This is a genomic window from Faecalibacterium sp. AF10-46, from assembly GCF_003604105.1.
Lineage (GTDB): Bacteria > Bacillota > Clostridia > Oscillospirales > Ruminococcaceae > Faecalibacterium > Faecalibacterium taiwanense.
Genome location: NZ_QVGY01000002.1, coordinates 113313 through 169499 on the forward strand (window position 1 = coordinate 113313; position 56187 = coordinate 169499).

General features: G+C 60.0%; 54 protein-coding genes and 1 tRNA gene (2 of these 55 running past the window's edge). 21 read left to right on the top strand and 34 right to left on the bottom strand.

Translation table 11 applies throughout. The annotated features are described in order from the left end of the window. From DWV57_RS03755 to DWV57_RS03765, 3 genes are all read right to left on the bottom strand, one after another. Positions 1–153: the start of a twin-arginine translocation signal domain-containing protein gene (locus DWV57_RS03755; protein WP_120019999.1), read on the bottom strand. 399 nt of this gene lie to the left of the window's left edge; 153 of the gene's 552 nt are visible here — the first part of the coding sequence; its start codon is at positions 151–153; the stop codon falls past the left edge of the window. 163 nt (positions 154–316) lie between these two features. Next, the gene (locus DWV57_RS03760) at positions 317–931 is read right to left on the bottom strand and encodes a twin-arginine translocation signal domain-containing protein (RefSeq protein WP_005943633.1); all 615 of its coding nucleotides are present in this window, start codon (positions 929–931) and stop codon (positions 317–319) included. Positions 932–1053: 122 nt separating this feature from the next. After that, a complete protein-coding gene (locus DWV57_RS03765) occupies positions 1054–1749 on the bottom strand; it encodes a helix-turn-helix transcriptional regulator (protein WP_005943631.1) in 696 nt (231 codons plus the stop codon). A gap of 339 nt (positions 1750–2088) precedes the next feature. Between DWV57_RS03765 and DWV57_RS03770 the strand changes: the two genes are divergently transcribed. Together DWV57_RS03770 and DWV57_RS03775 are read left to right on the top strand one after the other, a co-directional pair. Then, positions 2089–2763 carry a histidine phosphatase family protein gene (locus tag DWV57_RS03770; RefSeq protein WP_118527631.1) on the top strand — a complete coding sequence of 225 codons (675 nt, stop codon included), beginning with the start codon at positions 2089–2091 and terminating at the stop codon, positions 2761–2763. 89 nt (positions 2764–2852) lie between these two features. Further along, complete coding sequence (locus tag DWV57_RS03775; protein ID WP_097774587.1) at positions 2853–3458, top strand: Tat pathway signal sequence; 606 nt, start codon at positions 2853–2855, stop codon at positions 3456–3458. 233 nt (positions 3459–3691) lie between these two features. Here DWV57_RS03775 and DWV57_RS03780 read toward each other — a convergent pair whose 3' ends face one another. Both DWV57_RS03780 and DWV57_RS03785 read right to left on the bottom strand, forming a co-directional pair. Next, positions 3692–4783, bottom strand: coding sequence for a DUF3048 C-terminal domain-containing protein (locus DWV57_RS03780; protein WP_120020000.1), 1092 nt, complete (start codon positions 4781–4783; stop codon positions 3692–3694). A 12-nt stretch (positions 4784–4795) separates the two neighbouring features. Next, entirely contained in the window at positions 4796–6019 is a 1224-nt protein-coding gene (locus DWV57_RS03785; RefSeq protein ID WP_120020001.1) for a DUF3048 domain-containing protein, read from the bottom strand. A gap of 352 nt (positions 6020–6371) precedes the next feature. Between DWV57_RS03785 and DWV57_RS03790 the strand changes: the two genes are divergently transcribed. Beyond that, a tRNA-Lys gene (locus DWV57_RS03790) sits at positions 6372–6447 on the top strand. A 691-nt stretch (positions 6448–7138) separates the two neighbouring features. Here DWV57_RS03790 and DWV57_RS03795 read toward each other — a convergent pair. The 6 genes from DWV57_RS03795 to DWV57_RS03820 all read right to left on the bottom strand — a co-directional run bounded on the left by DWV57_RS03795 (position 7139) and on the right by DWV57_RS03820 (position 13987). Next, the gene (locus DWV57_RS03795) at positions 7139–7702 is read right to left on the bottom strand and encodes a glycerol-3-phosphate responsive antiterminator (RefSeq protein ID WP_120020002.1); all 564 of its coding nucleotides are present in this window, start codon (positions 7700–7702) and stop codon (positions 7139–7141) included. Between the two features lie 227 nt (positions 7703–7929). Then, positions 7930–9423, bottom strand: a complete 1494-nt coding sequence (gene glpK / locus DWV57_RS03800) for a glycerol kinase GlpK (RefSeq protein ID WP_120020003.1) — start codon at positions 9421–9423, stop codon at positions 7930–7932. 36 nt (positions 9424–9459) lie between these two features. Then, entirely contained in the window at positions 9460–9813 is a 354-nt protein-coding gene (locus DWV57_RS03805) for a DUF1667 domain-containing protein (protein WP_005943592.1), read from the bottom strand. Beyond that, the gene (locus DWV57_RS03810) at positions 9810–11069 is read right to left on the bottom strand and encodes an FAD-dependent oxidoreductase (RefSeq protein WP_120020004.1); all 1260 of its coding nucleotides are present in this window, start codon (positions 11067–11069) and stop codon (positions 9810–9812) included. The genes DWV57_RS03805 and DWV57_RS03810 overlap by 4 nt, the downstream gene beginning before the upstream one ends. After that, positions 11062–12507 carry an NAD(P)/FAD-dependent oxidoreductase gene (locus DWV57_RS03815; RefSeq protein ID WP_120020005.1) on the bottom strand — a complete coding sequence of 482 codons (1446 nt, stop codon included), beginning with the start codon at positions 12505–12507 and terminating at the stop codon, positions 11062–11064. The genes DWV57_RS03810 and DWV57_RS03815 overlap by 8 nt, the downstream gene beginning before the upstream one ends. Positions 12508–12685: 178 nt before the next feature. After that, on the bottom strand, positions 12686–13987 hold the full coding sequence (locus DWV57_RS03820) for an aminoacetone oxidase family FAD-binding enzyme (protein ID WP_120020006.1): 1302 nt from the start codon (positions 13985–13987) through the stop codon (positions 12686–12688). A gap of 227 nt (positions 13988–14214) precedes the next feature. On the opposite strand from DWV57_RS03820, the gene DWV57_RS03825 reads away from it, so the two are divergent. The 5 genes from DWV57_RS03825 (at position 14215) to dnaJ (ending at position 19912) form a co-directional block, all read left to right on the top strand. Further along, on the top strand, positions 14215–14757 hold the full coding sequence (locus tag DWV57_RS03825) for a stage V sporulation T C-terminal domain-containing protein (protein ID WP_120020007.1): 543 nt from the start codon (positions 14215–14217) through the stop codon (positions 14755–14757). 187 nt (positions 14758–14944) lie between these two features. After that, positions 14945–16018 carry a heat-inducible transcriptional repressor HrcA gene (gene hrcA / locus DWV57_RS03830; protein ID WP_120020008.1) on the top strand — a complete coding sequence of 358 codons (1074 nt, stop codon included), beginning with the start codon at positions 14945–14947 and terminating at the stop codon, positions 16016–16018. Next, the gene (locus DWV57_RS03835; protein WP_005943579.1) at positions 16015–16644 is read left to right on the top strand and encodes a nucleotide exchange factor GrpE; all 630 of its coding nucleotides are present in this window, start codon (positions 16015–16017) and stop codon (positions 16642–16644) included. The genes hrcA and DWV57_RS03835 overlap by 4 nt, the downstream gene beginning before the upstream one ends. Positions 16645–16745: 101 nt before the next feature. After that, positions 16746–18575, top strand: coding sequence for a molecular chaperone DnaK (gene dnaK / locus DWV57_RS03840; protein WP_005943578.1), 1830 nt, complete (start codon positions 16746–16748; stop codon positions 18573–18575). A 158-nt stretch (positions 18576–18733) separates the two neighbouring features. Continuing rightward, positions 18734–19912: a molecular chaperone DnaJ gene (dnaJ, locus tag DWV57_RS03845; RefSeq protein ID WP_120020009.1), complete on the top strand. Its 1179-nt coding sequence runs from the start codon at positions 18734–18736 to the stop codon at positions 19910–19912. 91 nt (positions 19913–20003) lie between these two features. On the opposite strand, the gene DWV57_RS03850 is transcribed toward dnaJ, so the two are convergent. From DWV57_RS03850 to DWV57_RS03885, 7 genes are all read right to left on the bottom strand, one after another. Continuing rightward, positions 20004–20333, bottom strand: a complete 330-nt coding sequence (locus DWV57_RS03850; protein WP_005943576.1) for a hypothetical protein — start codon at positions 20331–20333, stop codon at positions 20004–20006. A gap of 93 nt (positions 20334–20426) precedes the next feature. Further along, positions 20427–20759, bottom strand: a complete 333-nt coding sequence (locus tag DWV57_RS03855; protein ID WP_097776930.1) for a hypothetical protein — start codon at positions 20757–20759, stop codon at positions 20427–20429. Positions 20760–21073: 314 nt separating this feature from the next. Then, positions 21074–21397: a hypothetical protein gene (locus DWV57_RS03865; protein WP_005943572.1), complete on the bottom strand. Its 324-nt coding sequence runs from the start codon at positions 21395–21397 to the stop codon at positions 21074–21076. A 259-nt stretch (positions 21398–21656) separates the two neighbouring features. Beyond that, a complete protein-coding gene (locus tag DWV57_RS03870) occupies positions 21657–22829 on the bottom strand; it encodes a DHHW family protein (protein WP_120020010.1) in 1173 nt (390 codons plus the stop codon). A 12-nt stretch (positions 22830–22841) separates the two neighbouring features. After that, positions 22842–24260, bottom strand: a complete 1419-nt coding sequence (locus DWV57_RS03875; RefSeq protein WP_120020011.1) for an MBOAT family O-acyltransferase — start codon at positions 24258–24260, stop codon at positions 22842–22844. A gap of 69 nt (positions 24261–24329) precedes the next feature. Next, positions 24330–24914, bottom strand: coding sequence for a DUF4358 domain-containing protein (locus DWV57_RS03880; RefSeq protein WP_165853655.1), 585 nt, complete (start codon positions 24912–24914; stop codon positions 24330–24332). 130 nt (positions 24915–25044) lie between these two features. Further along, entirely contained in the window at positions 25045–25875 is an 831-nt protein-coding gene (locus DWV57_RS03885; RefSeq protein ID WP_120020013.1) for a M15 family metallopeptidase, read from the bottom strand. A 76-nt stretch (positions 25876–25951) separates the two neighbouring features. Here DWV57_RS03885 and DWV57_RS03890 point away from each other — a divergent pair, with 76 nt between their 5' ends. The 4 genes from DWV57_RS03890 (at position 25952) to DWV57_RS03905 (ending at position 28260) form a co-directional block, all read left to right on the top strand. After that, on the top strand, positions 25952–26413 hold the full coding sequence (locus DWV57_RS03890; RefSeq protein ID WP_097774624.1) for a SpoVA/SpoVAEb family sporulation membrane protein: 462 nt from the start codon (positions 25952–25954) through the stop codon (positions 26411–26413). A 98-nt stretch (positions 26414–26511) separates the two neighbouring features. Continuing rightward, the gene (locus DWV57_RS03895; protein WP_120020014.1) at positions 26512–27528 is read left to right on the top strand and encodes a stage V sporulation protein AD; all 1017 of its coding nucleotides are present in this window, start codon (positions 26512–26514) and stop codon (positions 27526–27528) included. Between the two features lies 1 nt (position 27529). Continuing rightward, positions 27530–27886, top strand: a complete 357-nt coding sequence (locus DWV57_RS03900) for a SpoVA/SpoVAEb family sporulation membrane protein (RefSeq protein ID WP_005943559.1) — start codon at positions 27530–27532, stop codon at positions 27884–27886. Between the two features lie 98 nt (positions 27887–27984). Then, positions 27985–28260, top strand: coding sequence for a peptidoglycan synthetase (locus DWV57_RS03905; RefSeq protein WP_118527663.1), 276 nt, complete (start codon positions 27985–27987; stop codon positions 28258–28260). A gap of 71 nt (positions 28261–28331) precedes the next feature. Here DWV57_RS03905 and rpsT read toward each other — a convergent pair whose 3' ends face one another. Then, complete coding sequence (gene rpsT / locus DWV57_RS03910) at positions 28332–28592, bottom strand: 30S ribosomal protein S20 (protein WP_005943554.1); 261 nt, start codon at positions 28590–28592, stop codon at positions 28332–28334. A 166-nt stretch (positions 28593–28758) separates the two neighbouring features. On the opposite strand from rpsT, the gene gpr reads away from it, so the two are divergent. The 7 genes from gpr to DWV57_RS03945 all read left to right on the top strand — a co-directional run bounded on the left by gpr (position 28759) and on the right by DWV57_RS03945 (position 35856). Next, the gene (gpr, locus tag DWV57_RS03915; RefSeq protein ID WP_005943552.1) at positions 28759–29544 is read left to right on the top strand and encodes a GPR endopeptidase; all 786 of its coding nucleotides are present in this window, start codon (positions 28759–28761) and stop codon (positions 29542–29544) included. Positions 29545–29573: 29 nt separating this feature from the next. Further along, on the top strand, positions 29574–30710 hold the full coding sequence (locus tag DWV57_RS03920; protein WP_120020015.1) for a stage II sporulation protein P: 1137 nt from the start codon (positions 29574–29576) through the stop codon (positions 30708–30710). A 335-nt stretch (positions 30711–31045) separates the two neighbouring features. Further along, on the top strand, positions 31046–32434 hold the full coding sequence (gene asnS / locus DWV57_RS03925; RefSeq protein WP_120020016.1) for an asparagine--tRNA ligase: 1389 nt from the start codon (positions 31046–31048) through the stop codon (positions 32432–32434). Positions 32435–32751: 317 nt separating this feature from the next. Then, positions 32752–33795, top strand: a complete 1044-nt coding sequence (locus tag DWV57_RS03930; RefSeq protein ID WP_120020017.1) for an A/G-specific adenine glycosylase — start codon at positions 32752–32754, stop codon at positions 33793–33795. A gap of 123 nt (positions 33796–33918) precedes the next feature. Beyond that, positions 33919–34122 carry a hypothetical protein gene (locus DWV57_RS03935; RefSeq protein ID WP_044953882.1) on the top strand — a complete coding sequence of 68 codons (204 nt, stop codon included), beginning with the start codon at positions 33919–33921 and terminating at the stop codon, positions 34120–34122. 89 nt (positions 34123–34211) lie between these two features. Next, the gene (locus DWV57_RS03940) at positions 34212–35516 is read left to right on the top strand and encodes a M23 family metallopeptidase (protein WP_120020018.1); all 1305 of its coding nucleotides are present in this window, start codon (positions 34212–34214) and stop codon (positions 35514–35516) included. Between the two features lie 82 nt (positions 35517–35598). Further along, positions 35599–35856 (top strand): hypothetical protein, encoded by a 258-nt coding sequence (locus DWV57_RS03945; RefSeq protein ID WP_120020019.1) that lies wholly within the window; start codon positions 35599–35601, stop codon positions 35854–35856. A gap of 91 nt (positions 35857–35947) precedes the next feature. On the opposite strand, the gene DWV57_RS03950 is transcribed toward DWV57_RS03945, so the two are convergent. From DWV57_RS03950 to DWV57_RS03960, 3 genes are all read right to left on the bottom strand, one after another. Further along, positions 35948–36931: an aldo/keto reductase gene (locus DWV57_RS03950; protein WP_120020020.1), complete on the bottom strand. Its 984-nt coding sequence runs from the start codon at positions 36929–36931 to the stop codon at positions 35948–35950. A 141-nt stretch (positions 36932–37072) separates the two neighbouring features. Beyond that, on the bottom strand, positions 37073–38677 hold the full coding sequence (locus tag DWV57_RS03955; protein WP_005943533.1) for a peptide chain release factor 3: 1605 nt from the start codon (positions 38675–38677) through the stop codon (positions 37073–37075). Positions 38678–38958: 281 nt separating this feature from the next. Continuing rightward, complete coding sequence (locus tag DWV57_RS03960) at positions 38959–39825, bottom strand: GNAT family N-acetyltransferase (RefSeq protein WP_120020021.1); 867 nt, start codon at positions 39823–39825, stop codon at positions 38959–38961. Positions 39826–40019: 194 nt separating this feature from the next. Here DWV57_RS03960 and DWV57_RS03965 point away from each other — a divergent pair, with 194 nt between their 5' ends. Next, on the top strand, positions 40020–41411 hold the full coding sequence (locus DWV57_RS03965; protein WP_120020022.1) for a trypsin-like peptidase domain-containing protein: 1392 nt from the start codon (positions 40020–40022) through the stop codon (positions 41409–41411). A 49-nt stretch (positions 41412–41460) separates the two neighbouring features. Here DWV57_RS03965 and pulA read toward each other — a convergent pair whose 3' ends face one another. After that, positions 41461–43416, bottom strand: a complete 1956-nt coding sequence (gene pulA / locus DWV57_RS03970) for a type I pullulanase (protein WP_120020023.1) — start codon at positions 43414–43416, stop codon at positions 41461–41463. A 136-nt stretch (positions 43417–43552) separates the two neighbouring features. Here pulA and DWV57_RS03975 point away from each other — a divergent pair, with 136 nt between their 5' ends. Next, positions 43553–45598, top strand: a complete 2046-nt coding sequence (locus tag DWV57_RS03975) for an AAA family ATPase (protein ID WP_120020024.1) — start codon at positions 43553–43555, stop codon at positions 45596–45598. A gap of 318 nt (positions 45599–45916) precedes the next feature. Here the strand turns inward: DWV57_RS03975 and DWV57_RS03980 are convergent, their stop codons facing one another. From DWV57_RS03980 to DWV57_RS04030, 11 genes are all read right to left on the bottom strand, one after another. After that, on the bottom strand, positions 45917–46876 hold the full coding sequence (locus tag DWV57_RS03980) for a WYL domain-containing transcriptional regulator (RefSeq protein ID WP_120020025.1): 960 nt from the start codon (positions 46874–46876) through the stop codon (positions 45917–45919). Between the two features lie 15 nt (positions 46877–46891). After that, positions 46892–47755, bottom strand: coding sequence for a prephenate dehydrogenase (locus tag DWV57_RS03985; RefSeq protein WP_120020026.1), 864 nt, complete (start codon positions 47753–47755; stop codon positions 46892–46894). After that, positions 47748–49022: a 3-phosphoshikimate 1-carboxyvinyltransferase gene (aroA, locus tag DWV57_RS03990; protein ID WP_120020027.1), complete on the bottom strand. Its 1275-nt coding sequence runs from the start codon at positions 49020–49022 to the stop codon at positions 47748–47750. Before aroA ends, DWV57_RS03985 begins: the two co-directional genes overlap by 8 nt. A 222-nt stretch (positions 49023–49244) precedes the next feature. Then, positions 49245–50261, bottom strand: coding sequence for a 3-deoxy-7-phosphoheptulonate synthase (aroF, locus tag DWV57_RS03995; protein WP_118527689.1), 1017 nt, complete (start codon positions 50259–50261; stop codon positions 49245–49247). A 26-nt stretch (positions 50262–50287) separates the two neighbouring features. Beyond that, complete coding sequence (locus DWV57_RS04000; protein WP_118527691.1) at positions 50288–50659, bottom strand: endonuclease domain-containing protein; 372 nt, start codon at positions 50657–50659, stop codon at positions 50288–50290. 181 nt (positions 50660–50840) lie between these two features. Then, entirely contained in the window at positions 50841–51305 is a 465-nt protein-coding gene (locus tag DWV57_RS04005) for a type II 3-dehydroquinate dehydratase (RefSeq protein WP_097774636.1), read from the bottom strand. Continuing rightward, positions 51286–52548 carry a shikimate kinase gene (locus tag DWV57_RS04010; RefSeq protein WP_120020028.1) on the bottom strand — a complete coding sequence of 421 codons (1263 nt, stop codon included), beginning with the start codon at positions 52546–52548 and terminating at the stop codon, positions 51286–51288. Before DWV57_RS04010 ends, DWV57_RS04005 begins: the two co-directional genes overlap by 20 nt. A 1-nt stretch (position 52549) precedes the next feature. Then, positions 52550–53695, bottom strand: coding sequence for a chorismate synthase (gene aroC / locus DWV57_RS04015; protein WP_120020029.1), 1146 nt, complete (start codon positions 53693–53695; stop codon positions 52550–52552). A gap of 3 nt (positions 53696–53698) precedes the next feature. Continuing rightward, positions 53699–54742 (bottom strand): 3-dehydroquinate synthase, encoded by a 1044-nt coding sequence (aroB, locus tag DWV57_RS04020; RefSeq protein WP_097774639.1) that lies wholly within the window; start codon positions 54740–54742, stop codon positions 53699–53701. Beyond that, complete coding sequence (locus DWV57_RS04025) at positions 54739–55809, bottom strand: prephenate dehydratase domain-containing protein (RefSeq protein WP_120020030.1); 1071 nt, start codon at positions 55807–55809, stop codon at positions 54739–54741. The genes aroB and DWV57_RS04025 overlap by 4 nt, the downstream gene beginning before the upstream one ends. A gap of 303 nt (positions 55810–56112) precedes the next feature. Then, positions 56113–56187, bottom strand: partial view of a hypothetical protein gene (locus DWV57_RS04030; protein WP_005943509.1) — the final stretch only. The gene runs 105 nt beyond the window's last position; 75 of the gene's 180 nt are visible here — the last part of the coding sequence; its start codon lies beyond the right edge, outside the window; its stop codon occupies positions 56113–56115.

The following is a 56187-nucleotide window of genomic DNA, read 5'->3' on the forward strand; positions in this document are numbered from 1 at the left end:
ACAGATGCCGTCGCCCGGCTTCAGGGTGTCACCGGCCTTGCCGACAGGACGGTTCGGGTTGGAGCAGCCGGTCAGCATGCCGGAACCTGCAATGGCAACAGCGGTAAGAGCGGTATATTTCATAAAGTCACGGCGGGAGAATGTATAGGACATGTTCGTTCCTCCTTTAAAAAGCAGATCAGTACGGCATTGCGGCATTACCTATAAGATAGGCGAAACCGGGCCGGATGTCAATGCCTTTTGGCAAAATAAAATGATGAAATTTTGAGCTGTGACGTTGTTTTGCGACGAAATTTCGTCCTGTGCGGGCCGCGTATCAGGCGCGGGTCACGTCTGCAGCGGTCATGACGAAGGTCATGGTCTTATCCGCTGCAAAGGTGGGCATGTAAGTAACGCTCAGCTGCTGCCAGCCCTTGGGGACCATCAGCATCAGCTGCAGATAGCCGGTACCCTGCGGGGGCAGATTGGTGGAATCCGAGAAGGTCTGAGAGTTGGAGTTGTACAGCGAGATGTTGGCACCGCACTCCACGCTCTGGCCGTCGCAGGAAGCAGAGAAATCGGTAGAAGCTGCTGCCAGTGCGTGGAAGTTTGCATCCACGTTCTCCTGCGGGGGCACGGGATAAGCAGCATTGATCTCGGCCAGATTCTGTGCGCCGATGTTGAAGGTCTGGTTCTTGGTGCGGTTGACCACGGTGACCAGAACAGCAATGTATTCGTAACCGGCCTGTGCAGGTGCGGTATCAATGTTGAACAGGCTGGTCAGCTGAACGCCAAGGCCGTTCCAGTTGCTGACCTTATCACCGACCTTGACATCCACGATGGTGGCGCTGCCATTCTGCTGGCAGCCGCCCAGCAGGCTTGCTGCGCCCAGAGCAGCAACGGATGCGCCGGTGCACTTGAGGAAGGTACGGCGGGAAATGGAGTTGGACATAAAATAAATCCTCCTTTTGATAGGAAAAACCGTATTCCAGAATGTTCTATTCTGTTTATACCCTTTCTGCCCGAAAGATGCAAGGGTTTTGGGGCTGAATTTACAGCTTTTTCACAGGAATATCACCCTTCGTGGGTAAGGCCCTTCACATGTGTTTCGCTGGTTTTGACCAGATTTAACAGGCTGGGCGTATAAAGCGGGAACTCGCGGGTCAGGCTTTCCGTGGTCATGGTCAGGCAGGCCGGGTCCTTTACGCCCTCGCCGCCGTTCACATCCTGTCCGTCCAGCAGGGCTTCCACGTTGGCTTCGGACATGCGCATCACGGCATCGGAGCAGCCGCGCCAGCGGATGGGATCGATGCTGAACATACTGGCGGCGTTGTGGGGCTCGGCCGAGTACAGCAGGCGGAACATTTTGGCTACGGCCATCATCAGGTAGGCGCTTACCTCGGTGGTAAGGGCCTTGCTGTGGCACTGGCCGATCTTGGCGTACAGCACGTTCAGGCCGTTGGAGATCAGCTTTTTGTTCATGGTGGGCAGCACGCTGCCGTGGTAGATGTTGTCCTTCATCTTGTCCGGGTTCGGAAGGTCTTCTGCCGAGAGCATCATGCCGTTGCGCTCTGCACTGCGGCCCAGAAGATAATCGCAGGAAACATTATAGTAGTCTGCCACGCGCACCACAAAGTCCAGGCCGCATTCGCGGATGCCTTTTTCGTAGTGGGACAGCAGCGCCTGCGAGACGCCAAGATCCTCGGCGGCCTGCTTCTGGGTGATGCCGCGTTCCTTGCGCAGCAGCTTGATGATACGGTTGAATTCCATGATTTTTGGCTCCTCAAAGTTCGATGTAGGGGGACATCCTTGTTTTTGGTTTACAGCAGGTTGATTATACACAACGGAAAACCTTTTGTAAAGCAAGAAAAGTGACGATATTTTTCGTTGATTTTCGTCATTTCTGTCAAAAGACTTGCTCTGGACACCATATCTATGCTAAACTATAGGTATTAACGCATACATTTTGTGGCGTGCGCGGGGCCGCGGCTGCCGCCAAAGAGCAAAAAATCTGGCAGACGACACGTTTTTCTGCCAGATTTTTTCTCCGCAGCGGGTTTTGCCGCCCGTTCCCGTGCCGCCGCACAGCGATAAAGAGAGGCACTATCCATGAAAACGTTCAAGCTTCATCTCATCCGCCACGGCATGACTGCAGGCAACCTGCAGGGCCTGTACATCGGCAGCGGCACCGACATCCCTCTGTGCGACGAGGGCCGCGCGCAGCTCAATGAGCTGAAAGAGCGGTTCGAGTATCCGCAGGTGGATACCGTGTTCTCCTCCCCGCTGCTGCGCGCGGTGGAAACAGCCAACATCCTGTTCCCGGATGCAAAGCACACCTTTACCGTGCACGACCTGCGGGAGGCCGGCTTTGGCAAGTTTGAGAACAAGCCGGTCAAGGAGCTGGTGCACGACGAGGACTTTAAAAAGTGGATCACCCCCGGCTCCGGCTATGTGCCCGAAGGCGCAGAGCCTACCGACCAGTTCCACGCCCGCTGCGCCGAAAGCCTGATGAAGCTGTTTGAGTATATGATCCGCATGGATGTGACCGAAGCAGCCTGTGTGACCCATGGCGGCGTGATCATGAGCATGCTCAGCCAGCGCGCGGTGCCCACCCGCCGCCCGGAGCAGTGGATGGCAGACCCCGGCTGCGGCTACACGGTGCAGACCGATGTGCAGCTGTGGATGCGGGACCGTCTGGTGGAAGCCATCGACATCGTGCCCTTTGGCTATGCCGATACCCTGCGCGGTCAGGCCGAAGCCGAGGAAAACGAGGCCTTTGAGTAAGGATTCGGTTACAGTTTCGGCCCATCCCTTGACAGAAGCGGCGCAATCCTTTATTGTATAAGGGAACGATCATTTTAGGAGGAAGTTCCATGTCCCAGTCCATTTCCCGCCGGTCATTCCTGAAATGTGCCGGCTCCGGTGCGGTCAGCCTTGCGGCAGCGCTGCTCACCGGCGTACCTGCAGCGGCACAGCAGCCGCGTCTTGCAGGCGAACCTGCCCTGCTGGACGGCAAAGCTGCCGTGGAGCTGCTGGGCTATGCCCCTGCGCAGGAAATGGGCAATGTGCTGGTGTACCTCTCGGTGGAAAACCTCTCCGCATCCACCCTGCCGGTGGGCGCAAGCTATCTGCAGAGCCGTGAGGTGTGCACGCTTGGCGACCTGTACAGTATGGGCACCGGCGTTACCGCTGTGTGCGATGGCAAGCCGGTGCGCTGCGGCAGCTTTGCTGCGCCGCTCTACGGCGAGAACGCAGCGGATGCTTCGGTGTTCACCCTGAACCTGACGGCAGGCCGCGGCGCGCTGCTGCACTGCTTCTGCGCAGTGCCGGACAACTGGCAGACGCTGGAGCTGACCTATCACCCGGATTTCGCGGCGGGCCGCAGCGTGACCTTTACGGTCAACCGCAGCACTGACCACGCCGTGCTGGGCGTGGTGCCCACCTCTCCTGCCGAGGTCGGCAGCGTGGTGGATCTGTAAAAATAACCTTAAAAACCGAAGTATCCTCGCCCTCTCCGTCATTGCTATGCAATGCCACCTCTCCCATAGGGAGAGGCCTTGGCAAAACCAGAAGCTTTGCCGCAATGCCAAAGGCTCTCCCTTTGGGAGAGCTGCCGAACAATGTGAGGCTGAGAGGGCGAGGACGCTGACCTATAATAAAAAGACCATCTGAGATGCAGTTAAAAATGCCTCAGATGGTCTTTTTTGTTTTGTCAATTCAGCACATTCTGCCCGGCAGAATCCAATACCGTCAGCTCCTGCCCGGTCACGCTGGAGACCAGCGCAATGTAGCTGCGTCCGGTGCGGATGGTCAGCGGCCTGCCGTCGGCATCATAAAAGGCAAAGGTGGAGTCTGTGCCCTGCGTCCATGTGATGTGCCACAGCTGGCTGCCGTTCAGCCAGACACCGCCGCCAAGGGACAGGTCGTAGTCCAGCGTGGTGCCGTCGTCCCGCAGGCTGGAAGCGGAGTAAAGGACCAGCAGATTGTCGAATTGCGCCTGCGCGCCGGTGTTGGCATCCAGCTGGGCGGTGCCGTCTGCACGGAGCATCCCGTAGGTGCCGCTGGCCGCATCGTAGGCAAAGCCGGTGGTGCTTTGGGGCGCAAAGTTGATCTGCACCTGTTCGGCATCCCGGGAACCGGGCTCCGGCAGGCGGGGCTCTTTGGCCTGCGGCAGCAGGGCGGGCAGAGCGGAAATGGCAGAGCTGTCCTCGGCAGTGCTGGCCGAGGAGGAAGCGCTGCTGCCGTGGTCGCCCAATGCGCCGGAAAGGTTCAGGCTGCCCAGCACGGAAGCGACCTCCGCGCCGCTGGTATGCCACAGCGGCGCACCGCTCCAGACATCATCGCAGGAAAAGGCGTTGCGGCCCACTTCCAGCGCGTCCACGGCCCGCAGGTTATAATAATCCAGATAGTTGCGGGCAAACTGCCCTGCACCCCGCTGGATGGGCAGTACTTCCTGCCCGCTGAGCAGCCGCCAGTAAAGATCCTGCCCAAGGGTCACTGGGCCGACGGTTGGCATGGCCGATACCGAAGGATAAGCCAAGCACAGGCTGGTGGGCTGGCCGCTCTCGGTCAGGGCTTCCAGCACCACCGATGCGCTGCCAATGCCCCACTGTGTGGTGCTGGAAGCGGCGTTGTCGATCACCACGGCGGCGGTGCGTTCGCCGGGATACTGCAGCTCCTGCCCGGTCAGCGGGTCGGTGGGCGCTGCACTGTCCGGGGCAGTGGGGCCGGACAGCGCACACCCGCACAGCAGGACTGTGCACAGCACCGCCGTGCCAAGGGCCAGATTCCAGATGCGTTTCATGCGGTTCCCTCGTTACTGATAGCTGAAGTTGGACCACTCGTCGTCGTCCACGATGGCAAGATAGGTCTTGCCGCGGTTGAAAAGCATCTGCGCACCGGCCTTGTCGTAGACCAGCAGCGGATGCTCAGGCGAAGCCTTTTCCCAGCGGCCATGCTGTACAGCGCCGCGGCTGAAATAATAGGCATCGCCGCCGGAGATGTAGCTTACCTGCTGCACATCGCCGGAGTCGCCGGAATAGCGCTCGATGGGAGCAAAGCAGACCAGCAGGTTGTCAAAGCTCAGCTGCTTTGCGTTCAGCTCGTCCACGGTGTTTTCAAACTTGCCGGAGATGCGGCTGTACATCTGCATTTTATAGGTGCGGGCCTGTGGATCGTAGCGGAAGCTGGTCTTGTAGTGGTCCGAGTGGGTGATGCTGACCGTCTTGCCGGATGCTGCACCCTGCATGGCGTTCTCCTCGCCGGTGCGGTAGTCCGCAAAGCGGAAGAAGGTGGTGTCGTAATCGTATTTCAGGCCGATGCCCGCGTTGGAAGCGGCCTGCCGGATCTCCTTGCCGGAGGTGAACTCGGTGTGTTCATAGGCCACATCCCGGCCCCGGCTGTCGCGGTGAGCCACATGCGGATGGGTGGGAGTATTAAAGTAGCTCTTGCCGCCGATGTTCAGGCCGGAGTAGTTGTATACACCGATGAACTTGGTGCAGGCGGCGCTCTCACCATCGTGGTAGTACAGCGCCTGATAGGGCATCAGCAGCTGCAGGAACTGGTCGCGGCCAGAGCGCAGCGGGCCGATCTCCGGGATGGAGCCGGCATCGTGGAACACCGCGCAGAAGCGGGTGATGCCGCCCTCCACCTTGCACTCGATCAGCAGATCGGCAGAGGAAAGGCCGCGCTGCGGACGGGCGTTCTGACGAGAGGTGTTGGAGATGTTGTTCACCATCACGCCCACGATGCGGCCATTGCTGCGCTTGGCCTCACCGGTCAGCGGGTCGGCATCGTACGCCGGCAGTGCGGCAAGACTGGCAGCGGGCTGCTCGCCTGCTGCCAGCGAGGAAGCCGCCATGGCCTCCGAGGATGCAGCAGAAGAAGCTGCGCCGGAAGAACTGATGCCCAGTGTCTGCTGGAGCCAGCTGGAAAAATTGCTGCCCAGAATGGCACTGCCGGAAGCACTGCAGCTGGAAAGCGCCAGCGAAGCGGCAGCGGCACCGGTCAGGCGAAGAACAGTACGGCGAGTGATCTTCATAGGAAAAACCTCCTGCAAAAAACGTATCGGCGCGGCCCGGCAGAATGCCAAAGCCGGGAAAAAGTTTGCGGGTGCAGCGCGGCGGGGCGCACACTGCCGGGCAGTAAAACGCAGCGCACTGCAGACGGATTTGATTTGATTGTAACGATTCTTGCCGGGTTTGTAAAGAGGAAGTTATCGGGATGAAGCCCCTTCCGCTGCCGACACCGGAGCATCTTCGATCTGCTGCGCGGATGAAAAGCAGAAGCCCACACCGATGCAGGAGCTTTTTGCGCCTTTTTGCCCGGGAACCCTTGCAATTTTGCGCAAGTTGTGGTAATATTATTCGGCAGTATGTTCACTGCGGAAATATGCGCTCGTAGCTCAGCCGGTAGAGCATCTGACTTTTAATCAGAGGGCCAGGGATTCGAGTTCCCTCGAGCGCACCAAAAGGACGATAAATCGTTGAGATAAACGGTTTGTCGTCTTTTTTGTTTTATACGGGCTTTTGGGGCTTGTACCTATGATTTTTTCAAAAATTTCAGAGGTCAGAGGTACAAAAATGAAGAAGATTCAGAAGAATGCAGCCCGGTTTGATAATCTAAAGCAAGATTTTTTGGACGATAAGAAGTATTCTGGCACGGCAGAAGCCACGTTGAACGGCTATCGGTATGATATTACACGGTTTTTGAAGTTTCTGTCAGATGAACAGTCAGCCGTGAATCGATGCAAGTAGATAGAACGATTGATCGATTTGTGCTATACTTATCAATAAGAAATGGATTATCTTGCAGAGGTGCGTATCTGGATCAGGAAAAAGACTACTTATCTGGTTCGACAAAAGCAACCTATCAGAACAAAGCGTATCTGAGCAAAAACGATCCCAATTTACATAACACACCAAAAGATGCAATCGTTTTTGACGCAGCGGTCAATGCGGTGGTGGCCCCCTGTTTTGCCCGCGGAAAATACCGGCAGATTTTGAATGAAGCAAAGTATTATCAGGCAATTGAAAGCATCTACGATGACTTTACTGCGGCAGTAGAACGCTCTGCGGCGCAGGATACAGTTTATGTTCAACAAATAAAACACCAGGATACTATTATGCTTTTCGTACTTCAGCTGGGATCTTGTTCTGGCTCAGATATCCCACAGGGAGGGCGCAGAGGTGGAAACTGCGGCGGCACCTGCGCGCATGGCGGCCATGACGTCGGCTTTGTCCCGCAGCAGGCCGCCTGCAATGACAGGCACCTGTGTGCGGGCGCTGATCTCGACGATGACCCGGGGCATGATGCCGGGAAGGATCTCGACAAAATCCGGCTTGCCCTGCTCCAGCTGGCCGGACAGGCTGGTCAGCGAGAGGGAATCCAGGATGAATGCCCGCTGGACGGTCAGCAGGCCGCGGTGGCGCGCCCGGCGGATCAGGGTCGGGCGGGTGGAGATGATGCCGTCCGGGTGGCATAGGGCGTTGAGGGAGTCCACCGCGATCTCCCGCGACGAAAGGCCGTCCACAAGGTCGATGTGAACCACGGCCAGTTTTCCGGCATCATGTATGCGGTGCACAAGCCCGTCTACGGTGAGCAGGGTGCTCGCCAGCAGAAAAACGGCGCTGCAGGGCGAAGCCAGCGCAGCAGTCAGGGCTTCGTCCGTTTTCACGGCGGCGATCACCGGTTCGTCCAGCAGGGTTTCAGCAAGAGGATGCATTGGGTAAGACTCCTTTTTTATCAATTACTTGATTTATATTATTCTACAAAAAAGCCGCCATGTAAATAAGTTACACGGCGGCTGTAATGTAAAATCTAGGTTTTATCAGAATGTGGTTGCAATCAGCTCACCGCCGCCCAGAATGGTAGTGGTATTGGAACAGCTGACCATGACGATAAACAATTAAAAATATTTTGTGCGCGAACTATAAAGTCAGACGAAAATCATCAATGCTCTGCCCAGTCGCAGCTGCGGCCCACAGCCTTGTGCCAGCCGGCCAGCAGGCGGGTGCGCTCGGCCTCTTCCATCTGCGGGGCAAAGGTCATATTGCAGTGCCACAGGCTGCGGATCTCGTCCCGGTCCTTCCATACGCCGGTGGCAAGGCCCGCCAGATAGGCTGCGCCCAGAGCGGTCGTCTCCCGGATGGCCGGGCGCAGCACGGTCTTGTTCAGGATGTCGGCCTGGAACTGCATCAGGAACTGGTCGCGGGATGCACCGCCATCCACCTTCAGCGAGGTGATGGGCACGCCGGTGTCCTTTTCCATAGCAGCCACGAGGTCTGCGCTCTGGTAGGCAATGGACTCCTCTGCCGCGCGGATGATGTGGTTCTGGGTGGTGCCGCGGGTGATGCCAACAATGGCACCGCGGGCGTACATATCCCAGTACGGTGCACCCAGACCAGTAAAGGCCGGCACGATGTAAATGCCGCCGTTATCCGGCACCTTCTGGGCATAGTATTCCGCATCGCGGCTCTCCTGGATCATGCGCAGGCCGTCGCGCACCCACTGGATGACGGCACCGCCTACAAAGACGCTGCCCTCCAGCGCGTACTCCACCCTGCCGTTCAGGCTGATGGCGATGGTAGAGATCAGGCCGTTCCGGCTGCGGCAGATTGTGTCGCCGGTGTTCATCAGCAAAAAGCAGCCGGTGCCGTAGGTGTTCTTGGCCTCGCCCTTGCCAAAGCAGCTCTGCCCGAACAGCGCAGCCTGCTGGTCACCGGCAATGCCGGCCACCGGGATCTGCACACCGCACAGGTCGGTGGTGCCGTAGACCTCGCTGGAATCCGTCACGCGGGGCAGGATGCAGCGCGGGATATCCAGCGCCTTGAGCAGGGTGTCGTCCCAGTCCAGCGTGCGGATGTTATACAGCATGGTGCGGCTGGCGTTGGTGCGGTCGGTGACATGCACTCTGCCGCCGGTCAGCTTCCAGACCAGCCATGTGTCCACAGTGCCGAACAGGATCTCCCCTGCTTCGGCGCGCTCCCGCGCACCGGGCACATTGTCCAGGATCCACTTGATCTTCGTTGCGGAGAAATAGGCATCGGGCATCAGGCCGGTGTTCTCCCGGATGTAGTCTGCCATGCCGGGCTGCTGCAGCAGTTCATCCACCAGCGGAGCCGTGCGGCGGCACTGCCAGACGATGGCATTGTAGATGGGGCGGCCGGTGGCCTTTTCCCACAGGATGGTGGTCTCCCGCTGGTTGGTGATGCCAATGGCGGCGATATCGTGGACATCGACGCCGCTCTGGGCCACCACCTCGTTCATGACTCCATACTGGGTGGACCAGATCTCCATGGGGTTGTGCTCCACCCAGCCCTGCTGCGGATAGATCTGCTCAAACTCGCGCTGCTGCACCGCAATGATATTCTGCTCATTGTCGAACAGGATGGCACGGCTGCTGGTGGTTCCCTGATCCAGCGCCAGAACATATTTTGTACTCATGCTTTTGCTCCCTCCGTATCGTTTCAGGAGTGTGTATCACAGATTTCGCGTTGCCACAACGTCCACGCCGGTGCCGCACACATCTGCCAGCACCACCTGTCCGGTGCGGACGGGGGCGTGTAGGGTGACGCGATCCAGCGCAGCCATGACCTCGGTCATCTTCTCTTTGGGCACGGCCTGCGCAGTTTTTACCGGGCAGCGCGGGTACAGCCCACCCTCTACCCGCACGGTGCTGGTGAGGATGCGGGTGGGATGGGTCAGCTCTTCCCTGCCGTAGGCGGCACCGTTGGGGCAGGCGTTTCCAGTTACATTATAATCATTTTCCGGGTCTACCTGCAAGTGGCAGCCGCAGGGACAGCAGATGCAAATAACTTCTTTGATGCTGCTCATTCTGCAATAACCTCCTCTACCGCAACGGTCAGCGGGCCGTCTGCTTTTTCCAGCAGGACTTTGGGCAGTGCGATGTGCTCCATCTCGCCGGGAGCCATGCGCTGGCGCTTGAACCGGGCCAGCTGCCTGCCGCCGCAGGTCACGGTGATCTGGCTGGGGCCGTAGTTCTGCCGCACGCGGAAGGAAATGTTCACGCTCCTGTCCACATCAGCGGGGCGCACCCGCTGCGGCACGGTGTAGCCCACGCCATTGCCCGGAACAAGGTCAAGCACAACCGTATCGGCGGCTTCGCCCTTCAAAACATAGGCCGCCGCAGAAGCACCGGCAAGGTCGCTTTCGCCCGAAACGAAGTCCACCAGATCATGTACGTGCACCACATTGCCGCAGGCGAACACACCGGGGATGCCGGTCTCCATATTCTCGTAGACCACTGCGCCCTTGGTGTGAGGGTCCATGGGGATGCCCGCCTGCCGGGTCAGCTCATTTTCCGGGATCAGGCCGACGCTGAGCAGGATGGTGTCCACATCAAATTCCATCTCGGTGCCCGGGATGGGGCGGCGGTTTTCGTCCACCTTGGCAACGATGGCCTTTTCTACGCGGGCCTTGCCCTGAATATCCACGATGGTGTGGGACAGATACAGAGGGATGTCGAAGTCCTGCAGGCACTGCACGATGTTGCGGGTCAGGCCGCCGGAATACGGCATGACCTCCACGCAGGCCAGTACTTTGGCACCTTCCAGCGTCATGCGGCGGGCCATGATCAGGCCGATGTCGCCGCTGCCGAGGATGAGCACCCGCCTGCCTACCAGATAGCCCTCCATGTTGACATAGCGCTGGGCAGCACCGGCGGTGTAGATACCGGCAGGGCGGCTGCCCGGAATGCCAATGGCACCGCGGGTGCGTTCCCGGCACCCCATGCAGAGGATGATGCTTCTGGCTTCCAAAATCTGATAGCCCTTTTCCCGGCTGACGCAGTGGATCTTTTTGTCCGGGGTGACGTCCAGCACCATCGTGCCCAGCTCCACCCGGACACCAGTGGAGCGCAGCAGTTCAATGCAGCGGCCTGCGTATTCCGGGCCGGTGAGCTGCTCGCCAAAGCGGTGCAGGCCGAAGCCGTTGTGGATGCACTGGTTCAGGATGCCGCCCAGCTCGTTGTCGCGCTCTAAGATAAGGATATCGCGCAGACCATGCTGCCATGCGCTGTAAGCTGCGGCAAGGCCTGCAGGGCCGCCGCCGACGATGACCAGATCAATCATGGTGCTCTCCCTCCTGCTTGGTTTCGCACAGTAAGACGTTGGTGCCGGCCTTATCCTGCAGCACGTCCAGCGGACTGATGCCCAGCGTTTTGCTGATCAGTTCCAGCACGCGCGGCCCGCAAAAGCCGCCCTGACAGCGGCCCATACCGGCACCGCAGCGGCGCTTGACACCGTCAATGGTGGCGGCGGGAATCTCTTCGTGCAGAGCGTCCAGAATTTCGCCCTCGGTGATCGTCTCACAGCGGCAGATCACGCGGCCATAGGCGGGTTCCTTTGCAATGAGCCGGGCTTTTTCTTCGGGCGGAAGCTCCTTGAAGCGCACCCGGGTGCGGCCATCCCTGTAATCCGCCTTGGGGGCGGGCAGATCGCCGTGAGCTTCCAGAATTTTGACGGCTTCTCTGGCAACGGCCGGTGCACTGGAAAGGCCGGGCGATTTCATGCCCGCCAGATCGATGAAGCCGGGTGCGCCTTCCGCTTCGCCGATAACGAAGTCGCCCGTGTCCACATTGGCACGGACGCCCGCAAAGTTGCGGATGGACTCGCTGAAGCGGATGTTCGGCACGCTGCGGCGCGCGGCCGCGCTGACGAAGGCCAGCCCGGCGGCGGTGCAGGCGGTATCGTCCCCTTCCACGGGGTCGGCGTTCGGGCCGACGATCAGGTTGCCGTGGACGGTGGGGGCCACCAGAACGCCTTTGCCGTTTTCGTTGGGGCACTGGAAGATGACGTGGTGCACACGGCTGCCCTCGGATTTATCCAGCAGGTAGTATTCGCCCCGGGTGGGCTGGATGGTAAATTTGTGGGGTGCGGCCATATCGTGCACGGCCTGCGCCGAGATGCCTGCCGCATTGATGATATAGCGCGTTTCCACAATTCCGGAGGGGGTGGTCAGCGCCCAGCCGACGGCGGTTTTTTCGATGTGGGTCACAGGGCAGCTGCGGTGCAGCTCCACGCCGTTGCGCACAGCCACTTCTGCCATTGCCAGCGCAAACTCCCACGGGCTGACGATGGCGGCGCTGGGCGCATACAGCGCGCCAACGACAGTGGGGGCCAGATTCGGTTCCATGGCAAGCGTTTCCTCTGCGGAAAGCAGCCGGATGCCCGGCACGCCGTTGGCGATGCCGTTCTCATACAGTTTCTGCAGGTGGGGCAGCTCTTCCGGGCTGAGGGCCAGCACCAGACTGCCGCACTGCAGGTACGGCACATCCAGCCGGGCGCAGATCTCCTTGGCCAGTGCGGACCCCTCCACGTTGAGCCGCGCCATCCGGGTGCCCGGTTCGGGGTCGTAGCCAGCGTGCAGAATGGCACTGTTGGCCTTGGTGGTGCAGTCTGCCACGTCATTTTCAGCCTCGAAAATGGCGGTCTGCAGCGGGTAATGGGACAGCTCATAGGCGGCTGCCGCACCAATGACACCGCAGCCGATAATTGCTACATCCAGCATAAAAACCTCCTGATCGCTCCGTTTGCCGAATAAAAGAAAAAGAGCAGGACAAACAAAAGGGCCTTTCGACTCTCCCCTTGCTTGTTCTGCTCGATTCTCTGAACAAACTTTTATTGTCTTTATGATAATGCGATCTGCACAAGATGTCAAGCGTTTGTTGAAAATTTAAAGCTCATTTTTACCTGTGCGGCTTTTTTCTGCTCTTTGCGGGCGCGGAGGCTTTTGGCAGAGCACGGCCTGCTGCAGCATGGCCTGCAGCGCTGCGCCCGGCCACAAGGCCGGAGCCGAACGCCCAGTGCAGGTTAAAACCGCCGCAGCTGCCTGCGCAGTCCAGCGTTTCGCCCACAAAGTAAAGGCCCGGACAGCCCTTGAACTGGAAGTGCTGATCCACCTCCCGCAGGGCCAGCCCGCCGCCGGTGGTTTGGGCCTGCTTCCAGCTGCAGGGGGTCAGCCCTTCAAAGCGCCAGTGCTTGGCGGTGTGGGCCAGCTTCTGCCACTGTGCGGCGGTGAGCACGGCAGGCGCGTCGCTGTCCTGCAGCCCGGCGGCAGACCACACAGTGCGGCCCAGCTTCTGGTTCAGCAGGCCCAGCCAGAAGTCAGCGGCGCTGCCCCCTGCCGTCTGGGCGGCGTGGGCCGCAAACAGGCTGGCAAGTGCGGTTTCATCCACTGCCGGGAAGAGGTCCAGCTCCACAGCAGGAGCCTTGGGGCCGCGGCCCGGGGCCAGCAGGCCGGACAGCTGCATGATGCAGATGCCGGAAAGGCCGTAATCGGTGAACTGTACCTCGCCGTTCTCGCAGGCAAGCACACGGGCACCGTCCAGCAGGGATGCTGCTGCCTTGGCACGGATGCCAGCCAGCGCTTTACTGGGCTTTGCGCACTGCAGGGCGGTCAGGCAGGGGTACAGCGGCTCCACCCTGCCGCCGCACTGGGCGGCGAACCGGGTGCCAAAGCCGTCGGTGCCGAACTGCGGCCCTGCCTCGCCGCCCATGGCGCAGATGACGGCATCGGCGCGCAGGGTCTCGGTGCTGCCCTCTGCCGTCTCGAACTGCACGGCGTAGCCGCTGCGGCTCTGGCTCAGGGTGCGCACGGTGCAGCCGGTGCGCAGCTGCACATGGTGCTGCGCAAGGTGGTGCTCCAGCAGGGCCAGCACGTCCGCCGCCTGATTGGAGTACGGATACACCCGGCCCGCCTCGTCGGTGCGGGTATAAAGCCCCAGCGCACGGAACCAGCGCAGCGGGTCGGCGGTATTTACGGCATCCAGCAGCGGACGAAGTGCTGCCGGGTCGGCAGTGAAATACAGCTCCGGTGCAATGCCGGTGTTATCCAGATTGCAACGGCCATTGCCGGTGGCAAGCAGCTTTTTGCCCGGCTTCGGGTTGCGCTCCAGCACAATGACCTGTGCAGCGGGGGCACTTTGTGCCGCCGCCAGCGCGGCTGCAAGACCGGCGGCACCGCCGCCCAGAATGAGGATGTTCGGCATCCGGACACCTGCCTTTCTCAGTAGAATTTTAGGATCTGTCTTCATAAGCGGGGTGCTGTGCTTATGAAAACGGCTTTTTGTATCATTGTAGCAGAACCCTGCCGGAAACGCAACGAAGAGGCAGCTTTCCGTGCAGGTCTTTTTGCGCGGAGGCAGCAGGTATAAATGGCCCGGCCTGACAGATACTAGTGCTGCAGGCATTTTTAAGGAAACGGAGGAGCAAAAACATGAAAGCAACAGGAATCGTGCGCCGCATCGACGAGCTGGGCCGGGTGGTGATCCCCAAGGAGATCCGCCGCACCCAGCGCATCCGCCGCGGCGACCCGCTGGAGATCTTCACCACGGGCGACGGCGAGGTGATCTTTAAAAAGTATTCGCCCATTGGCGAGATGAACGCAGTAGCGGCCCAGTATACCGAGGTGCTCAGCAAAAGCTTTGCGCTGACCGCACTGGTGGCCGACCGTGACCGCATCCTTACGGTCAGCGGCTCCGGCCGACGGGAGCTGGCCGACCGCAGCATCAGCCAGCCGCTGGAAAAGCTGATAGACGGCCGCAGGCTGTACCAGAGCGAGGGCATTGCCGAAAAGTGCATCCTGCCCTGCGAGGGCTCGCCCCGAGCAGTGCTGTGCGCCGCACCCATCATTGCGGCGGGCGATGTGACCGGCGTGGTGGCCCTGCTGACCGAAGACCGCACGGCCACGCCGGATGCCGCCCAGCTCAAGGCCGTGAATGTGGCAGCGGCATTTCTGGCAAGGCAGATGGAAGAGTAAAGAACATGCCAGAGCGCTTTCCTTATAATAAGGAGGGCGCTTTCTTCGTTTATGACAGAATTATGAATCTTTTAAAACATTTTTCCAAGGGGCTTGACAGCACCGGAAAATTGGCTATAATGGTCTTAGCACTCAGGAACAAGGAGTGCTAAACAAACAAAGCAAACGCAAAAAGGAGGCAGGCGCTATGACGATGGATGCACGCAAGCAGCGAGTCTTGCAGGCGATCGTGGCGCTGTATGGTCTCGAAGGCGAGCCCGTTGGCAGCAGCGTGCTGGCAAACTACTTTGACATGGCAGTTTCCAGCGCAACGCTTCGCAATGAGATGGCGGCGCTGACAAAGCTGGGCCTGCTGGAGCAGCCCCACACCAGCGCGGGCCGTGTGCCCAGTGCCAAGGGCTACCGTTACTACCTTGATAATCTGCTTGCCGACGATCAGCCGCTGGACCGTGTGACCCGCGCCCGTGTGGATGCGGTGTTCGCAAGCCTCGACCATGAGCCGGAAAAGCTGGCCGCAGGTGCCGCCAGGGCGCTGGCCGCCATCAGCGGCTGCACCGCAGCCGTCAGCACCCCATGTGCCGAAGACCTGTGCATCGCCCACTATGAAGTGGTTCAGGTGGGCCGCAGCGCAGCGGCTGTGCTGGCCGTTACCACGGCCGGTTACGTCCGTACCCGTGTGGCACGGGTGCGCGCCGGTCTTTCCCGCGAGAATGCGGCAGCACTTGCCGCACTGCTGAACCGCAACCTTACCTTTGTAGCGCCGGTGGATCTTTCCACCCGGCTGCTGGCAGAGCTGTGCAGCCAGATCGACCCGGAGCTGGTGCCCGTCATCAGCGCGGCGGCTGCCATCCTGCAGGATTCCGTCAAGCCCCACGTATTTCTGGGCGGCGAGCAGTACCTGCTGGACTGGCCCCAGCTGGACGGCAAGGTGGGCGACATCCTCACACTGCTGAACGACGAGGAGCAGGCCGCTGGCCTGATCGCACCTCCGGCAGAACGCAGTGAGAGCGTGCTGCTGGGCGAGGATCTGGAACCGCAGATCCCGGGCCTGTGCATCGTGAGCGATCGGTATCTGGTGGGCGGAGGCCTGTGGGGCTCCATTGCATTGATCGGCCCCACCCGGATGCCCTTCCAGAAACTGATGCCGCTGCTGCATTACTTTGCAGACCAGCTGGGCGAGGGCATGAGCGGCAAACGAAAAGACACCCCGCAGGCTGCCGTACCGCGGCGGACTGTGATCTATAAGGAGGATCTGGAATGAGCGAAGAAGCAAAAAAGACGGCTCCGGCTCAGGAAGCGGAGCAGCCCGAAACGGCTCCCGAGGAAAAGGCCCAGCAGGCAGCACCCGAACAGGAACCTGCTGCTGAAGCTGCCGACCCGAAGGATGACAAGAAGAAGGATGGCGGCTGGTTCAACAAGAAGGCCCGCGAGCTGGAAGCCGTAAAGGCAAAGCTGGATGCTGCCGAAGCCAACGCCGCACAGGCCAAAGACCAGCTGCTGCGCATGGCAGCGGAGTACGAGAACTACCGCAAGCGCTCCACCCGCGAAGCCGACCAGAAGTTCAACGATGGCATTTCCTTTGCGGTGAACCAGATCATTCCCATTCTGGACACGCTGGAGATGGCGGCCAACGCCCCCACCACCGACGAGAACTACAAAAAGGGCGTGACCATGACGCTGGACAAGGCCGCCAAGGCGCTGGATGCCCTCCATGTGGAGGAGATCGAAGCGCTGGGCAAGCCCTTTGACCCCAACTTCATGAACGCAGTGCAGCAGATCCCCGCCCCGGATGGACAGGAGAGCGGCACCGTGATCACCGTCTACCAGAAGGGCTACAAGCTGGGCGATAAGATCGTCCGCCATGCGACCGTTGTAGTGGCCGAATAACAAAGCAGAAACCCGAAAGGGTTTTGAATATAACATCCGCTTACAAACATTTGAGCATCACATAAACAATAAGATTTGTTCTTTCGAGAGGAGTTTTCATTATGAGTAAGATCATTGGCATCGACCTTGGTACTACCAACAGCTGCGTGGCTGTCATGGAGGGCGGCGAGCCCGTTGTTATCGCAAACTCTGAGGGTGCACGCACCACCCCGTCTGTGGTGGGCTTCACCAAGACCGGCGACCGTCTGGTGGGTCAGGTGGCAAAGCGTCAGGCCATCACCAACCCTGAGAACACCGTTGCTTCCATCAAGCGCTTCATGGGCACCGACCACAAGGTGACCCTGAACGGCAAGGAGTACACTCCCCAGCAGGTCAGCGCTATGATCCTGCAGAAGCTGAAGGCTGATGCCGAGGCTTATCTGGGCGAGCCTGTTACCGAGGCTGTCATTACCGTTCCTGCATACTTCAACGACAGCCAGCGTCAGGCTACCAAGGACGCAGGCACCATTGCAGGCCTGAACGTCAAGCGTATCATCAACGAGCCTACTGCCGCTTCTCTGGCATACGGCATCGATAAGGAAGAAGACCAGAAGATCATGGTCTACGATCTGGGCGGCGGCACCTTCGATGTCTCTATCATCGAGATGGGCGACGGCGTTACCGAAGTTCTGGCCACCAACGGTGATACCCATCTGGGCGGCGATGACTTCGATGAGCGCATCATCAACTGGATGGCAGATGCCTTCCAGACCGAGAACGGCATCGACCTGCGCAAGGACAAGATGGCTGCGCAGCGTCTGAAGGAAGCTGCCGAGAAGGCAAAGATCGAGCTGTCCAGCGCAATGAGCAGCCAGATCAACCTGCCCTTCATCACTGCCGATGCTACCGGCCCCAAGCACTTGGATATGACCCTGACCCGCGCAAAGTTCAACGAGCTGACCGCTGATCTGGTCGATCGCACCATGGGCCCCGTCCGCAAGGCTCTGCAGGATGCAGGTCTGCGTCCCTCTGACCTGAAGAAGGTCCTGATGGTCGGCGGTTCCACCCGTATCCCCGCTGTCTACGATGCAGTCAAGAAGGAACTGAACTGCGAGCCCTTCAAGGGCATCAACCCCGATGAGTGCGTGGCTGTGGGCGCTGCTATTCAGGGCGGCGTGCTGCAGGGCGATGTCAAGGGCCTGCTGCTGCTGGATGTCACCCCGCTGAGCCTGGGCATTGAAACTCTGGGCGGCGTGTGCACCAAGATCATCGACCGCAATACCACCATCCCCACCCACAAGAGTCAGGTGTTCTCCACCGCTGCAGACAACCAGCCCTCTGTTGAGGTCAACGTTCTGCAGGGCGAGCGTGAGTTCGCACGCGACAACAAGAGCCTGGGTGTCTTCCATCTGGACGGCATCGCTCCGGCTCCCCGTGGTGTGCCTCAGATCGAAGTTACCTTCGATATCGATGCAAACGGCATCGTGAAGGTCAGCGCAAAGGATCTGGGCACCGGCAAGGAGCAGAACATCACCATTACCGCTTCCACCAACATGTCCAAGGAGGACATCGACAAGGCTGTGAAGGAAGCTGAGCAGTTTGCTGCCGACGATAAGAAGAAGCGTGAAGAGGTCGATATCCGCAACGGTGCCGACCAGATGGTGTTCCAGACCGAGAAGATGCTGAAGGAGAACGGCGACAAGCTGCCCGCCGACGTGAAGAGCGAGGCCGAGAGCAAGCTGGCCGACCTGAAGACCGCTGTTCAGTCCGGCAACGTGGACGACATCAAGGCAAAGCAGGAAGCTCTGAGCCAGGTGTTCGAGAAGATGTATCAGGCAGCCGCTGCCGCACAGCAGGCCGCCGGTGCACAGCCCGGCCCCGATGCAGGTGCAAACAACCAGCAGAAGCCGGGTGATGACGGCGTTGTGGATGCCGACTTCAAGGAAGTCTGATAAAAAACACAGCAGTGTGTGCCCGGCCAAACCGGCGGACGCACGCGTGGAATAGCAAAAGCCGCTCCGGTTTTGCCGGAGCGGCTCTTGCTGGTTATAGAGCGAGGAACCAACCGGGGCGTTTCCCGGATCAAACGTTCCCGGAGAGGTGAGTGGATATGGCACAGGAAAAGCGTGATTACTACGAAGTGCTGGGGGTATCCAAGACTGCGACCGATGCCGAGATCAAAAAGGCATACCGCAAACTTGCAATGAAATACCACCCGGACTATAACCCCGGCGATAAGGACGCCGAGGAAAAGTTCAAGGAAGTAAACGAAGCAAACGAGGTGCTTTCGGACCCGAAAAAGCGCCAGCTGTACGACCAGTACGGTTTTGCAGGCGTTGACCCTGCCTATGCAGCACAGAACGGCGGCGGCCCCGGTGCGGGCGGCTTTGGCGGTTTTGGCGGCGACGGCGTGGATCTGGGCGACATCTTCGGCGATATCTTTGGCGGCGGCTTCGGCGGCTTTGGCGGTTCGTCCCGTCGGGCCAATCCCAACGCCCCACGCAAGGGTCAGGACATTCGCGTGCGCATCACTCTGAGCTTTGACGAGGCCGTGCATGGCTGCAAGAAGAACATCACCATCACCCGCCAGCAGGAGTGCACCGAGTGCCACGGCAGCGGCTGTGCCGCCGGTTCCAGCCCCGAGACCTGCCCGGACTGCGGCGGCCGCGGCTTCGTGATCCGTCAGCAGCGCACCCCCTTTGGCGTGATGCAGACCCAGCAGCCCTGCTCCCGCTGTGGCGGCAAGGGCAGGCTGGTCAAGAATCCCTGCAAGGTCTGCCATGGCAGCGGCAAGGTGGCTGCTAAAAAGACGCTGGAGGTGTCCATCCCCATGGGCATCGACGACGACCAGAGCTTTGCACTGCGCGGCATGGGCGATGCCGGTGCAAACGGCGGTCCTGCCGGTGATGTGATCGTCATGGTCACCGTGCGCCCCAGCGAGGTGTTCCAGCGCGACGGCTACGATGTGTGGGTCACCGTGCCCATCACCTTCAGTCAGGCTGTGCTGGGCGACACCGTGCAGGTGCCCTCCATTGACGGCAAGGTGGAGTACACCGTGCCCGAGGGCACCCAGAGCGGCACCACCTTCCGCCTGCGCGGCAAGGGCATCCAGTACCTGAATGGCCGCGGCCGCGGTGATATGTACGTCAAGTGCGAGGTGGAGATCCCCAAGAAGCTGAACAAGACCCAGCGGGAGGCCCTGAAGAAGTTCGAAGGCACCCTGAAAGAAGAAAACTACGAAAAGCGCAAGGGCTTCTTCAAAAAGCTGAAGGACATGTTCAACAGCTGAGACGGAAAACCGCATAACATAAAAAGCGGCGGCACTTCCCAAACGGGAGGTGCCGCCGCTTTTGTTTTTTTTTCAGAACAGAGACCGGGACTTAGTTGCCGAAGATCAGCAGGGCGTTGGGCACCAGGCCGATGATGGTTGCGCAGGAACCAATGAACCAGAAGCTGCAGCCGATGTCATGGATGGTGTTCGTGGGGCTTTTTTCAGCATGGGCAACCAGAGCGTTCATGCCGTTTTCCACCCAGTTGGAGTTGATATTTGCCTTGCGGTAATCGTGGATGGCAGAAACAGCCTTGTACCAGCCGTACAGCGGGAACCATGCCATGGCGGCTTCCACAACACCTACGCCGCCCTCGGTGTAGGTCATTTCTTCGCAGGACAAAACATTGTATGCAGCAGGATAAGTAATGGCGTTCGTCATAAAGCAAAACTCCTTTTTTAGGTTTGATAAAAAAAGCGGCGGCTCTTCCGCTGAAGAGCCGCCGCAAAAAGCCCTTTGGTGTACTCCTGAAAATTAGAAGTAGATGTTGCCCAGAGAAATAACAGCATACAGACCCAGACTGCCGATGGTAAAGACTGCGTTGTTGACAATGATACCAGCGTAGTAGAAGCCGTTGGTCACGTTGCCCTTGCACTCGGCCAACATGTTGTTCCATGCATTGGACAGCCAGTTGTCGCGGTCCTTGGCAACTTCCTCACGGCACTTGCCAATGCCGATCTGGGTAGCATAGCCGGGCCAGAACCAAGCTGCCAGTGCCTGACCGACAGTAGCACCGCCTTCGGTGTAGGTCATTTCTTCATTAGACAGGACATTGTAAGAAGCAGGCATCATCATTTTGTTTTCCATAATAACACTCCTTTGAATCAAAGCTATCCAGACAGTGCAAGATCGCACTGTTTAAAACCCAAAAATAAACCGGGATATGCGCTTGGAGATCGTTCTCATAAAGCAGGGTGCGCCGCCGCATGACGCGAGTAGTTGCTTGCAGGAAAAGGAAAGCAGTGCTGTTCTCTGCAGGCAAAAGGCCGTTCAGACGGTATACAGTGCTCAGGCAGCCGATTTCTTATTTCTGCTTGATGAAAAGCCCGCGGCCCTCTCTGGCGGAAAAGGCCGCGGGTAAAGGGGTCTTTGGTCTCTCCGGACGGATCTTATGAGCAGGGTCAGAGCAGGACGATGGCAGCATTGACCAGAAAACCAACGCCGGTAGCGCTGGTCGCGGTGACCCAGACGATGCGTCCCAGATCACGCAGCATGTTCTGCGCACTGGAATCCATATCGCGGCTCAGAGCATCCAGACCGGTATCCAGCCAGTCGTTGGGGTGGCTCTTGCGGTAGTTGCGCATGGCGGTAACACCCATGTACCAGCCAATGGGCGGAATCCAGTTCAGCAGAGCTTCCGTAAAGGTAGCACCGCCCTCGGTGTAGGTCATCTCTTCGCAGGAAAGAACGTTGTAGGAAGCAGGCATCATGATCTTGTTTTCCATAATAACACTCCTTTGAATCAAAGATCGTATCAGCACATTCTATGCACTGTTCACACCAGATCGAACCATCGGTGAAGAGCAACTGCTCTATATCGCCATTGTACAACACCCGTTGCATTTTTTCAAGGGGTGAATGGGCAGAGTGCGCAAAAACTGGAGAGACTTCCGAAAAGAACTGGAAAAATTTGTGAAAAAAGACTGCAATAATTTGACATAAAACAACAGCGCCCTTTCCTTTGCGGAAAAGGCGCTGCCATGTTTACCCGGCCACACCGGCACGGTAGAGGTACGGGTCGCTCTTGAAGCTGTCAAAACTGTAGAGCACCAGGATCTGGTCATAATCGTTATCCGCGATCAGCTGATCCAGACCGTAGTTGTAGTTGCGGAAGTCCACCACATCGATCTGGGCGTAGTTTGCCGTCAGATACGGTGCAAAGCAGTTGGCGTAGCTGTCTTTGATGACCAGAATGCGCCCGGTGCCGTCGCCCTCAATGCGGCTCAGGCCGTTGTTGCCATGCAGGAACATGGCGTACTTATCGTACACGTTCAGCTTGTCCGTGTCGTACAGGCCGGTGGTCTGGCCGTCTGCGGGCTGGCCTGCAGCGGTGACATTATAGATGGTCAGGCTGTTCGGCAGGTCGTAGTAGGTGATAGTATCCGGCACGGCATTCCATGTGCGTGCCTTGGAGTAGTGGGTGCCGTAGAAATTTTCGGCGGTCAGAGCCGTGTGCGCGGCGGGGTCGAAGGGGGTCAGGCTCAGCGTACCGCACAGCTGCTGGTAGGCGTAGTATGCGCCAAGGCTCGTCCAGTGATGGTCGGTGCGGTAGTAGATATATTCGTCTTTGTGTTCGGCAAGGGTCTGCCGCACATCCACAAAGCGCCCTCCGGCGGCCTGTACGGCGGCGGAAAGCTGGTCGAGATAGGCATCCTCATCCAGCAGCGGCGCGTTTGCAGGCACGTTTTCCGGGTAAATGACTGCTGCTGCCGGGGCCAGCAGTACATCCACCTTACCCGGGTGGCGCTGGCACAGTGCCTCCACAGCGGCGGTGTTCTTGGGCAGGGTGCGGTTCTCGCTGTCCAGCAGGCTGAAGGTGCGGGGGAACATCATGTGCTCTTTGCCCAGCAGGATGCCGCCGTTCTGCTCCTTCTGCAGCAGGGTGGTCTCCACTACGCTCTGCAGGCTGATCCACTCATCGCGGCCGAACACCTGATCCTTCACGTACTTTGTGTAGGCGGTAAAGTAGCTGTTCAGCCCCTTGGCGGAAAGCTGGGTCAGCGCCGGGCGCTGGGAAAGGGTGGTGTTTTCCATCTCGCTGTAGGCGCGGTCCGGTGTAATAAGGTCCAGTGCGAACAGACCAAGAAAGAACAGGCTGAACACCACCAGCACCGGGTAGTGCAGGAGCGAGGAAGATTTTTTGGAATGCTTGTCCATCTTCACGCCTCCTTAAAAGTTGAAATAGAGGAACGGGCTGTTGGTGCTGCCCACCACATAGGCGGTGGAGACCACCAGCAGCGCCAGAATGGCGGCACAGCGGGTGACGGCATTCTTTTTGAGCAGGTTCCAAATCTTCTCAATGAACGGGGTGCAGCAGAGGATGCTGACCACCAGCAGCACACCGTAGTTGCGCAGGAAGTACAGCGGCGAAACACCGCCGGAAGGAACGAACAGCTTGTGGAACAGCAGACCGAAGCTTACGCCCGTATCGTTGCCCACGAACATGGCCCAGCCCACCACCACGAGGAACAGGGTGTAGATGTGGGGCCACACTCTGCCCTTTTGCAGGTGGGGCAGCAGGAACAGCTTTTCTACAGCCAGCAGCACAAAGTAGTACAGGCCCCAGCAGATAAAGTTCCAGTTCGCGCCGTGCCAGATGCCGGTGAGCAGCTCCACCACGAACAGGTTGAAGATCTGGCGCTTCAGGCCCTTGCGGTTGCCGCCGAGAGGGATATACACATACTCCCGGAACCAGCCGGAAAGGGTCATGTGCCAGCGCCGCCAGAACTCGGTGATGGATGCGGAGATATAAGGGTAGTTGAAGTTTGCGGGGAAGTCGAAGCCCAGCATCTTGCCCATGCCAATGCCCATCATGGAGTAGCCGGAAAAGTCAAAGTAGAGCTGCAGGCTGTAAGCGATGATGCCCAGCCACACCAGCGGGGTGGATGCATTGGCAAGGCCCACAAAGGTGGTGGAAGGGCTGTCCGCAACGCCGATGATGTCTGTCCACAAAGCACCGATGGCATCCGCCAGCAGCACCTTTTTGGCAAGGCCAAAGGTGAACAGGGTCATGCCCTCTTCGATCTGCTGCAGGCTGTAGCGGTGCCGATATACGTGCAGCTGGTTCGAGACATCGCGGTATTTCACGATGGGGCCGGCGATCAGCTGAGGGAACATGACCACATAGGCACCAAAGTCGATGATATTACGTTCTGCCTTTACATCCCGGCGGTAAACATCGATGGAGTAGGAAAGGGTCTGGAAGGTGTAAAAGCTGATGCCCAGCGGCAGAGTGCCAATGCCCTGGATCTCGGCAAAGGCGGTGCCCAGCAGGGCGTTTGCGCTGCGCAGCACAAAGTTTGCGTATTTGAAGTAGAACAGCATCCCAAGGCTGCCAATGAGGGCTATCAGCAGAAATGTCCTGCGCAGGGCCGGCTTTTGGTCGAAGTGCTCGATGCACAGGCCGCTGATGTAGTTGATGAGGATGAGGGCCACCATGACCGGGAAAAACCGTACCTCGCCCCAGCAGTAGAACACCAGACTGCAGAGGAACAGAACGGTGTTCTTGAGCTTTGCGGGCGCAAGGTAATACAGCGCCAGCGTGATGGGCAGAAACCGGAACAGAAAGATGATGGTGCTGAAAACCAAAGCGTCAGCCTCCTTTTAGCCGAAAAAAGCCGATGCCGCAAATGGCACCGGCCTTGGGTGGATCCAGATTCAGTCTGCCAGTGCGCTGTCCACGGCGCTGTCCAGATCGGCAGTGCACTCGTTGGATGCGATCACCATGACAACGGTGTTGCCCTTGAAGGCGATAACAGCGTTCTCCACGTTATCCTGCGCCTGAGCAAACTCGGCGTAGTTGCCGTAGAAGGCCACCTGATCCTGCTGGTAGGAAGCCAGCTGGTTGGCTACGTCCTCGGCCTTGCCGTCGGCAGCTTCGAGCGCCAGCACCAGACCGGCATCGCCGTTGTCGTTGCTCTTCACGCCCTTGTAGCTCACCACGTCCTCAGCCTTCAGGCCGAAATCGTACTCAATGTTCATGGCTGCGATCTCGAACTGGTTGGAGATGGGGTCGGCTTCCAGCAGAGCATTGAAAACACCGTCCAGTGCATCAGAGCCGTTCTCGGAAGCATTGTCCACAACAGCGGATGCGGCGGCGCTGGAAGCGGGAGATTCCGCAGCAGCGGTGGAAACGGAGGAGGGAGCGGCCGAAGAGCTGGCGGAACCGCCGCAGCCGGTAAGAGCGACAGCAGCCAGCGCGCCGGTGAGAGCAATTGTAAAGAATTTTGTGCGATTTATCATAAAATATTCCCTCTTTTGTTCAAAACATTCTTGCAGCTGCCCAAAGCGGTCCTGCATCAGGGCAGACTATTGTTATCTTACCATAACTGTGTGCAAAATGCAACGAAAAGCCCCTCGGTTTTACGGATTTTTAACCGGTGATCTTCTCCCCTGCAGCAAGCTTCTGCAGCACGGCAACGGCATCCTCAAAGCACAGGCCGCTCTGCTGGATCAGGGCCGCATTTTCCGGCCCCACATAGCGCCAGTGCCACGGCTCGTAGGTGATCTCGGTAACGGCTTCTGCGTTTTTGGGGTACCGCAGGATGAAGCCGTATTCCACGGCATGGGCGCTCAGCCAGCGGAAGGCCTCGGTGTTTTCAAAGCCCTCGGTCAGGTCGGTGTGCTCCGGGCTGTTCAGGTCGGCAGCAAGGCCGCAGTTGTGCTCCGAGTAGCCCGGCGGGTTCACGATATTTGCCGCCTGCTTTTTCGCTTCGGCTTCGCTCAGGCCCTTATTGCGGAAATACTGGGTCTTTTGGTCGTAGAGGTTCTTCTGGTAGTCCACGCTGCGGTAGCCGCTCTGCATCCAGATGGTCACGCCGTCCTTTGCGGCGGCGGCCTGCATGGCGAGGAACGCATCGGCGGCTTCGGTCTGCAGGGTCTTGTTCACAGCGGTGGCCGAGCCGCACGCCTTGGTGGTAAAGGTATGATCGTCCGGCATTTTGTTCGTGTGGTTCACCAGCACCATGCGGGGATCATCCAGAATGGCCTGCGCTTGCCGGGCGGTCAGCAGACTGCTTTCTGCCTCTGATGCTGCCGAGGCGCTGGACGTGGAAGTTGCCGAGGCGGCAGGCACAGCGGAACGGCTGTGCAGCACGAACGAGGCCCCGCCCACGGCAATGCAGGCCACGACGGTAACGGTGAGCACGCGCCGCACGGCGGGCCGCAGATGGCGGCGGTGATGAGGATGGACAGACGGGTTCATCTGGAATACCTTCTTTCCGGTGGATGTGCATAGAGTTTGCTTCCTATGGGCAAGCTATGCCCGGAGGGGAAACAATATGAAAATGACAGCACAGGAATATGCGCGCCGGGTGCGGCGCATCGGGCCGCACTCGCCCTTGGGTCTGGACTGCCTGTGGGCTTTTGGCGTGGGCGGCGGCATCTGCCTGCTGGGCGAAGTGCTGCGCCAGAGCTATCTTGCCATGGGCGTGGAAGCCGACCTTGCCGGCACCCTGACCAGCTGCAGCCTGATCGTGCTCTCAGCGGTGCTTACCACGCTGGGCTGGTACCAGAAGCTGGCCGCAAAGGCCGGGGCCGGGTCGCTGGTGCCCATCACAGGCTTTGCCAATGCGGTGGTCAGCGCGGCCATCGAGTTCAAGGCCGAGGGCCGGGTGCTGGGTACCGGGGCCAAGATGTTTACCATTGCCGGGCCGGTGATCGTGTACGGCACGCTGGCGGCGGTGGTGTACGGCGCGGTGCTGTGGGTGCTGGGCATGGCGGGTGTGCCTGTGCTGTCATAAACACGGGCAAGTGTGCCGTAAGATTGCAGCATGATGTTATTGTACAACATTTTATGGAACGTTTTCCATCTATTTTCCACGAAGGAGAAATTTTGCCTATGACGGTCCGGTGCGGGGATACCCTGCTGTTCCAGACACTGCCGGTGATCGCTGCGGGTGCAGCGGTGGGCGGCAAAAAAGAGAGCGAAGGCCCGCTGGCGGCAGAGTTCGACGAGCTGAGCGCAGACAACCGCTTTGGCCAGTCCAGCTGGGAAGCTGCGGAAAAATACCTGCAGCTGCGCGCCGCGCGGCTGTGCCTGCAAAAGGCGGCGCTTCCGCAGGAAAAGGTGCAGCTGGCCCTTGCCGGGGATCTGCAGGCCCAGTGCACGGCATCCAGCTATGCCATGCGGGAGCTGGGCGTGCCCTTTGCCGGGCTGTTCGGGGCCTGCAGCACCATGGCTGAGGGCCTTGCGCTGGGCGCTGCTCTGTGCGAGGGCGGTGCTGCGCGCAATCTGCTGGCCATGGCTTCCAGCCACTTCTGCGCGGCAGAGCGGCAGTTCCGCACGCCGCTGAGCTACGGCGCGGTGCGCACGCCCACGGCCCAGTGGACTGCCACCGCTGCCGGATGCTGCCTTTTGCAGCCGCAGGGCGAAGGCATTGGCATTGCCGCTGCCACCTTTGGCCGTGTGCAGGATTATCAGGTAAAGGACATCAACAATATGGGGGCTGCCATGGCCCCGGCAGCAGCTTCCACCCTGCTGCACTATTTTAAGGATACCGGCACCGAACCGCAGGAGTTCGACTGCATCTATACCGGCGACCTTGGGCAGGTGGGCAGTCAGCTGCTGCGGGAGCTGCTGGCCGCAGAAGGCTTGCTGATCAAAAACCATGTAGACTGCGGGTGCATCCTGTTCGACGCAAACGAGCAGAGCGTAAAGAGCGGCGGCTCCGGCCCGGGCTGCTGCGCGGCGGTGCTGTGCGGGCACATCCTGCCGCGCCTGCGCCGGGGCAGCCAGAAGCGGGTACTGTTCACAGCCACCGGGGCCCTGATGAGCCAGACCACCTTTTTGCAGAAGGAGACCATCCCGGCGGTGGCGCATCTGGTGGAGCTGCGTGCGCCGGAAAAGGAGAAGTAAGATGAACTATTTCTGGGCTTTCTGTGTGGGCGGGGCCATCTGCGTGGCGGGACAGCTGCTCATCGACCTGACCGGCCTGACCCCGGCCCGCATCCTGACCGGATATGTGGTGGCGGGCGTGGTGCTTTCGGCCATTGGGTGGTATGCCCCGCTGGCCGAGTTTGCCGGGTGCGGGGCCACGGTTCCCCTGCTGGGCTTCGGCCATCTGCTGGCAAAGGGCGTGCGCACTGCGCTGCAGGAAGAAGGTGCTGTGGGCATCCTCACCGGCGGGCTGACCGCCGCTGCGGCCGGTGTTACCACCAGCCTTGTGTGCGGCGTGGTGTGCAGCTGGGTGGGCAAAAGTCACGACCAGAACTGAAGAAGAAATACACAAGAACATTGCTGCTTTGTCCGCCACCCTTCGCCCTGTTTTTCCACCGCACTGCGGTAAACTGTGCAAAACAGGAGGTGATGCGGATGAAGCACCGCTGGACGACCCTTTTGTGGGAGCTTTGGGCTGCACAGGCCTTGTGCGCGGTGGCAGCCCTGCCGCCGGGCAGTGCGTTCCATACATGCCCGGCACTGGCGCTGCCGGGGCTGGCCCTTGCAGCGGCGGTGCCCACGGCATGGGCTGCGTGGGCGCTGCTGGCCGAGCCGCCCGACGGCCTGCCGCCGGAGCAGCTTCTGGAGCAGGCACCGGGGTTCGATTTTGCCACCCTGTGCGATTTTGAGCGGCCTGCTGCCGTGCCCTGAAAAGCGGGCAAAACAAAAACCCCTGTGCCGGGAACCCGGTACAGAGGTTTTGTTCGTCAATCAGAAAGCGATCAAGCGTTCTTGTTAGCACGCTTTGCCATACGGCTGATCTTGCGGCTGGCGGTGTTCTTTTTGATGACACCCTTAGCGCGAGCCTTGTCGATCGCGGAAACAGCAGCCAGGACGGTTGCGTCCTTGTCAGCGGCATTCGCATCGATGGCAGCGTCTGCCTTCTTGACGACTGTTTTCAGGTTGGTCTTAATGGCCTTGTTGTGAGCCTGCTCTGCAGCAGCCTGCACGACGCGGTCCTTCTGAGATTTGATGTTAGGCATTCGTTCCACCTCCTTGGCTACCTATAACAGCGCACCCTATGATACCATATTTCGCGTACCAGCGCAAGCGTTTTTTTGATTTTTGTTTAGAAAAGTTTTATTTTTGCCATACTTTCTGCGTGCAGAGGGGGCATTTGGCCCCAAAACAGGCAGGAGGAGCAGAAAAATGCGTTTTACCGATATGGCAGACGAGATGTTTGGCGCGGCACAGGGGGCGCTGCCTGCCGGGGTAAGGCTTGCCACAGCAAAGCGCGGCGGGGTCACAATAACGCGGGTGGAGATCGCGCGCGAAGGGCTGGCGAAGCCCCGCGGACGGTATGTCACGCTGGAAATGCCCAGCGTCAGCGTGCTGGACGAGCGGGACGCTGCGGTGATCGAGACCTGTGCGGCAGAACTGCGCGCCCTGCTGCCGCCGGAAGGGCCGGTGCTGGTGCTGGGCATCGGAAACCGGCGGGTCACGGCGGATGCCCTCGGCCCGCGCACGGCGCAGAAGATTTTAGTCACCATGGGGCCGCAGCACACGCTGCCGGTAAAAGGCATCCGGCCGGTGGCCGCCATTGCGCCGGGGGTGTCGGCCTCCACCGGGCTGACTCTGCGCCAGCTGGCCGGGGCCATGGTGGAAGCGGTGCGGCCGGCGGCCCTGATCTGCGTGGACAGCCTTTGCAGTGCCGAGGGCGCGCGGCTGGGCCGCAGCGTGCAGTTCTCCGACACCGGGCTGTACCCGGCGCAGGCGGATCATGCAAAGCATCTGGACGCGGCAGCGCTGGGCGTGCCGGTGATCGCGGCGGGCATCCCCACCTTGATGGATTCGGACGAAGGAGCAGATCTTGTGGTCACGCCCCGGGCGCTGGACAGCGTGATCGCCCACGGCTCGGCTCTGCTGGCCGGTGCCATCAATCGGGCCTTGCAGCCAAGGCTCAGCGTGGCGCAGCTGTTCTGGCTGGCGGGGTAACACCGGTGGGCCGGAAGGGAGGTTATTTTATGCGCAGCAAAGCACTGCCGCCCGCCCGGGCGCAGGGGCATATCGTGCCGTTTCTGGAAGCGGCTGCTCTGTTTGCCGCACTGTGCATCTTTGCCCGCACGGCGGCACTGATGCTGGCTGCGGCCATTACTGCACCGCTGCCAATGGCCGAAACTCTTTTCTGGCTGGGGCGGCAGTCCGCACAGGAGCAGCCCGCATCATCTGTGCAGGTGGAAGCCGCACCGGACAGCACACCGGAAGCGGCATCCTCTCTGCCGCAGGCCGTGCAGGCGCTGACCGGGAACATTGAGGACTACCTTGTGCCGCTGCTGGGCGAGGAAGCCCGCCCGGCGGATGCGGGTACTGTCATTGAAAAAAATTATCCGCAGGGCAGCGGCGAAAAGTACATTCCCTGCGGGGCGGGCAGCATCAAAAACAATACCCGGCAGACGGCGGCAGACATTGCGGCGGAGATCGAGAATCCGCTGCCCTTTGCCATTGAGCCGAACAGTCCCGACCCGCAGGTGCTGGTGATGCACACTCACGCCACCGAGGACTACCGCCTTTCGGCCGGGCTGTGGTTTGCCCCCGGCGATGGTGCCCGCAGCACCGACTGCAGCGTGAACATGTGCGCGGTGGGCCGTGTGGTGGCCGATACCCTCAATGCGGCAGGCATCAACACCCTGCACGACGAGACCCTGAACGACTACCCAAGCTACACCGGCAGCTATGCCAACAGCCGGGCCGTGGTGCAGCAGTATCTGGCCCGGTATCCCAGCATCAAGGTGGTGCTGGATGTCCACCGGGATGCCATCGAGACGGAAAGCGGCAGCCGCTATGCCCCGGTGTGCACGGTGGACGGACGGCAGGCCGCACAGGTCATGATCATCTGCGGGTGCGACAACGGCACCACCGTTCAGCTGCCGGGCTGGCGGCAGAATCTGCGCTTTGCCGCTGCGTGGGAGCGCAGCATGGAAGGAATGTACCCCGGTTTTACCCGGCCGGTGCTGTTCAGCTACCGGTTCTACAATCAGGATCTGACCACCGGCAGCCTGCTCATTGAGATCGGCGGGCACGGCAATAACCTGAACGAGGCTCTTTATGCCGGGCAGCTGGCGGCAAAGGGCCTTGCTGCCGCATTGCTGGGCGGTGCTTGACAAAACGCCGCCAAAGTGCTATTTTTTAAAGGTCAAATGCAAAGATCGGGAAAAGTAGCGCGGGCCGTCCGGCCCAGAGAGTGCGGCACAGCTGAGAGCCGCGCCCGCACGCCGCGTGAACGAACACCCGGGAGCAGCAAACTGAACATGGCAGCTGCCATTAGTAGGTGCGCCGCAGGCCCTGCGTTACAGGGGCAGCGCTTTTATTGAGCGCGTGAGCGACCGGACACTTCCGGTAATTCAGGTGGCACCGCGGACATTACAAGACAGCTTGTTCGCCCTGAACTTTCAGGGAGAACAAAGCTGTCTTTTTTATGTTATAAAGGAGAACTATCATGGAACGTACCGAGATCGTTTCGCTGTTCAAAAACACCCCCGCCGACGGCACCGAGATCACCGTCTGCGGCTGGGCAAAGAACATCCGCGACTCCAAGAACATCGGCTTCATCGCCCTGTCGGACGGCGGCTGCTTCAAGACCCTGCAGGTCGTGCTGGAAGCAGGCAAGCTGGCCAACTACGATGAGGTGATCCACACCGGTCTGTACAGCAGCCTGCGCGTCAAGGGCAAGCTGGTGCTCACCCCGCAGGCAAAGCAGCCCTTTGAGCTGAATGCCGACAGTGTGGAGATCCTGGGCGACTGCCCGGCGGACGAGTATCCGCTGCAGAAAAAGAAGATGAGCATGGAATATCTGCGCACCATGCCCACCCTGCGCCCCCGCACCAACACCTTCAACGCCGCTTTCCGCGTGCGCAGCGCCGCTGCCTACGCCATCCACAAGTTCTTCCAGGAGAACGGCTTCGTTTACTCTCACTCTCCGCTGCTCACCTCTTCCGACTGTGAGGGCGCCGGTGAAATGTTCCGCGTGACCACCCTCGACCTTGAGAATGTGCCCAAGAACGAGGACGGCACCGTGGATTACACCCAGGACTTTTTCGAGAAGCCGGTCAACCTGACCGTTTCCGGCCAGCTGGAAGCCGAGGCCATGGCTATGGCATTCGGCAAGGTGTACACCTTCGGCCCCACCTTCCGTGCCGAGAAGAGCTTTACCACCCGTCACGCCGCCGAGTTCTGGATGATCGAGCCGGAGATGGCATTCTGCGATCTGTCCGGCTACATGGACACCGCCGAGGCCATGACCAAGTACGTCATCCGCTACGTGCTGGACAACTGCCCGGATGAAATGGCCTTCTTCAACCAGTTCATCGACAAGGGCCTCATCGAGCGTCTGGAGCTGGTGGCAAACAGCGAGTTTGGCCGCATCAGCTACACCGAGGCCATCGAGATCCTGAAGAAGAACAACAAGAAGTTCCAGTTCCCTGTGGAGTGGGGCGTGGACATCCAGACCGAGCACGAGCGCTACCTGACCGAGGTGGTGTTCAAAAAGCCTGTGTTCGTCACCGACTACCCGAAGGAGATCAAGAGCTTCTACATGAAGCAGAACCCGGACGGCAAGACCGTGGCAGCCGCAGATATGCTGGTGCCCGGCATCGGCGAGCTGATCGGCGGCAGCCAGCGTGAAGAGAACTACGACAAGCTGGTGGCCCGCATGGACGAGCTGGGCATGGACAAGACCAACTACGACTGGTACCTGAATCTGCGCAAGTTCGGTGGCGTGGAGCACGCCGGATACGGCTTGGGCTTCGAGCGCATGATCATGTACCTCACGGGCATCCAGAACATCCGTGACGTGCTGCCCTTCCCCCGCACTGCATACGGATTCTGAGTATGACGATTTGAATGCCCTCCGCTTGCGCTTTGGGCATATTCAGCGGAATGAATTTTTAATATTCGTGTTTGTCGCGGCCTGCGGGCCGCTCCAAACACATTTTCACGCAAGGGGCCGTATCCGGAAACTGCTGCTTTAAAATGATACAGCTGTTGACCGCAGCGGCCTTACCTGTGAAAGTGCGATCCCGGAAAGTCCGCAGACTTTCCGGGATCGCTTTCTATAAAAATTTTACCGCTATGATTGCCAGAGCAAAGCGGAGGCAATTCTAAATCGGCAAGATGTCTGACTTTTCAACAAGGAGCACAAAACAAGTGGAAAACATTTCCTCTGCCCTGCTGGACTGGTTTTACAAAAACCACCGCATCCTGCCCTTCCGCACCGACCCCAGCCCCTACCATGTGTGGCTCAGCGAGATCATGCTGCAGCAGACCCGGGTCTCGGCGGCACTGCCCTACTACGAACGCTTTCTCGCCGCCCTGCCGGACATTCCGGCCCTTGCCGCCTGCGAAGAGGAAAAGCTGCACAAGCTCTGGGAGGGTCTTGGCTACTACAGCCGGGTGCGCAACCTGCAAAAGGCTGCACGCATCGTCTGCGAGCAGTACGGCGGACAGCTGCCCGCCGACTACGATGCCCTGCGGGCGCTGCCCGGCATCGGGGACTACACCGCTGGGGCCATTGCGTCCATCAGCTTCGGCATCCCGGTGCCCGCCGTGGACGGCAATGTGCTGCGGGTGTTCTCCCGTTTGTACAACGACCCCGCTGCCGTCACGGAACCGGCCGTGAAAAAAGCGTTCACCGCCCGCGTGATGGAGCACCAGCCGCCGGATGCGCCCGGCGACTACAATCAGGCCCTTATGGAGCTGGGAGCGCTGGTCTGCGTGCCGAACGGTGCGCCCCTGTGCGAAAAATGCCCGCTCGCCCACCTGTGCGCCGCCCGTGCTGCGGGCACTGCATTGGAGCTGCCCCGCAAAGCAGCGCCCAAGCCCCGCAGACTGCAGCCTGTGACGCTGGCCCTGCTGGAAAGCCCGGCAGGCTTCCTTTTGCAGCAGCGGCCCCAAAAGGGCCTGCTTGCCGGGCTGTGGCAGCCGGTACTGTGGGAGGGTGAAGCCCTTGCCGCCGGAGAGGTCCTTGCCCGCCTGCAGGCCATGGGGATGGATACCGGCACCGCCGCGCCGGAAGCGCTGCCCGCTGCAAAGCACATCTTCAGCCACATCGAGTGGCATATGAACGGCATCCTGCTGCATGTGCCCGCCCAAGATGCTCCGGCAGGCTGCGTGTGGGCAAGCCGGAAAGCCCTGCAGGCCGAGTATACGCTGCCCGGTGCATTCAAGGCATACAGGAAGCTTATCATATGAAATTTTGGCCTTTTTGACCGGAACAGTTGTAATTTTTGACAGGAACGGGTATAATAAAAGCCAACAAGCACTGGAATGAAAGCTGAAACATCGTTTCAACGAAAAAAGGAGTGTATTGAACCTATGAAGAAATCTTGTCTGGTCGCTGTGATCACTGTTCTGGCCGCTGTTGCCGGTGCCCTTGCTGCTGTTGCTGTTTACCTGCACCGCCGTGAGAAGGAGCTGGACGAGTACGAGCGTCTGCTGTTCGGCGAGGACGATGCTGCAACGGTAGAGCCGGAGGCTGCTGCCGAAGAGGCTGCCCCTGCAGAGGATGCTGCAGAATAAAAAACACGAACCGTAAACCTTCGGGCGCACCGGCAGTCTGCAAAAGGCTGTGCCGGTGCGCCCTTTTTGCTACATAGAAGGAGTGTATCATGAAGCGTTTTCTGCTCTGGCTCGTGGGTGTTGTGCTGGGCGTAGGCATCTTTCTGGGCGCGGTGATGGGCGTGAGCTATGCCTTTACCACCGAGGGCGGCTGCCCGGACAGCACCGCGCAGTTTGGCACCGAAGCGCTGGAATCCAACGGCTGGTGCTGGCAGGTGCCGCTCATCGGCGGAAAGCTCGATAAGGTGTTTGCCAGCCCCGCCACCCTCACAGTGCAGAAGCTGGGCACGCTGTACACGGCCCACCCGGCCATCACCCTGCCGGACTGGGCCAGCTACACCACCCTGACCATCCGGACGGCTTCCGGCGAGACGGTGTTCACGGGCACAGCCAGTGAATACGAGAGCTTTCTGTTCCCAGCCAACGGCGAATATAAGGCAGAGCTATCGGTCTGGCGGGTGCCGGAGGGCGGCATGGCCACCCAATTTGAGGGCGGCAGCACCGGCTCAGTGCGCAAAAATCTGGGGCTGGAAAAGCCCGCAAAGCCCACCGGCTGGTATCGTTATGCCTTCCGGTTCACCCTGCAGGCCAGCGCGGAGGTGGAACTTTCCGCCGAGCGGGTGGAGCAAGGCGGCATTGTGGGCCTGCGCATCTCCGGCATGACCGGCGATGCAGCACCCACTGTGGAGACCGACCTTGGCAATGTGCAGTGCGTGCGTGCAGCCGATGGCTGGCGGGCCTACATCCCGGCGGCATACAACGCTTCCTCCGGCGGGCATGAGGTGAACATTACCGTGAACGGCGAGACCATCACCCGCAGCATCATCGTGCTGCCCAAGGATTTTGGCACGGTGGACGTGGAGCCGGAACCGGATGCATCGGATGCGGCAAACACCCAGTTCCGCAATGCAGTCTGGGGCCTGTACGAAGCGCCCGCGCGGGAAAAAATGTGGCAGGGCGGCTTTGTGAACCCGGTGGAAAGCTACACCACCCTTGTGGATTACGGTCAGGTCAGGGTGGTCAACGGCCAGCAGGGCAGCCGCTCCAACTCCACAAAGCTCTACACCATTCCCGGCGAGCCCTGCCGCGCCCCGGCAAACGGCGTGGTGGTGCTGGCCGCAGAGCTGGCCCTTACCGGCAACACGGTGGTCATCGACCATGGCTGCGGGATGCGCAGCTACCTGTACGGGCTGCAGACTCTTTCCGTCTCCGCCGGGCAGAGCGTGGAAAAGGGGCAGGCTGTGGGTGTGCTGGGCGAAGAACTGACCATGGACTTCAAGCTTGGCAGCAAGAGCGTGAATCCGTGGATGCTGTTCCAGACCTCCGGCGGGCTGTTCTGGAAGGAGAACGGGTAAAGATAAAGCAGAATTTTGAAGTCGCACTGCTACGTTGATTCATCAAATAACCGTTGTTCATTTTTTGCATAGGAGGTTTACCATGCTAGAGCAATTCTTCAAGTCACGGGTGGCAACTGTTTCGGATTCAACTTATTACCATCGTATTACAGATGCTTTGACAGCAGCTGGAATCAAATGCTATTGCAAAACCAAAGATGCTAATCAGCGAAGTGTTTTTGACGCGACACGGATGCGGGCTCAAATTGGGACTTTTGGAATAAAGCCCCGGTATATTACAGAGATTTTTGTAGATAAAGAAAACGCAGAGCTCGCTTCTCATATCATTCATACTCTGTAAAATTCCAGTTTGCAAACCTGCTATCAATATCAAAGGCCGGAGCCGTCAGCATTACCTGTCGGCTCCGGCCTTTTTCGGAGCTTTTAAAACCTCAGGAGATGGCATCCACATCCCACTTCATGCGGACGGCATCGGCACCGTCCAGTTTGATGTTCAGCGCACCAGCGTTGTCCATCACCTGCTGCGGGGTGCGGGCACCGCACAGCACATGCAGGCCGGGGATCATGCGGGCGGTCAGGGCGATCACCAGCTGTGCCAGAGAGCAGTCGTATTTCTCGGTCAGGTCGCCCCACTTTGCCAGCATATCCAGCGCCTGTGCCCGGCGGGCGGGCTGGAAGCTGGGGTTGGAGTTGCGGGTGCTGCCCTCGGGGTAGGTGGTTTCCATAGTCACCTTGCCGGTCAGCAGGCCCTGCTCCAGCGGGGAGTAGGCCTGCACGGATACGCCCAGCTCCTTGCAGGTAGGCAGCAGCTGCTTTTCCACACGGCGGGTGAGCAGGCTGTACTTTTCCTGAATGACGTCCAGCTGGCCGTACTTGCAGTAGCCGCGGATGATGTCTGCGGTGACATTGGAAGCACCGATGGCACGGATCTTGCCCTGCTCCTTCAGCTTCATCATGGCTTCCACCGTCTCTTCCAGCGGGTAGATGCCGAAATCGGGGGTCTGCCAGTGGGTGTACAGCACATCCAGATGATCGGTGTGCAGGCGGCGCAGGCTGTCCTCCACATCCTCGATGATGCTCTTTGCAGAAAGGTCGCGGTAAACGGTGGCGCCGTCCACGACCTTGTGCAGCACCGGTGTTTCATGCCGCCACTCCAGACCGCACTTGGTGGAAAGCACCACCTTGTCGCGGTCGATGTGCTTCATGGCTTCGCCCACCACGGTCTCGCTGTGGTACAGGCCGTAGATGGGCGCGGTGTCGATCCACTGGATGCCCTGCTCCACAGCAGTCTGGATGGCCTTGACTGAAAGGCTGTCGTCGTTATCGCCCCACCATGCACCGCCACCGATGGCCCAGGTGCCCATGCCGAGAAATGGCACCTGAATGCCGCTTTTGCCAATATTGATGTTTTGCATATATTTTCCCTCCATGCCAGCAGTGTTCCCCGCAATGGGAAGCAATCATACAAGCGCTGGCATTCTTTGTTGTATGCTTCAGACTTTATGAAAAAAGAGCCGCAGCTGCGGGACATTCCCGCACCGCAGCTCTCTTTCAACTCAGATATTACCGAACTCGCTCAGTTTCAGCGTTTCGTTGTGGGTCTCAGCCCAGCGCACCGCCCAGTCGGAGGTGAACAGCAGCAGGCGGTTGCCCTTCATATCCTCCACAGCCTTGGTGTCGCTGGTCAGGTCCAGATCCCGCAGGTTGTAGGTGTCGGGGTCGTTCTGCACCCAGCGCAGCTGTTCAAAGGGCAGCTGCTGCATCCGGATCTCCACGTTGTACTCGGTGTTCAGGCGGTACTCCAGCACTTCCAGCTGCAGCACGCCGACCACGCCGACCACCACTTCTTCCATGCCGCCGCCCACTTCGCGGAAGATCTGGATGGCACCCTCCTGCGCGATCTGCTCCATGCCCTTCACGAACTGCTTGCGCTTCATGGTGTCCTTCTGCTCAATGCGGGCAAAGTGCTCCGGCGAGAAGGTGGGGATGCCTGCGAACTGAACCTTCTTTTTGCCGGTGCACAAGGTGTCGCCGATGGAGAAGATGCCCGGGTCGAACAGGCCGATGATGTCGCCGGCGTAGGCCTCGTCCACGATGGCGCGGTCCTGCGCCATCAGCTGGGTGCCGGTGGCCAGCTTGATGTTCTTGCCCTCCTGCACATGGAAGGCCTCCATGCCGCGCTCGAACTTGCCGGAGCAGATGCGCATAAAGGCGATGCGGTCGCGGTGGGCCTTGTTCATGTTGGCCTGAATTTTAAAGATGAAGGCAGAGAACTCGTCGCGGCAGGGGTCCACGGTCTCGCCGGTCAGGCTGTCCACGCGGGCCAGCGGGGTGGGGGTGAGCCGCAGGAAGTTCTCCAGAAAAGGCTCCACGCCAAAGTTGGTCAGGGCAGAACCAAAGAACACGGGGCTCAGCTCGCCGCGCAGCACTTTGTCGAGGTCAAATTCCTCGGCGGCACCGTCCAACAGCTCGATCTCATCCACCAGCTGCTGGTGCAGATACGGGGTGAGCAGCTCGTCCAGTGCGGGATCGCCCAGCTCGGCCTCGGTCTCATCCACCTTCTTCACGCCGTTGGCGCGGCCGTCGCTGGAAAATGCCAGCACCTTGCGGGTGTTGCGGTCGAACACGCCCTTGAACTCCTTGCCGCAGCCGATGGGCCAGTTCATGGGGTAGGTCTTGATGCCCAAAATCTCCTCGATGTTCTCCATCAGCTCAAAGGGGTCGCGGGCTTCGCGGTCCATCTTGTTGATGAAGGTGAAGATGGGGATGTGGCGCAGGGTGCACACCTTGAACAGCTTGATGGTCTGGGCCTCAACGCCCTTTGCAGCGTCGATGACCATGACGGCAGAGTCTGCCGCCATCAGGGTGCGGTAGGTGTCCTCCGAGAAGTCCTGATGGCCCGGGGTGTCCAGAATGTTCACGCACTTGCCCGCGTAGTTGAACTGCAGGACAGAAGAGGTGACGGAAATACCGCGCTGCTTCTCAATGTCCATCCAGTCGGACACGGCGTGCTTTGCGCTCTGCTTGCCCTTGACGGAGCCTGCCTGATTGATGGCTCCGCCGTACAGCAGCAGCTTTTCGGTCAGAGTGGTCTTACCGGCGTCGGGATGGCTGATGATCGCAAACGTCCGGCGGCGCTCGATTTCTTCACGATTTGTCATAAACTGTAGATCTCCTGATAAACCTGCTGTGGAGCAGGAAGTGGATTTTTGCATTCAGTATGTCCGGTTGGACTTTGCCGGGCTCGCCCTCTCAGGCGCTAACGCGCCAGCTCCCCCAAAGTGGGAGCCCTTGGCAGTCCACGCAAAGTGCATCTTTTTGCCAAGGCCTCTCCCTTTGGGAGAGGTGGATTTGCGAAGCAAAGACGGAGAGGGCGAGGCCGTCTTTTTACACATACGTACCCTATTTTATCCGAAAACGCTCCATAATGCAAGTGTTTTCGTTATTTTTTCAGGATGATGCAAGGCAGAGGGGCGGTTTCGGCCCAGTTGGCAAAATCACACACCAGAACGGTAAAACTTTTGAGCGGAAGTGCCCGGAGATATTCCAGCACCGTCTGCTTTTCATCCGTGCCGTTGACCTGCCCGCTGTAGAGGATGGCGCTCACCACGCCGCCGGGGCGCACGGCTTCCAAAGCCGCCTGCAGGGCGGGGATGCTGCTCTGCGCGGTGGAGAACACTGCGTGGTCGGCCCCGGGCAGCCAGCCAAAGTTGAACATCACCGCATCTGCCGTGCCGGGCTGCACAATCTGTAAAAGGTCTGCGTGGCTTTGGCAGTGCAGCTCATACCGGGCGGCAGGCACGCCCAGCTGTTCCAGATGCTTCCGGGTGGATGCAATGGCAGCTTCCTGCACGTCAAAGCCGACTACCTTTCCTTCCGGCGCGGTGATACCACACAGGAAGGCCGTGTCGCCGCCGTTGCCGCAGGTAGCATCGATGCAAAGACGCGGCTGTGCCAGCCGGGCGGCCAGAAAGTCCTGCACGAACTTGACGGCGGTCAGGTCCGGCGTGCGGCGGCGCACCAGCTGCCTGCCTTCTGCTGCAAAGCCGAACTTTGCCCAGAACGCAAGCTCTGCGGCATCGGCGGGCAGCGGGGTGGTAAATACGGTAGCCTTTTCGCGGTCGTATCCGGCGTAGGCGCGCAAGACTTCTTTTAATAGATAGGAGCCGTAGCCTTTGCGCCGCCACTGCGGTTCGATGCCAAACGCGGTGATGGCAGCCCCCTTCGGGGCGGGCGTGAGCGCGCAGAAGCCGATCTGTGTTTTTTCCTTATAGAGGGCAAAGCCCTCGTCTGTGCGGTGCAGTTCCATGGTGTGTTCCTCCTGAATTTACACTTTTACAATAGCAAGCGCAAAGGCCGCTGTCAAGGGCGGAAAGCGCGTCTTTATTTCACAGTTTCTTCACGGCGCGCGCGATTGATTTTCACAATTGATGGTTACAATAGGAGCAGTTCAACGGAACAGGGCTCCTGTGGACGTATCCCTTACGGAAAGGAAGTATCAGCATGGACAATGAGAACAAATGGGAATATGATTATTCCTCTCAGGATAAAAACGAAAGCGGAGATACCGGTTATCCCAATGTGGGCAGTAGCGGCATGAACACCGCCAACCAGTACAACGACCCGCAGCCGGAACCGGAGACCGCTTACACCGCTCCGCAGACAGACAACGGCGCAGGTGGTGCAACGCCGCCGGTACATCCGGTACAGCCGCAGGACGCGCAGCCCCCTAAAAAGAAGAAAAAGTTCAATGGCAAGCGCGTTGCACGCAGCGCTGTGGCGCTGGTGCTGGCCGCAGCCATGGGCTTTGCGGGCGGCTTTGTGGGGGCAAAGTTTGGCGGCAGCGGCAAGGTGGTCATTCAGCAGGTGGCACCTTCCTCTACGGCCGACAGTGCACCCGGCTCGGATAGTTCCATCACCGCAGCATCCAGCAGCGGCAGCAGCCTGACCACGGAACAGGTGGCTGATCTGGTCAGCCCCAGCGTGGTGGTCATCACTACGGAGCAGGTGGTCTACTCTCAGTGGTCGTGGTACGGCCAGAATCAGGTGGAGAGCGGTGCCGGCAGCGGCGTAATCATCAGCTCGGACGGCTACATCCTCACCTGTGCACATGTGGTGGACGGCGCTTCCACCATCACCGTTACCATTGGTGACAAGGACTACACCGCCACCCTTGTGGGCGAAGATACCACCAGCGATATCGCGGTCATCAAGATCGATGCTGACGGCCTGACCCCCGCCACCGTGGGCAACAGCGACAGCCTGAAGGTGGGCCAGAGCGTGATGGCTGTGGGCAACCCGCTGGGTGAGCTGGGCGGCACCGTGACCGGCGGCATGATCAGCGCTTTGAACCGCAGCGTCACCATTCAGGGCAGCAGCTCTGTGAACACCATGTCCCTGATCCAGATGGATGCTTCGGTCAGCCCCGGCAACTCCGGCGGCGGCCTGTTCAATATGAACGGTGAGCTGGTCGGCATTGTGAATGCAAAATCCTCTTCCAGCGATGCAGAGGGTCTGGGCTTTGCCATCCCCATCAACGATGCCATCAAGGTGGCACAGGAACTGCTGGAGAACGGCTATGTGACCGGACGGCCTTATTTGGGCATCACCTATCTGGCCGTGACCGACGCACAGACTGCTTCTCAACTGGGCGTGAATGCCTACGGCGTTTACGTTGTGGAGGTGGTCAAGGGCGGCCCTGCCGAAAAGGCAGGCCTGCAGGCCGGTGACCGCATCGTGAGCGTGGACGGCACCGAGATCGCCTCCAAGGACGACCTTGGCACTCTGATGCAGAAGCACGCAGCAGGCGATACGCTTTCCATCACCATTGCACGCGACGGCCAGATGCAGACGGTCAATGTGACACTGAGCGAAAAGACGGCTTCCAACAGCTGAGCAAAATAGAAAATAGGAGCGGATGAGAGTTTTCCATCCGCTCCTGTTTTTATATCTGTCCAAAGATGGCGGCACTGTAAGGCATCAGCACGGCCTCGTGCTCATACACTCTTGCCGGGCCGCGCCACAGGCTGGACGAGATGCCGTCGCTCAGCATCTGCCAGCGTCCAACCGGCAGCGGCACGGCCTTGCTGATCTCGGTGGGGTTATAGAACACGCACAGCGCCTGCCATGCTGCGCCGTCGCCCCACTGGGCGGGCAGCTGCCAGCCCACCAGCGGCTGCTCCAGTGAGAAAAAGTACAGGGCATCCGGCGCGTGGGGGTCGGTGCTGGAAAGCCGCGGAAACCTTGCCCGCAGAGCCAGCAGGCCGCGGTAGTAGTCCACCAGTGCATGGTATTTTTCGGCCCGCTCCCAGTCCAGCCGGTTCAGCGCAGGCGAGGAGCGGTAGCTGTTGCCCTTCCCTTTTTTGGTGCGGGCAAACTCCTCGCCCGCCTGCAGGAAAGGCAGGCCGAAGCTGGTCAGGTAAATGCCCGCCGCCAGCCGGTTCTGGGCAAGGGCTGTGCTGTCTGCCGCCGTGAACTCCGGCTTTTCGTACCGCACCAGCAGCAGCTTGTCCCACAGGGTGAAGTTGTCGTGGGCGGAAACATAGCTCACGATCTGGCTGGGCGCGTGGGGCGGCAGACGGTCGCTGCGGCACCATGCCGCCACCGCGCCGCCGATGTCCCAGAAGCTGCCGGGCCTGCCCTCCACATAGCCCGGCTCCCGGGCGTTGAAGCAGCCGCCCTTGATGGTGTCGCGGGTGTCGTCGCAGAAGATGCCGATGCGATCGTTCAGCATGGCAAGATTCGCCTTGTTGGCCTCGTACCGGTGCAGCTGGCTGCCGCCGCCCTGCCACGGCTCGCCGTACATCAGGATATCCCGCCCGCCGGGCAGCGTATCCAGCGCGGCGCGCACCGCGTTGATGGTCTCCACGTCGTACAGGCCCATCAGGTCGAACCGGAAGCCGTCGATGTGGTATTCCTGCGCCCAGTAGAGGATGGAATCGATCATATACCGCCGGGCCATGGGTCGCTCGCTGGCGAATTCGTTGCCGCAGCCGCTGCCGTTGGAAAAGCTGCCGTCCTCGTTCTGGCGGAAAAAGTAGCAGGGCACGGTGTCGTTCAGCGGGTTCTCATTGCGGTACATGTGGTTATACACCACATCCATCACCACACCGATGCCCGCCGCGTGCAGGGCTGCGATCATTTCCCTGCACTCCCGGATGCGCACCTCGCCGCGGGTGGGGTCGGTGGAATAGCTGCCCTCGGGCACATTGTAGTTGGTGGGGTCATAGCCCCAGTTGTACTGCCGCAGCAGCGGCTTTGCCTCGTCCACGCTGCCAAAATCAAAAATGGGCATCAGCTGCACATACTTCACGCCAAGCCGCTTTAAATAATTCAGGCAGGTGGGGTGGATGCCGTCCCCGTGCAGGGTGGTGCCCTGCTGGGTAAAGGCCATGAACTTGCCCCGCCATGCCGGGCGCACGCCGCTGGCAGCGTCCTGCGAGAAGTCGCGCACGCTCACCTCCCACACCGCGCGCTGCTCCGGCGGGATGACCGGACGCACATCCCGCTCCCACCCGGAGGGGGCGGTGCGGGCAAGGTCCACGATCATGCTGCGGGTGCCGTTCACGCCTGCCGCACGGGCATAGGGGTCGCCGGTCTGGCGCGAAATGCCATCCACTGTGACCGTATAGGTATAGTATCGTCCGTGCTGGTCGCCGGGCAGATAGATGCTCCACACCCCCTGCTGCCCCCGCTCCAGCGGCAGAGTGCCTATGGGCTCACCGCCGCTGCCTTTGCGGTAAAGGCTGACCTCCACCCTCTGCGCCGTGGGTGCCCACAGGCGCAGATGGGTGCCGGAAACAGCATATTCCTGCCCCAGCGGGCCGGTGTAGGTGGTTTGAAGGTCAAAGGAGATGCTCTCGTACAGCGTTTTCAGTTCGGCGGGCGTTTTGACGGTCATAGTTTCTTCATTCCTTCTTGCAGATTTCCTATCAGATATAAGTGTAAACACCGGCGGTCTTTTTTGCAAGAGGGAATTGCAAAACCTGTCCGGGTACACTATACTGGAAGAAAACGACAAAAACGGAGGGCAAACCATGGCATATACCGACGATTGGGAAAACCTTATGAACGGTGTGTTCGGTGCAGGGGGAAAACCGCGCTTTGGCGGCACGGCTCAGCCGGAAAGCAAAACGCCAAAGGCCAAAGCGCCCGCAGTGCCGGACCTGAACGCTGCTCTGCTGGAAAACCAGAAGCAGCTGGATGCCCTGCTCAAAAAACAGAACGCCCAGCTGAAAACGCAGGACACTGCGGTGCAGTCTGCTCTGAAGGACAGCCGCCAGATGCTGCGGGATATGGAAGCGGACGGCCTGCTTGCCAAGGGCACTGCCGATGTGACCGCAGAGCACCTTGGCAGCTTTGAGGGCCTTGCCGCCGAGGTGAAAAAGACCGTTCTCGGGCAGGATGCCTTTGTGGACAGCGTGGTGCGCGCCATGCGCCGGCCCTTTGTGCTGGGCACTGAGCGCCCGGCGGCACGCAATGTGATCCTGATCTGCGGAGGTGCAGGCACCGGACGGCACTTTGCGCTGGAAGAGACCGCCCGCATCATGGCGGCGCGGGGCCTTTTGCAGAGCGACAAAACCGCGGTGGTGGACCTTGCCCTCTACCCCAATTCCGGTGCGGAAAAGCTGTTTTTGCAGGATCTGTACGCGGCCCTGCACGCACCCGGGGAGATCGTGATCTTTGAGCACTACGAAAGCTGCCATGCGGCCTTCCTCAAGACTCTTGCAGACCTTGCTGTGAAGGGCAGCGCACCGCTTTCCAGCCGGTATCTTGTGAACAAGGAGGGCATCCTTGTGGATGCAGGCACGGCGCTGGCACCGGGCGCTGTGAGCAGTATCACGCCCTGCGGCAAGTACCTCATCTTCTTTTCCCGCAAGGGCTGGGACGTGCTGGCAGATAAGTTCGGTGCGCCCTTTGTGGCGGCGGTGGGCGATGTGTGCGCCACCAGCGCCTTTGCCCGCGAGGACCTTGCAGCGCTGGCGGCGCAGCAGCTGAATGCGCTGGCCCAGAAGGTGAGCGCACGCCTTGGCCTGACCCTCTCTGCCGGGGCCGATGTGCGGGACTATGTAGCCGCCCAGTGCTCTAAGGAAAAGGGTGCGGCGGGCCTTGCGGAATGCTGCGATAAAATGTTCCGCGCCCTGAGTGAATACTGCCTGCAGACCGATGCAAAGCTTACCGGCACCGTCACCCTGACTGCAAAGCCGGAGGGTGTGTGGTTTTGCCTGAACGACCAGCCCGAGCAGGAGCTGTCTGCCCTGCTGCCTGCCGAGTACACGGGCGCTGTAGATGAAATCCGCGCAGAGCTTGACGGCCTTGTGGGCCTTGGGGCGGTCAAGGAGTATGTGTTCGGTCTGGCGGATAACCTGAAGGTGCAGCAGCGCCGCGCGGCGGCAGGCTTCAAGACCGCCAGCCTTTCCATGCACATGATCTTCACCGGCAACCCGGGCACCGGCAAGACCACCATTGCCCGGCTGGTGGCAAAGTACCTCAAGGCCATCGGCGCGCTGAAGGGCGGCCAGCTGGTGGAAGTGACCCGCGCCGACCTTGTGGGCCGCTACACCGGCCACACCGCCCCGCTGACAAACAGAGTCATCGAGAGTGCCCTCGGCGGTGTGCTGTTTATCGATGAAGCCTACAGCCTCTACCGCGGCGAGCAGGACAGCTTTGGGCTCGAAGCCATCGACACCCTTGTGAAGGGCATGGAGGATCACCGGGACGAGCTGGTGGTCGTTCTGGCGGGCTACACCCGGGAGATGGAGGTGTTCCTTACCGCCAACAGCGGTCTTGCCAGCCGCTTCCCCAACAAGATCGAGTTCCCGGACTACACGGCAGACGAGCTGCTGGACATCACCAACGTGCTGGCAAAGGGCAAGGGCTACCGCCTTGCCGAGGGCTGTACCTTCCCGCTTTTGGGCTACTACAAGCGCCGTCAGGCGCTGGACAGCCGCACCGCCGGCAACGGCCGTCTTGCCCGCAACACGCTGGAAAAGGCCATCTTCCACCAGAGCCGCCGCCTTGTGGCAGAACCTGCCGCCGAGCTGGACCTGATTTTGCCCAGCGATCTGGAATTTGAGGAGTGAGAGATTCAGAATGGCCTCCGCTTCGCTCTGGCCATGCTCAGCGGAAGAATTATTTATAGGAACAGCAAACCCCGGCGGGCTGCGGCCTGCCGGGGTTTGCATTTTTCACGGATGGAGTCGTACCGGAAAGCAGCATCTGGCGCTCTGACTCCACAGGGCAGGACGGTGCCGTGAAATTATTTCCTGCCGGAAACGCTGCATCTCCCGGTCCGGGCCTTCCCTGTGAAAAAAGGTTCCGGAAAAATCCGCAGATTTTTCCGGAACCTGATTATAAATATCATTTCATCTGATGATGGCCAGAGCGAAGCGGAGGCCATTTTAATCGTGCTGCTTCGCAAGGGCCTGCACCATATCGTGTATCCCCTGCCGCACCTCGGCGGGAGCCGTTACTTCCACCTTGCCGCCAAAGCCGCACACCCAGCCGTAGAACTGGGGGCTGACGCATACCGGCACATCAAAGTGAAAATATGCACCGTCTTTCTCCGGCACGAACAGCGGCGTTTTGCCAAAGCGGTCGCGCATGGCGCTTTCCAGGTCGGCGGTGCAGCGCAGGGTGACCCGGTACTCCGGCCCGCCGAACATGTTGAAGTGCTTGCGCAGATAGGCGGGCAGGTCGAACTGGCGGAACTCGGCTTTGCCCCGGCGGGCATCGCTCAGCACCGTCACGGCAGACATGCGGTCCACGCGGTAGTTGCGGATGCCCGCAGGCTCTTTCTCGTCCTGATAAGCGATAAGGTAGTAGCAGCCGTTTTCCCATGCCAGCTGCCATGGGCTGACGGTGCGGGTGCCGCCGTCCTTGTAGCGGAACCGCACCATTCTGCCCGCATTGATGGCGCTGTGCAGCGCATCGATGCTGTAAAGCAGGGTGTGGCTGTCGCTTTTGGGGCGGCCATCCACGTACACCTGACGCTGCAGCTGGGTGCCCTCGTAGTCGGAGCAGAGGGCTTCCAGTTTATGGATGAGTTTACTGCTGGTGCGTGCCGACACAACCTTGCTGGCCTGTACGGCATCCACCAGCAGCTTCAGCTCAGAAAGCTCAAAGGTGCGGCTGGCCAGCCAGTAGCCGCCGCCGCGCCCGCGCCGCAGCTGGATGTCGTACCCCAGACTGCGCAGGGTGTCGATATCGCTGTAGATGCTTTTGCGCTCGGCAAGAATGTCCTGCTGTTCCAGCAGCTCTACCAGCTGCGGTACATTGAGCAGGTGTTCTTCGTCGGTCTTTTGTTCCAGAATACGCAAAAGGGTCAAAAGCTTGGATTTCTGGCCTTCCTGCTTGGGCATGGGAGCACCTCCGGTTTATTCGGGCAGTTTTTTGTCGAACGCCGCGCGGCGCTGGGTGGAAAGACGGAACATCTGTTCCAGCTTGTTCCGGTCGTCGGCCACAAGAGCAGAGCGCATTTCCTGCAGTGCAGCATCGAACTGGTCGATCTCGCTGATCAGGTTCTGCTTGTTCCACAAAAACAGCTCTGCCCACATTTTATCGTTGATGCGTGCAATGCGGGTCAGGTCACGGAAGGAGTCGCCGGTGTACTCGCACAGCGAAGAGTTATCGTTGGCGCACATCAGGCTCACGGCGATGGCGTGGCACAGCTGGCTCACATAGCCGATCATCTTGTCGTGTTCCTGCACCGTCAGGGTGCAGATGTGGTGGAAGCCCAGCACTTCGGCCAGCTCTCGCAGCCACTGGATGGCTTCGGGCGTGTTCTTTTCCGTGGGGGTGATGATGAAGTTGGCCGGGGCAAAGTTCACCTCGGCGGCGTGCTCCACGCTGGAAGTCTCACGCCCTGCCATCGGGTGGCTGGCAATGAACTCCACGCCCGCCGGGCACATGGCCTGCACCGGCTCCACAAGGCCGGTCTTTACGCCGGAAACATCGGTAAAGATGCAGCCGGGCTTGAGCAGATGGCCGTAGGTGCGGAACCACTCGATGAGGGCCGTGGGGTACAGACCAAAGATGATGTGGTCGGCGCTGCTCACAAGGTCCTCAAAATCGTGGGTCTTGCCGCTGGCGATATAGCCGTGCTCTAGCGCGTACTGCAAATGCCCTTCGCTGCGGTTGATGCCGTCCACATGAAAACCGGCTTTCGTCAGTTCCAGCGCGTATTTGCCGCCCAGCAGGCCAAGGCCCACCACGAGATAACGTTTTGTTTTATCAAGCATATTCCACCTCCGCGCCCAAGGGCTTGATGGCTTCAAAGAAATTCGGCCAGCTTTTTGTAATGGCTTCGGCATCGTCCACGGTCAGGGGGATGCCCGTACTCAGGGCCAGCACCGCAAGGCTCATGACCACACGGTGGTCATTGTGCCCATGCAGAACACCCGCCGGAGCGTGCAGCCTGTTCGCGCAGCCGTGCACCGTAATGGTGCCGCCCTCGCTTTCCAGCACGCCGCCGCAGGCACGCAGCTCGGCCTCCATGGCAGCGATGCGGTCACTCTCCTTCAGGCGTAAACGCTCTGCGTTGCGGATGACTGTAGTGCCTTCGCACAGCAGGCCCAGCACCATGAGCACAGGGCCAAGGTCCGGGCAGTCCGCAAGGTCGATGTCCACCCCGTGCAGCGGTGACTTTGTAAAGGGGATGCCCGCTTCTGTTTGGGTGAACTTTGCGCCGCAGCGGCGCAGGATATCCAGAATGGCGGCATCGCCCTGCAGCGTTTCCGGGGCAAGGCCGGTGATGGTCACGCCGCCGCACACTGCACCCAGCACCGCCGGGAACGCGGCCTGACTGTAATCGCCCTCCACGGTGTAATCGCAGGGGTGGTAGGCCTGCCCGCCCGGGATGGCAAGAGTGTTTTCGTCCAGCCAATGGCTCTGCACACCGAAGGCTGCCTGCACCGCACGGGTCATATCGATGTAGCTGCGGCTCTCCACCGGCGGGATGAGGTGCAGCGTGCTGCTGCCGGAAAGCAACGGCAGAGCAAACAGCAGCCCGCTGATGAACTGGCTGGATACATTGCCTGCAAGGCGGTATTCGCCGGGGGTCAGTGCCCCTTCCACGGTCAGCCCGGCAGCGCTCTGCTCAAACCGCAGGCCCTGCTCCCGGTACAGAGCGTCATACACCGACTGAGGCCGCTCCATCAGCCGCCCGCGGCCGGTGAAGGAAACTGCCTGTCCGGTCAGGCTGGCGATGGGGATGAGAAAGCGCAGGGTGCTGCCGCTCTCGCAGCAGTCCACCGGCGCGGCAAGGGGCACAAAATGCCCCAGCCCTTCCACCACAGCATCGTCTGCGCCGGTGCGCACACGGGCGCACAGCTGTGCCGCTGCGCCCAGCGTGGCAGAGATGTCCTTGCTGAATTCGAGGTTCGTGATATGGCTGCGGCCCTCGGCCAGTGCCGCACAGAGCACAGCACGGTGAGCCATGCTCTTGCTGGGAGGTGCGGTGATGGTGCCGGAAATTTTACTGGGGGATCGTGTTATTGTTACAAGCATAGATAAACCCTTTAGGCGGCTCGCCCTCTCCGTCATCGCTTACGCGATGCCACACTCCCCCTTTTGCCACCTGCGGTGACATCTTCCCCCGGAGCGGGGGAAGTCTTTCCTCAAAGTGAGAGGCTTTGGCAGTACGGCAAAGTTTCCGGTTTTGCCAAGGGCTCCCCCTTTGGGGGAGCTGTCGAACGAATGTGAGACTGAGAGGGCGAGGACGCTTGCCTTTTACATATCCCGGCCAATGGCCCATGCCACCTGACGGCACTTTGCCATGGCCTGTGCGAAGGAATCCGGGGTCAGGCACTGTGCGCCGTCGCTCCATGCGTGCTGCGGGTCGTAGTGGACCTCCACTTCCAGACCGTCGGCACCGGCGGCCACGGCAGCGATCATCATGGGCTCCACAAGATTGGCCTTGCCGGTGGCGTGGCTGGGGTCCACGATGATGGGCAGGTGGGTCTTTTCGTGGATGATGGGAACTGCAGAGAGATCGAGGGTGTTGCGGGTGTACTTCTCGAAGGTACGGATGCCGCGCTCGCACAGAATGACCTGCTCGTTGCCGCCGGCCATGATGTACTCGGCGCTCATGATCCACTCCTCGATGGTGTTGCACAGACCGCGCTTGAGCAGCACGGGCTTGTGCATCTTGCCAACGGCCTTGAGCAGCTGGAAGTTCTGCATGTTGCGGGCACCGATCTGCACCACGTCCACGTACTCCTCAAACTCCGGGATGCGGTCCTCGCTCATCAGCTCGGAGACGATGGGCATGCCGGTGGCCTCGCGGGCCTTTACCATGTCCAGAATGCCCTCGGTCTCAAGGCCCTGGAAGGAGTAGGGAGAGGTGCGGGGCTTGTAGGCACCGCCGCGGAACAGGGTGGCACCGCCAGCCTTCACGCCCTGTGCAATGCGCAGAGCCTGCTCTGCACCCTCGATGCTGCAGGGGCCTGCCATGACGGCGATCTTTTCCTTGCCGCCGATCTTCACGCCGCCGCAGTCGATCACGGAATCTGCCGGGTGGAACAGGCGGTTTGCACGCTTATAGGGCGCGGACACGCGGGTGACGTTGTCGATCCACGGGTTTGCCAGCACATCCCGTTCGTCGATCTTGGTGGTGTCGCCCACCAGACCGAACACGTTGTAGTCCTTGCCGGTGATCAGGGTCACGTCCAGACCCTGCTTCTCGAATTTGTCAACGATCTTTTCCAGTTCGCCCTTCGGAGTCCCTTTTTTGGTGGAGATGATCATGGGAGTTTGTTCCTTTCCTGTTTGTTTTAAGATGGAAGCCTGTGCTGAATGGTGCTGTGAATCTGCGCACAGACGGCATCAAAATGATTGTCTACATCATTGTTTGCAAAACGGAGAACCAGCAGTCCATACTGTTCAAGGACCGTACTTCGTTCTGCATCGTAAGCCCTGCCCTGCTCGGTATAGTGCTGGGAACCGTCCAGCTCGATCACAAGCCGTGCCTGTGCACAGTAAAAGTCAACGACAAAGGATTCAATGATCCGCTGCTTGTAGATTTTTACAGGATAATCACGCAGAAACACATACCAGAGCTTGTGCTCCTGTGGGGTCAGATTACGGCGTAATGTGCGCGCTGTGCCAAGCATTTTATTGTTTTTATTTACAGTTGCATGTTTCATGGACAGCTTCCTCTACGGCAGCGGCCTCGCCCTCTCAGGCGCATTCGCGCCAGCTCCCCCAAAGGGGGAGCCCTTGGCAAAACCGGAAACTTTGCCGTACTGCCAAGGCCTCTCCCTTTGGGAGAGGTGGCATCGCGTAGCGATGACGGAGAGGGCTAGCCCGCTGCCCATGTTCATCCTTTTACATCACGATATGCGCTTTGCTGGAGCCGTCGGTGCGCAGCAGCTGGGCCAGATAAATGCAGGCGTGCAGGTAGCCCTGCGGGCCTTCGCCGATGAAATGACCCTGACAGCCAAAGGATACCACGTCCGTCTTGCGGAAAGGCTCCCGCTCGTCCGGGGCGTGCAGCATCACTTCCACGGCGGGTACGCCGCACAGGCGCAGCGCATCCAGAATGGCCACGCTGTAGTGGGCGTAGGCACCAGGGTTCAGCACGATGCCGTCCACCCGGCCCGCTGCGGCCTGAATTTCGTCCACGAGGTCGCCCTCGTGGTTGGACTGGCAGCAGTCGGTCTCAATGCCCAGCTGTTCGCAGCCTGCCTGCACATAGTCCATGATGGCGTTATAATCCAGCTCACCGGGTACGCCCGGCTCCGACCAGCGCATGATGTTGAGGTTTGGGCCGTTAAGAATCAAAAATTTCATCCAGTGCCTCCATGGCGGCATGCAGGGCATCGTCCAGCGTGCCGTTGTTGGGAATGACGGCATCTGCCGCTGCCAGATACAGCGGACGGCGCTGTGCTTCCATCTGGCGCAGTGCGTCCATGCTGGAAGAAAGCGGCCTGCCGCCGCCCACGGCCAGCGCATCCACCGGCCGGTCGATGAACAAAATGATGCCGTTCTGGTGCAGAGCACGCAGATTCTCCGGCTTTTTTACAATGCCGCCGCCGCAGGAAATGAGCTGCCGCCCCTCCCTGCCGAAACGGCGGGTCTCGGCGGTCTCCCGGGCGCGGAAGCCGTCCTCGCCCTCAGCTGCAAAGATATCCGGGATGCTGCGGCTGTCGGCCTTTACGATCTCCTCATCCAGATCCACAAAGGTACGGCCAAGGCTCTTTGCCAGCATCCTGCCGAGGGTGGTCTTGCCGGAAGAGGGCATCCCGATCAGGGCAATGTTCAGCATATCCCGGCGCAGTGCGGCGGTGATGCGCCGAATTTCAACCGGCGCATCCTCGAACTTGCGGTCCAGAAAATATTCTGCGGCATACACCGCCTGCGCCACCAGCATTTCAAGGCCGCCCACAGCCACCGGCACGCCCGCTTCCTCGGCGCGGAGGATCAGTTCAGTTTTATCGGGGTTGTACACCACATCCACTACAGCCTCGAGGTCCGGCATGGCGGCAACGTCCAGATTGCACACGCCTACATTGGGGTACATGCCGGCCGGTGTGGTGTTTACCACGATCTGTGCCCCGCTGGAAACGGCCTCGGCATAGCTCAGCTCGCCCTTTTCCGGGTCCGGATGGCGGCTGACGGTGAGCACCTTTGCCGCACCCTTGTCCCGGGCCACAGCGCTGGTGGTATTGTGGGTGCCGCCGGTGCCCAGAATGAGCACGGTCCTGCCTGCAAAATTCACGCCGTGGGCGTCGCACAGGTGGGCAAAGCCCATGTAATCAGTATTGTATCCATAGAGCAGGCCGTTTTTGTTCACCACCGTGTTCACTGCTCCGATGGCCTTGGCCCGCGGGTCGATGTAGGAGCAGTATTCCATCACCAGCTTTTTATAGGGGATGGTCACATTGATGGCCTTGAACTGCCGCTTTGCCAGAAAGGCCCGGGACTCTTCCTCGGTGGGCAGAGGGCACAGGTCGTAGTGGTAGCCGCAGAGCATCTCGTGGATGATCTTGGAGTAGGAGTGGCCGAGTTTTGCGCCGATGAGTCCGTATTCCATTTTACTCGTCCTCCTTCCGGAAGCTGGTGGGGTGGGTCATCCATGCCGCACCGTAGCGTGCCGTGAGCAGGTCGCCCACAGCCAGTGCGGCGGCGCAGGTCTGCACGATGGCGGCTCTGGGCACGATGCAGGGGTCGTGACGGCCCTGAATGGACAGCTGTGCGTCCTTTTTGGCAAGATAGTCTACTGTATCCTGCTGCTTGTAGATGCTGGGTGTGGGTTTGACCACGGTGCGGAACACCACCGGCATCCCGTTGGCGATGCCGCCGTTGATGCCCGCATTGTGGTTGGTGGCAGTGACGACTGCTCCCTCCGGTGTCATGCGGAAAGCGTCGTTTGCTTCGGAGCCGCGCATCCCGGCAAAGCCGAAGCCGGTGCCGAACTCGATGCCCTTGACGGCGGGGACGGAGAACGCCAGATGTGCGATCTCGCTTTCCACGCTGTCAAAATAGGGCTCACCGATGCCTGCCGGCAGGCCGAGGATGGCGGTTTCCAGCATCCCGCCCACGCTGTCGCCCTCCGCACCGGCGGCACGGATGGCGGCTTTCATGGGTTCTTCTACGGTTTCATCCAGCACCGCAAAGCCCTCGGGCTTGCTGGCAAGGGCTTCCACCTGCGCGGCCAGCTGTGCGGCATCATCCTGTGCAAAGCGGGTGTCCGCAATGCCGGCGCACTCTGCGATATGGGTGGTGATGTCGATGCCCGCACGGTGCAGTGCGCTCAGCACGAGGGCACCGCCCGCCACAAGGGCGGCGGTCACCCGGCCGGAGAAGTGCCCGCCGCCGCGCGCATCCTGAAAGCCGTGGTACTTGGCGTAGGCGGTGTAGTCTGCATGGCCGGGGCGCAGAAGGTCTGCGGTCTTGGCGTAATCGCCGCTGCGGGTGTTGGTATTTTCGATCATCAGGGCAATGGCGGTGCCGGTGGTGCGGCCGTTCATCACGCCGGAAAGCAGCTGCACGGCATCTGCCTCCACCCGGGGAGTGGACAGGCCGTCGCCCCGGGCACGGCGCTTGTCCATGCAGGCGGCAAGAAATGCCTCGTCCACCGGCACGCCTGCGGCCATGCCGTCCAACACCGCGCCGATGGCGCGGCCATGGCTCTCGCCAAAAATGGTCAGCGAAAGGTCGCTGCCGAATGTATTTTTCATGGCTTACTCCTCAATGCCCAGCAGGGGACGCAGGCCCTCCACCGGGATGGTCTCGGCGCGCCAGCAGCCCAGACCCGGCACCTTGATAATGGTGATCTGGCCGCTCTGTGCCTTTTTGTCGTGCAGCATCTCTGCCAGCACCTTTTCCTTATCGTAAGTAGTGCGGGTGGGCAGGCCAAGGCGGCGGTACACCGCGCGCACCCGCTTCTGCAGTGCCTTGGATTCGATCATGGGCAGCATGCCCAGCGCCACGCACTCGCCGTGGTAAAGGCCCACGGTGCGGCGGCCCTTGATGCCCTTGACGGCCTCGATGCCGTGGCCGATGGTGTGGCCGAAGTTGAGCGCCTTGCGCATGCCCTGCTCCGTCTCGTCCTGCTCCACGATATTCTTCTTGAACCGCAGGCTGCGGCAGATGATCTCGCCGATCTGGGCATCCACATCGCCATTTTCAAAGATCGCGAACAGCTCGGGGTCTGCCAGCAGGCTTGCCTTGACGGCTTCTGCCAGACCGTTGATGAAGTGGCGGCGGGGCAGAGTGGCAAGGGTGTCCGGATCCACGATGACGAGCTTGGGCTGCCAGAAAGCGCCCACGATGTTTTTGGTATCGCCCAGATCCACGGCGGTCTTGCCGCCGATGGAGGAATCGATCATGGAAAGGGTGGTGGTGGGGCAGTTGATGAAGTCGATGCCCCGCATGTAGATGGAAGCGGCAAAACCGGCCAGATCGCCCACCACGCCGCCGCCCACGGCGATTACCAGATCGCCGCGGCCCATGCCGAATTCCAGCATCTGCTTGAGGACGGATTCCAGAATTTTAAAGCTCTTGCTGGCTTCGCCCTGCGGCACCGTGATGATGTGGGCATCCTTGCACTGGTCGGCCACCATCTGGGCGTACTGTGCGGGCACACCACTGTCGGTCACAACGGCCACCCGGCGGTCCAGCCGGGCGAACTGGTACAGGTTTTCCAGCGAGCCGCTCTTGACGATGATGTCATAGCTGCGCTCGCCCAGATTCATGGTCAGCTTGGTTCCGATAAATTCACTCATTTGGTATACACTCCTAACAGCCGCACGGTACGGCAGGTGCGGTCAAGCTCACGCAGCAGCGCGGCGGTCTCGTCGGCGGTGGGGTCGCCCACCAGCTCCACGTAAAAATAATATTCAAACGGCACATGAGGCATGGGCCGGCTCTTGATGGACTCCATATTGAAGCCGCTGGCACCGATGATCTGGATCACCTCGCCCAGCTTGCCGGGCTTGTTGTCCACCGTGAACAGCAGCGAGAACCGGTTGCCGCCGGTAGGCTTTTCGCGGCTGAGCACGATAAAGCGGGTGGTGTTGTCGCCGTCGGTGTTGATGCTGGGCACCAGCACCTCCAGCCCGTACAGTGCCGCCGTCTCCACGCTTGCAATGGCCGCTTTGGAGGAGTCGCCGCTTTCGGCCACGAACTTTGCGGCCATGGCGGTGTTGGCCATGGCGGTGGCGGGCAGGCCGAACTGCCTTAAAAAGGTCTCGCTCTGGGCGATGGCCTGCTGGTGGCTGTAGACGCTTTTGATCTGGTCGAGTTTTGTGCCCGGCAGCACCAGAAGATTCTGGGAGATGGGCAGATCGTACACATCCACCACCCACAGCGCCGGATGGTTATAGCACAGATCCAGCACGGCGGAAACATCGCCCGCATGGCTGTTCTCAAAGGGAACGACACCCCGAGCAGCATCGCCGCGTTCCACCGCGTCAAACACCTCGTCCCAGGTGGGGTAGCTCACAGCCTCGGCGTGGGGGAACAGTGCCCGGAGGGCAATGTGGGCAAAAGCGCCTTCCACGCCCTGATAGGCGGCGCGGTTTTGGCCCAGCACCACGGCTTCGTACTGCTTTGCCACGTCCATCAGGTTCTGCACGTGGTCTTTATAGTAGGGCCGCAGGGCCGGGTCCTGAATGCGGGCCGCAGCCTTCTCCAGCACTGCCGTCTCGCGGGCGGCATCGTAAACGGGCAGGCCATGGGCTCTTTTGTATTCGGCCACCTGCAGCACGGCGGCCATCCGCCGTTCAAACAGCGCAGCCAGCTGGGCATCCACCGTGTCGATCTCGGCGCGCGCCTGTTCCAGTGCGTCCATGGGTTCACATCCTTTTGTATGTATGATAAATACCATCAAGATAATAGATACCCAGTAAGTATACCATAACTGGGACGGAGAAACAACAAAACCTCCGGCGTTTCAAAGGGGAGAATATTTCAAATGAGATATGTGTAAAAAGAACAAAATAGAAAACGAACTCCCTCAGTCAAACCCTTGCGGATTTGCCAGCTCCCTCAAAGAGGGAGCCTTTGACAAAGCGGAAAAGTTTCCGGTTCTTCCAAAGGCTCCATCCCCGAGGGGGCTGTCGCCGAAGGCGACTGGGGGAGTTCTATTTGCATATTATCTGTTTTTCAGCAGTTCTTCCCGGCTCCTTGCTTTGCCGTAATATCTCCCATAGGGATTATCCAGCGCCTG

Excerpts from the sequence above, each read along its gene's own strand:
- dnaK (WP_005943578.1), top strand. The coding sequence starts at position 16,746 with ATGAGTAAGATCATTGGCATCGACCTTGGTACTACCAACAGCTGCGTG.
- DWV57_RS03940 (WP_120020018.1), top strand. The coding sequence starts at position 34,212 with ATGAAGCGTTTTCTGCTCTGGCTCGTGGGTGTTGTGCTGGGCGTAGGC.
- DWV57_RS03865 (WP_005943572.1), bottom strand. The coding sequence starts at position 21,397 with ATGGAAAACAAGATCATGATGCCTGCTTCCTACAACGTTCTTTCCTGC.
- DWV57_RS03985 (WP_120020026.1), bottom strand. The coding sequence starts at position 47,755 with ATGCTTGATAAAACAAAACGTTATCTCGTGGTGGGCCTTGGCCTGCTG.
- DWV57_RS03920 (WP_120020015.1), top strand. The coding sequence starts at position 29,574 with ATGCGCAGCAAAGCACTGCCGCCCGCCCGGGCGCAGGGGCATATCGTG.
- dnaJ (WP_120020009.1), top strand. The coding sequence starts at position 18,734 with ATGGCACAGGAAAAGCGTGATTACTACGAAGTGCTGGGGGTATCCAAG.
- DWV57_RS04010 (WP_120020028.1), bottom strand. The coding sequence starts at position 52,548 with ATGGAATACGGACTCATCGGCGCAAAACTCGGCCACTCCTACTCCAAG.
- asnS (WP_120020016.1), top strand. The coding sequence starts at position 31,046 with ATGGAACGTACCGAGATCGTTTCGCTGTTCAAAAACACCCCCGCCGAC.
- DWV57_RS04025 (WP_120020030.1), bottom strand. The coding sequence starts at position 55,809 with ATGGACGCACTGGAACAGGCGCGCGCCGAGATCGACACGGTGGATGCC.
- DWV57_RS03975 (WP_120020024.1), top strand. The coding sequence starts at position 43,553 with ATGGCATATACCGACGATTGGGAAAACCTTATGAACGGTGTGTTCGGT.
- aroF (WP_118527689.1), bottom strand. The coding sequence starts at position 50,261 with ATGATCATCTCCACCAAAAAAGGGACTCCGAAGGGCGAACTGGAAAAG.
- aroB (WP_097774639.1), bottom strand. The coding sequence starts at position 54,742 with ATGAGTGAATTTATCGGAACCAAGCTGACCATGAATCTGGGCGAGCGC.
- DWV57_RS03935 (WP_044953882.1), top strand. The coding sequence starts at position 33,919 with ATGAAGAAATCTTGTCTGGTCGCTGTGATCACTGTTCTGGCCGCTGTT.
- DWV57_RS03945 (WP_120020019.1), top strand. The coding sequence starts at position 35,599 with ATGCTAGAGCAATTCTTCAAGTCACGGGTGGCAACTGTTTCGGATTCA.
- DWV57_RS03880 (WP_165853655.1), bottom strand. The coding sequence starts at position 24,914 with ATGATAAATCGCACAAAATTCTTTACAATTGCTCTCACCGGCGCGCTG.
- DWV57_RS03765 (WP_005943631.1), bottom strand. The coding sequence starts at position 1,749 with ATGGAATTCAACCGTATCATCAAGCTGCTGCGCAAGGAACGCGGCATC.
- DWV57_RS03890 (WP_097774624.1), top strand. The coding sequence starts at position 25,952 with ATGAAAATGACAGCACAGGAATATGCGCGCCGGGTGCGGCGCATCGGG.
- DWV57_RS03980 (WP_120020025.1), bottom strand. The coding sequence starts at position 46,876 with ATGCCCAAGCAGGAAGGCCAGAAATCCAAGCTTTTGACCCTTTTGCGT.
- rpsT (WP_005943554.1), bottom strand. The coding sequence starts at position 28,592 with ATGCCTAACATCAAATCTCAGAAGGACCGCGTCGTGCAGGCTGCTGCA.
- DWV57_RS03820 (WP_120020006.1), bottom strand. The coding sequence starts at position 13,987 with ATGCCGAACATCCTCATTCTGGGCGGCGGTGCCGCCGGTCTTGCAGCC.
- DWV57_RS03805 (WP_005943592.1), bottom strand. The coding sequence starts at position 9,813 with ATGAGCAGCATCAAAGAAGTTATTTGCATCTGCTGTCCCTGCGGCTGC.
- DWV57_RS03795 (WP_120020002.1), bottom strand. The coding sequence starts at position 7,702 with ATGCATCCTCTTGCTGAAACCCTGCTGGACGAACCGGTGATCGCCGCC.
- DWV57_RS03960 (WP_120020021.1), bottom strand. The coding sequence starts at position 39,825 with ATGGAACTGCACCGCACAGACGAGGGCTTTGCCCTCTATAAGGAAAAA.
- DWV57_RS03810 (WP_120020004.1), bottom strand. The coding sequence starts at position 11,069 with ATGATTGATCTGGTCATCGTCGGCGGCGGCCCTGCAGGCCTTGCCGCA.
- pulA (WP_120020023.1), bottom strand. The coding sequence starts at position 43,416 with ATGACCGTCAAAACGCCCGCCGAACTGAAAACGCTGTACGAGAGCATC.
- DWV57_RS03870 (WP_120020010.1), bottom strand. The coding sequence starts at position 22,829 with ATGGACAAGCATTCCAAAAAATCTTCCTCGCTCCTGCACTACCCGGTG.
- DWV57_RS03900 (WP_005943559.1), top strand. The coding sequence starts at position 27,530 with ATGAACTATTTCTGGGCTTTCTGTGTGGGCGGGGCCATCTGCGTGGCG.
- DWV57_RS04000 (WP_118527691.1), bottom strand. The coding sequence starts at position 50,659 with ATGAAACATGCAACTGTAAATAAAAACAATAAAATGCTTGGCACAGCG.
- DWV57_RS03825 (WP_120020007.1), top strand. The coding sequence starts at position 14,215 with ATGAAAGCAACAGGAATCGTGCGCCGCATCGACGAGCTGGGCCGGGTG.
- DWV57_RS03780 (WP_120020000.1), bottom strand. The coding sequence starts at position 4,783 with ATGAAACGCATCTGGAATCTGGCCCTTGGCACGGCGGTGCTGTGCACA.
- glpK (WP_120020003.1), bottom strand. The coding sequence starts at position 9,423 with ATGAGTACAAAATATGTTCTGGCGCTGGATCAGGGAACCACCAGCAGC.
- DWV57_RS03895 (WP_120020014.1), top strand. The coding sequence starts at position 26,512 with ATGACGGTCCGGTGCGGGGATACCCTGCTGTTCCAGACACTGCCGGTG.
- DWV57_RS03965 (WP_120020022.1), top strand. The coding sequence starts at position 40,020 with ATGGACAATGAGAACAAATGGGAATATGATTATTCCTCTCAGGATAAA.
- DWV57_RS03760 (WP_005943633.1), bottom strand. The coding sequence starts at position 931 with ATGTCCAACTCCATTTCCCGCCGTACCTTCCTCAAGTGCACCGGCGCA.
- DWV57_RS03785 (WP_120020001.1), bottom strand. The coding sequence starts at position 6,019 with ATGAAGATCACTCGCCGTACTGTTCTTCGCCTGACCGGTGCCGCTGCC.
- DWV57_RS03950 (WP_120020020.1), bottom strand. The coding sequence starts at position 36,931 with ATGCAAAACATCAATATTGGCAAAAGCGGCATTCAGGTGCCATTTCTC.
- hrcA (WP_120020008.1), top strand. The coding sequence starts at position 14,945 with ATGACGATGGATGCACGCAAGCAGCGAGTCTTGCAGGCGATCGTGGCG.
- DWV57_RS03815 (WP_120020005.1), bottom strand. The coding sequence starts at position 12,507 with ATGCTGGATGTAGCAATTATCGGCTGCGGTGTCATTGGTGCGGCAGCC.
- aroA (WP_120020027.1), bottom strand. The coding sequence starts at position 49,022 with ATGCTTGTAACAATAACACGATCCCCCAGTAAAATTTCCGGCACCATC.
- DWV57_RS04005 (WP_097774636.1), bottom strand. The coding sequence starts at position 51,305 with ATGAAATTTTTGATTCTTAACGGCCCAAACCTCAACATCATGCGCTGG.
- gpr (WP_005943552.1), top strand. The coding sequence starts at position 28,759 with ATGCGTTTTACCGATATGGCAGACGAGATGTTTGGCGCGGCACAGGGG.
- DWV57_RS03770 (WP_118527631.1), top strand. The coding sequence starts at position 2,089 with ATGAAAACGTTCAAGCTTCATCTCATCCGCCACGGCATGACTGCAGGC.
- DWV57_RS03855 (WP_097776930.1), bottom strand. The coding sequence starts at position 20,759 with ATGGAAAACAAAATGATGATGCCTGCTTCTTACAATGTCCTGTCTAAT.
- DWV57_RS03955 (WP_005943533.1), bottom strand. The coding sequence starts at position 38,677 with ATGACAAATCGTGAAGAAATCGAGCGCCGCCGGACGTTTGCGATCATC.
- DWV57_RS03850 (WP_005943576.1), bottom strand. The coding sequence starts at position 20,333 with ATGACGAACGCCATTACTTATCCTGCTGCATACAATGTTTTGTCCTGC.
- DWV57_RS03835 (WP_005943579.1), top strand. The coding sequence starts at position 16,015 with ATGAGCGAAGAAGCAAAAAAGACGGCTCCGGCTCAGGAAGCGGAGCAG.
- DWV57_RS03905 (WP_118527663.1), top strand. The coding sequence starts at position 27,985 with ATGAAGCACCGCTGGACGACCCTTTTGTGGGAGCTTTGGGCTGCACAG.
- DWV57_RS03885 (WP_120020013.1), bottom strand. The coding sequence starts at position 25,875 with ATGAACCCGTCTGTCCATCCTCATCACCGCCGCCATCTGCGGCCCGCC.
- aroC (WP_120020029.1), bottom strand. The coding sequence starts at position 53,695 with ATGAAAAATACATTCGGCAGCGACCTTTCGCTGACCATTTTTGGCGAG.
- DWV57_RS03775 (WP_097774587.1), top strand. The coding sequence starts at position 2,853 with ATGTCCCAGTCCATTTCCCGCCGGTCATTCCTGAAATGTGCCGGCTCC.